The following is a 54,326-nucleotide window of genomic DNA, read 5'->3' on the forward strand; positions in this document are numbered from 1 at the left end:
GCCGGTGCGCGGGCGCGCGGCGCGGGGGGCGTCGTGGGGGCGGACGGTTCGCGCGGTGCGGCGGACCGGCGGCGGGCGGTCGGCGCCGGAGTGCGCCGGGGGGCCGCCCGGGCCCGGTGACGGCCGTGCGCGGCCGGCCCGCCGTTGACGTTGACGCGACCTGCCGTGCGGCAGGACACGGCCCGGCCGGCGACAGCGCCGTCCCGCCGGACCCGCATCGCCGCAGCACACCGGTGCTGCGCAGCAAGAAGGCCGACCGCCGCCCGCGCGGGCACGGCACCACCCCCCACGACAGGTGCATGCCGCACGAGGGCTGGGGTGCCGGCCGTCCCGCCGGTTTCCGACGTCCCGTTGCCCAGGAGGCAGCACATGGTCAAACAGGAGCGAGCCGCCCGCACGCGGCGTGCGCTGATCCGGGCCGCGGCCGAGGTGTTCGCCGAGAAGGGCTTCGTCCCGGCCTCGCTGGGCGCCATCAGCAAGCGGGCCGGAGTCAGCAACGGGGCGCTGCACTTCCACTTCGCGAACAAGGGCGTCCTCGCCGAAGCCGTCGAGGCGGAGGCCGCCGAGACCGTCCGCCGGCTCACCCGGGCGGCCCGGGCCCGCCAGGACAGCTCCCTGCAGGCGGTGGTCGACGCCACCCACGAACTCATGGGCGGCCTGGCCCGGGACGCCGTCGTACGCGGCGGGTTCGCACTCGCCGGCGACATCGCGCGCCGCACCGGGTCCCCACTGCGACGCGAGTGGCAGCGCTGGGTCGAGGACAGCCTGCGCCGGGCCGAACGCGGCGGTGCGCTCGCAAAGGGCGTGTCCGCGGCGGACGCCGCCCGCGTCGTCGTCGCCGCCACCGTCGGCCTCGAGGCCCTCGGCGCCGAGAACGCCGCCTGGCTGTCCCGGCAGAGCGTCACCCGCCTGTGGGAGGTACTGCTGCCACGGCTCGCCGACCGCCAGGACCTGTCCGAGCTGGTGTGCGCGGGCTCCCGCCCGCCCGCCCCGCTCCCGCCCGGCCGCACCGCCCCCGACACCCTGGCCGAAGCGGGCCGATGTCCCACCCCGGAAACCCCCTGACCGGCCGCGATACCACCGGCGGGGAAACCCGGGACGGCCACCGCCCCCACCCCCGCCGGCCCACCACCCCACCACACGCCCGTTCCTGACCACCCAGCACATACAGGTTGTGCGGTTTTCTTTCACCGCCACCGCCACCGCCACCGCCACCGCCCGTCGGGCAGTGCCGGGCCGTGCCCGCCGGCGGCCCGCAGCGCCGCCGGCACCCGGCCGGCAACCGGCCGACACGCGGCTCGACATGCGTGTCGGCGCACGGGGTCCGCCTGCGGGCCGGTCCCGGCGCCGGTGCGTGGAACAGGCCGCCGCCCGTCCGCCCGCCGGACGCATCCGTCCCCGCCCCGTGCCCGTTTCGCACGATGCCCCGCCCAGGTTGCCGCTGCTCCCGGCCCACGAGGCAGCACACGCCGGTGGCCTCCAACGGCCCCTCGCGCCCGCCCCACCCCGTCCGGCCCCGACCCTGCCCGCCCCACCCCGTCCGGCCCACCCGCCCCACCCGTCCGGCCCCGACCGTCCGGCCTGTCCGCTCCGCCTGGCCTGGCCTGGTCGGGTCGGGTCGGGTCGGTCCGGTCCGGCGGGCGTGGGGGAGGGGTGTCCCGCGGCCGTCGTGACGGGGGCCGGGCGCGGCCCCTTCACGCCGCCTGTGCCCGTATCGGGCATCCGGCGCCCGATACGGGCATGACTCCGGGCGGAGAATGCGTCGAGTCCATCCGGCACCGCCGCGAACGGACCCGCCGCGCGCCTTCCGGACGGCCTTCCAACACGCTGTCGGACAGGACGAGTTGGTTTATCGCAGAAGTACATGGCATTGCCGCCGAACGGCATCCCGCTTTCACCCGGCACACCGATCGGCCCGTACGGCGAAAGCACGGCACCGCGCATTCACCGGTGCGCGTTTGTCCCCGTACGGGGGAACACGCCGCCCTTGTGCGAGAGCCGGGCCGGAAGCCGTACGTGAACAACTTTCATCTGTTGGCGCCGGGTCCGGCGAAAGCCCCGACCCGCGGGAACCGGGCCACCCCGGCCGGCCGTCGCAGCCGGTCCCGGACCCCTCCCGTCCGGCATCCGGACCCACCCCCGGACCGCCGCCGTCCGCCCTCCCCGGCCCGCACCGGACCGCCTCCCAGGGGCTGCCTTCGTCCGCCCTTTCGGAGCCCGTTCCCGCTCCGCCCTGTCCGCCTTCCGGACCGTGCCCGTCCCGGCCCCGGAGCGCGGTCCGGGGCCGCCCCCGGGCCCCTTCCCGGCCCTTTTGCCGGGCCGTGGCCGAGCCCTTTCCCGAGCCGTTGCCGGGCGTGTTCCGGGAAGGGCCCGGCGGTCCCGCTCCCCGGGTGCGGTCACCGCCGCCGCCCTTGTCGGACCCGGCCCCGGATGCCCTCCGACCTCGTACGCCGTCCCCCTTTGCCGGCCGCCGGGGCAGACGCCCCGCCGGTGCGGTGCAGCCCCCGTCCGGACCCGCCCGGCAGGGCCCCGGACCGACCGGACCCCCGCCAGGACGAGAGCCCCCGCCCACCCCGCGACCCGGCGCGCCCGGGGCCGGCAGCGTGTCCGGCCACCGAGCAGGGCGCTGTCACGGACCGGGCGGAGCACCGCGCCCGGACCCGGCGCCCGGCTCGGCGCCGGGCTCGGTGCGGGGTCCGGCGCCGGGTTCGGGCGGAGGGTGGCGCGGCCGGGGGTGGAACCGGTGGTTCCGGCCAGTGCGGTCCCGGCCCGGCCGCACACCGGACCGGATCCTCGTGCAGTGTGAACGGATTCGGTGACGCCGTTCCCGTGTGCCGCGGCGGGATTCGCGGACCGGCCCGCACCACTGTTTCCAGCCGGGCATCCGGCAGTTGTGGGCTGTCTGCCGGGGGTTTTCCGTATTTCCCCTGGCTCGATTCACACGCCCTTTGAGGACTGCTCGAATGCCACTGAAGGAACCAGTGCTTCCGGGCCGGGTCCGGCTAGCGTGCCGTTCGCCGACGACTTTCCGCCATCGGGAGAGCCCGACGTCGAACGGAGGGAACCTTGGAGATTCAGGTTTTGGGTCCGCTGTGTGCCGCCGTGAACGGAGAGTCGATCGTCCCGTCCGCCGGGAAACCCCGGCAGGTACTCGCTCTGCTCGCCCTGTATCCGCGCCGCGTCATGCCGGTCTCGACGATGATGGAAGAGATCTGGGGCACCGAACCGCCCCAGAGCGCGATGACCACACTCCAGACGTACATCCTGCAGCTGCGCCGCGGTCTGGCCACCGCGATGGGACCCGACGCGCCCGGGGACGCCAAGGACGTCCTGGCCACCCGGCACGGCGGCTACCTGCTGCAGATACCGCCGGAGTCCGTGGACACCCACGCCTACGAACGCCTGGTCGCCGAGGGCCAGGAGGCCTTCGAGGAGGGCGAGGACACCCGGGCCGCCCGCTGCCTCAGACGGGCCCTGGACCTGTGGCAGGGCCCCGCCCTGGTCGACGTGCGCCTCGGCCCGGTCCTGGAGATCGAGGTCATGCGGCTGGAGGAGTCCCGCCTGGTGACCGTCGAACGACGGATCGACGCGGACCTGCGACTGGGCCGGCACACCGAACTCATCGCCGAACTCGCCGACCTGATCGCCCGTCACCCCCAGCACGAGGGACTGCACGCCCAGGCGATGGTCGCCCTGTACCGCTCCGGGCGGCAGGCCTCCGCCCTGGACGTCTTCCGCAAACTCAGGGAGGGCCTCATCGAGGGCCTGGGCGTCGAGCCCTCCCCCCAACTGCAACGCCTGCACCAGGCGATGCTCGCCGTCGACCCCGAACTCGACGTGACGGCCGGCCCCCGCCGCGGCTCCACCTTCGACCGCTACGCCGCCTGACCCACCCGGCCCCGGGCCCCGGCCCCCTGCAACCCCGGGGGCCGGGGCCCGGCCACGAAACCCCCCATCCCCCAGCCCCAGCCCCCGAACTCAGCCCCCGAACCCAGCCCTCGACCCCCAACCCCCGGCTCCCGCGACTCCGGCCTCCGCGCCTTCGCGGGTTCGGGGTGCGGTAGTTCAGGGCTTCCGCGCTCCCGGCAGTACGAGAGCTCCGCCGCTTCCGGACTCCCGAGCCGCCGGGCTCCCGGTCGGTTGCCGCAGTACGGGAGCTGCGGACTCCCGGGCCGCCGCAGTACGAGCATTCCGGACTGCCGGACTGCCGGACTGCCGGACTGCCGGACTGCCGGACTGCCGGAGTACGGGAGTGCGGGAGTAGGGGAGTCCGGGGGTTCAGGCTGCGGGGGTGTCGGGCCTCGGTCCGGTCTCGAGCGGGAGTCGAGGCGGTTCGGCGATGCTCGCACTTCGCCCCGCGGTACCGGGGGCGCACCGAGGAGGATGACATGCCGGACGAACAGCCAGTGCGGCTGCACTGTTTCGCGCACTCCGCCGACGGCGTCCACGTCTTCGACGACTGGACGGCCGGCGTGGGACCCGGGGTCGAACCGGTCCCGGTCCTCCTGCCGGGCGGCGCGGCCCGGCGCGGCGAACCCCGCACGACCACGCATCGGGCACTGCTCGCCGAACTGCTGCCCCGGTTCACCGCCCCGCACCCGGCCCCCTACGTCCTGTACGGGCACGGGCTGGGCGCGCTGATGGCGCTCACCGTCACGCGCGCCCTGCACGAGGAGGGCCTGCCGGGCCCCGCGCTCCTGGCCGTCGGCGCCTGCTCGCTCACCCACCTGCCCGACGGACTGCCCGACGTCCGCCGGGCGAGCGACGACGAACTGCTGCACGTCCTGGGCGGCCGGGGCGCCGTGCCGCCCGGCAGCGACGAGGGCATCTGGCTGCGCGCCGCGCTGCCCGTACTGCGCGCCGACCTGGAACTGGCCCAGTCCCTGCACGAGGCGGCCGACCGCCCGACGACGGCCGGCCCGCTCACCACCCCGGTCCTCGTCGTCGCCTCCCAGGGCAACCCCCTGGCCCCGCCCTCGGTGGCCGACGGCTGGCGCGCACGCACCCAGGGACCCACCTGGGTGCGTACCGTGCCCGGCCGCCACTTCTTCGTACGCGGCGGCCGTGAACTGCCCCGGCTCCTGGGCCGCGCCTGCCGCGTCGCCCGCCGGCTCGCGAAACAGCCCGCACCGGTCGGCTGACCCCGCCCCGGCACACCGACCCCCGGCGCCCCGCACCGCCCCGTCACCGGGTCGGCCGCCCGCCCCAGCCGTCCTCCAGCCGTCCCGCACCCGCCCCGGCCCGCCCGGGACGTGCCGGACTCCCGGCGAACAGGCCGCGGACAGACGCTGGATGGGCCGGGGACGGGGAGCCGACCGTCGGCTACGACCCTCCACCCGGCTACGACCCTCCACCCGGCTACGACCCTCCACCCGGCTACGACCCTCCACCCGGCTACGACCCTCCACCCGGGTACGGCCGTCCACCCGGGTACGGCCGTCCACCCGGGTACGGCCGTCCACCCGGGTACGGCCGTCCACCCGGGTACGGCCGTCCACCGCAGGGCCGTTGCCGTCACCCGGCGGCCGGACGTCGCACCCGGACCGGGGCCCGAGCGGCGGACGCGGCACCCCACGGCGGCCCGTCCGCCCCCGCAACGACCTGGCCCGGCCACCCTTGTTGCCCTCACCGGCCGTGAGCCACCGCCGCACGCGCACACCCCGCGCCCCCCCCGCACCGGGCCCGGCACCGCCCCCGCCCCGGGCCCGCTCCCGTCCGGGGCCGGACCGTCGCAGGCCGCACCGCACGGGAGCGGGCCCCGAGGGAGCCCGCCGTTCTCGGACACCGCTCGCGCACCGCTGCACACCCGCTAGGGAACCCGACTTCGAGCCCGTACGGCCCCTAGCGTGTTCATACCGGCCGTTGTCGGACCGGACGGAGCACACGGCACGAACACCGGACCCCGGCACCTGCCCCGGCACGGACCCCGGCGGACCGGACGGACCGACCGTGCGGTGCCCAGGCAGGCAGAACAAGCAGAACAGGCAGAACGGGCCGGACTGGGCAGAACAGGCAGAACGGGCCGGACTGGCAGAACGGGCCGGACTGGCAGGACTGGCAGGGCAGGCAGGAGGAGGCCGGTAATGGGGGAGAGTACGCACGGCCCGGACCGGCATGCCGGTGTCCCGCCCGCGGCAGACCGTACCGGGGGCCGGACAACAGCCCGGACCGCAGCCCGTACCGAGGGCCGGTCCGGAGGCCGTGTGCCGTCACCCGACCCCGCGTCCGTCCGGCCCTTCCCCGACGCGCCGGGGTTCGTCGTCGTGGACCCCGGGGCCCCGCCGTACGAGGCGCCCTGGGACCTGGAACTGCGCGGGCCGCTGGACGCCGCCGCCCTGGAACACCTCCTGGACGCACTCGGCGACCCGGGCCCCGACGAGCGGGACCGCAACGCCTGGCGCCACCGGTTGCTGCGGCACGGGCCCGACCACCACACCCTGCGGCTGTCGGCGCCGCAGGGGGCGTTCGACGCCCTGGTCCCGGGCCGGATCGCCGACCGGCTCACCGAGCCCGCGCCGGTCGCGGACCGCCCGTGGACCCCTGCCCAGTACGCGGCCCTGGCCCGGGAGCCCGGCTACGGGGCGGTGCTGATCGCGGCGGGGGCCCAGTTGGAACCGGCCGTGCTGCGCGCGGCCTGGCACACCGTCGCCGCCGCCCACCCCCAGCTCCGTCCGCACCCTGCCCCGCCCACGCCCCCCGCGGACGCACCTGCCGCCGCGACCCCCTCCTCCGAAGGACGCGCGCACGACCCGAACAGGGAAGACGGCCACGACAAGCGGGAAGGAGGCGAAGGGGGCGAAGGAGGTGAAGGGAGTGTTGGGGGTGTGGGGTGCCTGGACCCTGTGGTGGAGGGGGAGTTCACCGGTGAGGACGGCTTCGCCGCAATCCTGGAGCGCACCGGCCGCACCCTGGACCCGCGCAGCGGTGCCCGGGCGCGGCTCCTGCTCGCCCGGGACCGCCGGCCGGGCGGGCCCCGTGCCGACCGGCTCGTCCTGCTCGTCCACGAGGCCGCCGCGGACGCCGCGTCCTGGCGGATCCTGCTCGACGACCTGAACTCCGCGCTCGGCGCGGCCACCGCCGGACGCAGGCCCCGGCCCCGGCGGTCCCAGCCGGACCCGCTGCCCGGCTGGGTCGCCGAACTGCGCCAACTGGCGGGCGACTTCACCGAGGCCCAGCACTGGAGGCGGGTTGCCGAACGCCGGCGCCACGCGGCGGACCCCCGCCGCAACGCCCGCCCGGCCCCGGGCGGGCCACCCGACGCCCACCCGTGCGCGCAGGCCCCTACCGGCGCCGCCTGGTGCGTCCTCCCCGACACCGCGGGCCCGGACCGGGACCCGCACCCCGACCGCACCCCGGACCCTCCCACCACCGGTCCCGCCACCGACCGCGCCCCGGACCCTCCCGCCACCGGCCGCGCAGCGCACCCGGCCACCGGAACGACCGCCGCCCCACCCGCCGGTGCGGGCGTCGGTCCACCCGCCGGTCCGGGCGGCGGGGCGGCAACCGGCCCTCCCGCCGGTCCGGTTGCCGCTCCCGGTATCGCTTCCGGCACCCGGCCCGCCGCCATCGCGGACGCCACCGCCAGTGCCGCCACCGCGGGCATCGCCGCCGCCGGCCCCGACGCACGGAGCGATACCGCTCCCGGAACCGGAACCGCTCCCGGAACCGGAACCGCTCCCGGCTTCGGGACCGCTCCCGGCTCCGGGTCCGGCACGGTCCGGCACAGTGGTTTCGTCCTGGACCGGGACCTCACCGGGCGGATCACCCACACCCTGGCCCGGCGGCTCGCGCTGACCACCGGGCAGGTACTGACCGGTGTGTTCGCCCTGGCGATGGCCCGCTGGCAGCGGTGCGACGAGGCAGGCTTCGACGTACGCGGCGACCCGCGGGCAGGCCACCGCGCCCTGCACGGCCTGGTGGGCCGCCTCACCGACCCCTACCCGGTCCAACTGGCTCTGGCGGTCAACCGCCCCGATGCCCTGGGCCGGTTGACCGCGCTGGCCGGCGCGCTGGCCGCCGCGCCCGGCCGGGCCGCGGGCGGGGCCGGGTTCGGGGCCTGCCGCGAGTGGAGCTGCGATGCGTCCCTGCGCCGCGCCCTGCGCGAACTGCCGCCTGCCCGAGTCTGCCTGAGCCTGGACGACGCGGACGGCCCGCTGCCCGGCGGCGCCCGCCCCGTGCCCGGACACCCGCCGGGCCGCCCCGCACACCCCCTGTTGGTACGGGCCCATGTCGTCGACGGCAGGCTCCACATCGGCCTCGAGCGGGTCGAGGACCGTCCGGGCGGTGTCACCGGCACCGACGCGGCCGCCCTCGCCCGACATCTGCAGGACCTGCTGGGCGAGTTGGCCGCAACGCCCGTCACCCCGCTCCCGCCCGTCTTCCGCGCCACCCCCCAGCAGGCCGCACTGCACACCGGGGGCGACGCACGGCCGGGCACCGGACGCCATGTCGAGCAACTGCTGTGGCTGTGGCACGGCCCGCTCGACACCCGCCGCTTCGCCGCCTCCTGGCAGGCGGTCTTCGACCGCGAGTCGGTACTGCGCACCGCGTTCACCGGCGACGGCGAACCCCTGCTGACCGTGCACGAGGACATCACGCCCGAGATCACCCGCCGCGTCGTCCACCACGGCGACCGGGTGCCCTTCCTGGAGTACGACCGGCTGCGCGGCTTCGACCTGTGCCGGCCCGCCGCGCTGCGCCTGACCCTGCTGGAGACCGCGCGCGGCCCCTGGGCCGGCCCACCGGTACCCACCCGGATCGTGCTCACCTACCACCGGGCGCTGCTCGACACGTGGAGCGCGCACCTGCTGCTGCGCACGTTCTACCGCGCCTACCTCGCCGGCGGCACCCTGCCCGGCGGCGAGCGCCGACCCGACCTGCGCGACTACACCGCCTGGGTCGCCGCCCAGGACCCCGCCACCGCTGTCGGACCGTGGACCGTGCATCCCCCGCCCGACGACCGCCTCGACCCGCGCCCGACGCCCCTGCCCGGTAGGGCGGTTCACCCCACCCCGACCGGCGGCCCGCCACCGCACGGCCTGCCGCCCCGCGACCCGACGGCAAACCCCCCACCCCGCCCCACCACCGGCACCGGCGCGACCACGGGCGCGGGCGTTGGCCCGGCCACGGCCACGGCCACGGCCACGGGCGCGGGCACGGGCAAGGCGGTCGCCACCGCCGTTGCCTCCGCCTCCGCCACCGCTTCCGCCTCGACCTCGGCCGCCGCGTCCGCGTCTGCGTCTGCTTCTGTGTCCGTCGTCGCGGCCGGTGCGATGTCCGCGCCGCTGGTCGGCGCGGGGACCGGCATGGCGGGGGCGGGCCGGGCGAGGCTGCGGCTGTCCCGCGCCGACACAGCCCGCCTCGCACGGTGGGCGGGCACCTGGGGCATCGCCGAGAGCAGCGTCCTGCACGCGGTGTGGGCCGTGCTGATCCACTGGGCGTCCGGGGCCACCGCGGCGGCACCGGTGCGGTTCGCGGTGGCCGTGCCGGGGCGCGGCATCCTCTTCGACGGCGCGGCCCGGATGCCGGGCCCGCTGCGCAATCCGCTGCCGATGTCCCTCGACGTCGACCCGGCGGACACCGTGCCGTCCCTGCTGCGGCACCTGCGCGACCGCGCCCTGGACATGGCCGCCTGCGAATGGGCGCCCGCCCCCTGGACCCGCGGCCCGCGCGGCGGCGTGGACGCGGGCACCGTCGTCGTCTTCGAGGACCCGCCGCACCCGCTGGCGGGCCTGGAGGGCGAACTGGCCGCCCACCGCATCCACGCCGAGTTCCCCGACGTCCTGCCGGCCCGCTCGGTGTTCCCGCTGGCCCTGCTCGCCCACCACGACAGCACGGGCGGCCTGCTGCTGACCGCGGTGCACGACCGGGCCCTGCTCGACGAGGACACCGCCGCCGCACTCCTCGCGCACGGCGTCCGCCTGCTGCGCGAACTGCCCGCGACAGCGGGGGAGTCCACCACCGTCGCCCAGGTGCTGGACCTGCTGCCCGCCACCCCCGCACCGGCCATGACCCGGGCACTGGGAGCCGGCCGGCGCAGCGGCCTGCTCACCCTGCGCGGCGCCCGCCGGGACGGGGCGGGCACGATCTGCCTGATCCCGCCGCCGGACGCGCCCGCGTCCTGCTACGACCACGTGGCCCACCTCTACCCGGGCCCCCAGCAACTCCTGGTCCTGGCCCCCGGCCCGGCGCGGCCCGCCCTCGCCGGACTGGGCCCCGGCCGGCTGCTCCTGGGCGGCTTCTCCGGGGCCGGCGCACCGGCCTGCGACCTGGCCCGGCACATCGCCGCGGACGGCGGCCGCCCGCCCCGGGTCGTCCTCGCCGGCGCCGGCACCGACCCGCTCCGGCGGGCCCGCGAACTGGCCCGGGCCCTGCACACCGCCAGCGGACCGGCCACCTGAACCCGCCCCGCACACCCGGCCGTTCGGGCACCCCTCACCACAGCCCCCACCACGGCCCCCCACCCAGGCCCTCCCCATCACGGCCTCCATCACGGCCTCCATCACGGCCGCGCGCCCGGCCGGGGGCACGCACCCGCACCCGTACCCGCACCCGCTCCCGTACCCGTACGCGGCCGACCGGCCGGCCGCGTACGGCCCGTACGGCTCGTACGGGTCGGGCACGGTCATCCTCCACCGGCCCGCGAGTGGACCTTGGCAACCTGTGCGGGACAGCAGAAGCCGGCCGAGCACAACCGAAGCCCGCCGGAGACGGTCGAGGCCGGCCGGGACAGCCGGCACAGGGCAGAAGGAGTTGGCCATGCAACGGTCCCCGCACGGCGGCGGACAGCCGCTGATGGACCGCTTCCTGCGCTCGCTGTGGCACTCCCTGGTGGCGTTCGGGTCCGTGTACTGCGGCCCGGTCGTCCACCAGGAGCTGATGGCGTCCGCGCGGGCCGGGCACACCGGCCCGCCCTTCGCCCGCCCCGCCCGCAGCGCGACGCGTCCGGCCTCGCTCCGGGGAGCGGGTCCGGTGTCCGGCCACCCCGAGCGGCTGTGCGAGGACCTGCCGTTGTCCGAGACGGAACGGCTGCTCGCCCGGGACCTGTGGCCCGCCTGCGACTGCGGCCGCGAGGCCCCCGGCACGGGCTGACCCGCCGAGAGCCCAGAGCCCTCCCGGCATCCACCGCCGGGAACAGCCCGCCGGCCCCCGCCCGCCCGTCCGCCGGTGGCGTCGCCGGCCGCGCGGCTGCCGGGCCGCGCGCCGCCGTTCGCGCCACTGCTTCAGACGGTGGTGACGACCTCGTCGACGTCCAGGCGGGGCGAGCGCGGGCGCGGACTCCCGGCGGGCAGGCCGATGTTGACCACCATCAGCGGGGTGTGGTCGTCGTCCAGGAACTCCTTCTGCACGCCCACGGAGTCGAAGCCCGACATCGGGCCCGCGGCCAGCCCGGCGGCACGGATGCCCACGATGAAGTACGCGGCCTGCAGGGCGCCGTTGACCAGGGCGGAGTGCTCGCGGACCGGGCGCAGCGTGTCGTACATGGCCTTGGCCTGCGGGAAGTGCGGCAGCAGCCGGGGCAGTTCCTCGTGGAACTCGATGTCTGCCGCCAGGATCGCCACCAGCGGGGCCGCCGCGGTCTTGGCGCGGTTGCCCTCGGACATGTGCCGCACCAGGCGTTCGCGGGCCCCGGGGGAGCGGACCAGGGTGATGCGCAGCGGGGTCTGGTTGTAGGCGGTGGGACCGTACTTGACCAGGTCGTAGACGGCCCGGATCTGCTCGTCGGTGACCGGCTCGTCGGTGAAGGCGTTGGCGGTGCGGGCCTCGCGGAACAGGAGGTCCTGGGCGGCGGCGTCGAGGACAAGCGACATGGAGGCAACCTTCGTCGGTGGAAACGGCCCGGCCGAACCGACCGGGCCGGCCGAACACGCAGAACGGGTCGTACAGACGGGCAGAGCAAGGGCGGGGGCCGGTCGTGTCGTGTCGGGCGCAGTCGTGCGGCACGCCCCGGGCCGTGCCGTACGCAAGGCCACCGGGCCCCAAGCCCGCAGCCGGACCCGGGGGCTTGGGGTGTGGGGCCGCGAGCGGACCGGACGCCGGCACGGAACGGCCGCCCGGCCCGGGCACGCGCCCCGCCCCGCGGCGGCATGCGGCTTCGGGGCAGGCGTGTGCGGGCCGCGCCCCGGCGTCCGCGCGCCCCGGCGTCCGGGGCGTGCCGGGGGCCTGGGGAGGGTGTCAGGCGCTGCGGTAGGCGACCCGCAGCGCCATGTCGGTCAGCTCGTTGCGCCAGGCCGGGCTCAGGGGAGCGTCGGCGATGGCCTTGCGGCCCTGTTCGACGAGGTCGGCGATGTGGGCCTCGACGTCGGCGGGGACCTTGGTGTCCAGCAGCCGCCGGCGGACCTCGGCGGGGGTGTGGTGCGGTTCGGTGATCAGGCCGCGGATGTGTTCGTCGCGCTGCATCGCCCAGCCCAGCAGGAGGGTCATCTTGTGCTGGGTGAAGTCGAGTCCGGCGGGTTTGCCGGTGTCCGCGGAGTCGCCGAAGGCGTCCAGCAGGTCGTCCCGGAGCTGGAACGCCTCGCCGACGGCCTCCCCGTACTGGCGGAAGACGGGGGCGAGTTCGGAGCGGCCCGCCACGGCCGCGCCCACGACCAGCGGCCGGTGGATGGTGTAGTGGCCGGACTTGACCAGGGCGATCAGACGGGAGAGCCGGGGGTCGACCGAGAACTCGGCCGCCGCGGCGACGTCCATGTACTGGCCGATCATCAGTTCCGAACGCAGTGTGTTCCACACCGGTACCGCCGTCGACGGGGCCCGGGACATCAACTGGTCCGCGTAGACCAGCGCCAGGTCGCCGACGAGGACGGCCACGCTCTCGCCGAACCGGCGCGACTCGCCCTGCCAGCCGTGGCGTCGGTGCAGCGCGGAGTGCTTGGCGTGCACGGTGGGCATGCCGCGGCGCCGGCTGGAGGCGTCGAAGACGTCGTCGTGGACGAGGGCGGAGACGTGCAGCATCTCCAGGGCCGCGGCGGCCGCCACGATGCCGGGGTCGTCCCGCTCGCCGCCGGCGGCGAGGTGGCCGGCGAGGCAGAACGCGGGCCGGATGCGCTTGCCGCCCGAGGCGACCAGGTCGGCCAGCGCGTCGACGGCGACCACGGCCCGCTCGTCCACCCCGGCCCACACGTCGCGTTCGGCCGACAGGAAGGCGCGCAGTTCGTCCTCCACCCGCCGCAGCAGTTCCTCGACGGTGCGGCGCGCGGCGGCCGGCTCCCGGCCCGTGCCCGAGCGGGAGGTCACTTGCGTAGTCACGCGGGTCTCCTTGGATAGAAAGCGGGTGAGCACTGGTGCCGGACACGCCACCGCGACGCCGTCCGGTACCGGACGGCGTCGCGGTGGCGTCGCGGACGGCGGACTGGGCGAACGGCCCCCCTGCCCGGGAACACCGAAGCCACCCCCGGGCCGCCGTGGCCGACCCCGGGAACCGGGAGGCCGGCAAACCCTGGGACGCCGGGGCAAACCCGGGGGGCCGGGGGCCGGGGGGCCGGCAAACCCCTGGGACGGCGGGGCAAAGCCGGGGGTCGGGTGGCCGGGGGAGGGCGGGGTGCGCGGGAACCCCGTACGGGGGTCGTAGGGGTCGTAGGTGTGAGGGGGTGGGGGAGTTCACCGGGCGGGGCCGGTCCCGGGGGGCAGTGGCCGGCTCAGCGCGCGGTCGGTGAGCGGGCCGGCGGCGCCGGTGTAGGCGTGGGCGGCGAACAGGTTGCCGCCGCCGGGTCCGGTGTCGGCGAGGGCGGCCGACGCCCCGGCGTCCTGGCGCAGGATGTCGGCCAGCGGCTCGCCCGAGTGCGCGCTGCGGGCGGCCGCCTCGTTGAGGAGTTTGCGGGTACGGGTCTTGCCCAGGTGCGGTGCCAGCACGGCCGCGATCCGCTCGGAGACGATGCTCCCGCCGGTGAGCGCGGTGTTGGCGCGCATCCGCGCCGGGTCCACCGAGAGGCCCTCGACCAGTTCCGCCGTCTGGTGCGCCGCGCCCCCGGCCAGCCGCAGCAGGCCGCGCAGCGGCTCCCACTCGGCGTGCCAGGCGCCCGCCGACCGCTCGTCCTCGGTGAGCATGCAGCCCAGTACGGTCGCCGCGAGCTGCGGGGCCTGCAGGGCGGCGGAGCGGACGGCGGCCGCCAGGACGGGGTTGCGTTTGTGGGGCATCGCCGAGGACGCGCCCCGGCCGGCGGGCGCCGGCTCGTGGACCTCGCCGACCTCGGTGCGGGTCAGCGACAGCACATCCACGGCGATCTTGCCGAGCGCGCCGCACAGGAACGCCGCGGCCTGCGCCAGTTCCACCACGGGGGTGCGCAGCACGTGCCACGGCAGCAGCGGGGCGCACAGCCCCAGTTCGTCGGCGAACGCCGCGGTCAGGTCCCGCACGTAGGCGGCGGGTTCGGCGCCCGGGGCGTGTTCGAGGTAGCCGGCCAGTGTTCCGGCGGCGCCGCCGAGGGAGACGGGCAGGCCGTGCGCGCTCACCCGGTCGAGGGCGTCCACCGCGTCCAGGACGAGGTGGCGCCAGCCCGCCGCCTTGTAGCCGAAGGTCGTCGGCACCGCGTGCAGGGCCAGGGTGCGGCCGGCGACGAGGGTGTCGCGGTGGGCGGCGGCGAGTCGGGCCAGCGCCCGCTCGACGCGTTCCAGGTCGCCGCGGACCAGGGTCAGGGCCCGGCGGGCCACCAGGACGCTCGCCGTGTCGAGGATGTCCTGGCTGGTCGATCCGCGGTGCACGCAGGCGGCCGCGTCCGCGTCCCGGGCGGCCACCAGCGCGGTGAACTCGGCGACCAGCGCCACCACCGGGTTGGCGGACTCCCGGGCCCGGCCGGCCAGCGCCACCAGGTCCAGATTCTCCGCCCGGGCCGCGCAGGTGATCACGCGGGCGGCCGCCTCGGGCACCGTGCCGAGCCGGGCCTGGGCCCGGCTCAGGGCCGCCTCGGCGTCCAGCATCGCCTGCAGCCAGGCGTGGTCGGACACCGCGGCGGCGACCGGCGTGTGCGCCCAGACCGGCGCGAGCAGGCCGGCCTCCAGCAGCACCGCGGGACCGGTGCCCGCACCGTCGGCGGGGGTGGGTTCAGTGGGCATGGGAGAGTCCTTGTCCGGTGTGAACGTCGGTGGCGCGCGGGCCCTCCGCCCCGCCGGTCCCGCCCGCCCCGCCGGTTCCGGCCGACCCGCCGGTTCCGGCCGACCCGGCCGCCTTCTCCGGCGAGTCGGGCGTGTCCGTTGCGTGCGCCGGGGCGCCGTGCGGGATGCCGTGCGGGATGTCGCGCGGAGTGCCGTGCGCGGTGTCGGTGTCGGTGCCGCAGGCCAGGGCGGCGATGGCGATGGCGTCGGAGTCGGTGAGGGTCACCGAGTTGACGCCGGGCCGGATGCCCGCCGCGGTCACCCAGTGCACCCACTCGGTGGGCACCCCGAAGGCGAAACGCCGCGGATGCGGACGCCCGGCCGCGTCGAGGAGGTGGTAGGGCCGCTCGGTGACGGCCAGCCCGTCGGTCTCGTGGAAGCCGCCGGAGCGGGTGGGCATCCGGTAGGTGGCGCACTGCCCGGTGGCCAGCAGGTGGCGCAGCAGCGCGTCGTCGGTGCGGCGCACCGTGATGGCCGGCAGCCGGGCCTCCACCAGGGCCTGCACCCGTACCGCGGAGCCGGGTACGAGCGGGGAGTCGACGGTGTACCCGGCGGGGCCGGCGTCCACCCGCACGTTCGGCCCGACCACCCGCAGCACACCCGCCTCGACGAGCGCGATCAGCTCCTCCACGCGGTGCGCGGGCGGGCCGATCGACAAGAACGCGTTGAGCGGGGTGTACCAGCCGTCCAGGTCCTCGCGGTAGGAGTCGCCGTGCAGACCGCCGTGGTCGACCGCCAGCCGCACCTCGTTGCGCAGGTCCCGCAGGACGTCCAGGGCCGCCTTGAGGGGACCGCCGACATTGCCGGAGCGGGCCTCGGCGACGTCCTGGCGCAGATGGTCCAGCAGCCAGCCGGTGAAGTCCTCGGGCCCGGCGAACTCCCGGTTGCGGTACGGGCGGGCGAGCAGGTCCCAGTCCCAGCGGTCCTTGTCGCCGATCCCGTACGCCTCCAGGACCCTGGCGGTGTCCCGCTCGCCGGGACCGGCCCGCAGGTAGTCGTCCTGCAGGCGGTGCGCCTGGTGGGTGTCACCGCGCGATTCCAGCAGCGTGCGGTAGTACACCGTCTCGACCTCCCGGGAGATCAGCGGCCACAGCTGCTCCTTGAAGTCGATCCCGGACCGGTGGTGGCTGCGCCGCAGCTGCGCGACGCGGTCCGCGGTGAGCAGCAGCGGCTCGTGGCGGCCGTGCGGGCCCTTCTCGTTCTCGCCCCGCGCCTGGTAGGGGATGCCGCGCCGGGAGCCCGCGTAGATGAGGGGCTCGCGGCCGCAGGGCCGGTAGACGAGCCGGCCGCCGACCCGCGAGAACGAGCCGCCGCGGCCGGCGGTGAGCTGCGCCATGTGGTCGAAGAAGTTCAGCCCGAGCCCGCGCAGCAGCACCGTGCCGCCCGCGGGCAGCACGTCCAGGTCGACGTCGGCGGGGTTGGCCGGCGCGATGTGGCGCAGCCCCCACTGCCCGGCCCGGGACACGAACCGGCGCTCGGCACTGTCCGGGCGGGCCGGCAGGTGTCCCTGGCACAGCACGACCGCGTCGAGGTGCGCCAGCACCAACCCGTCGTCGAGCCGGACCTGGGGGCGCGTGCCGCCCTCGGCGTGCGGGACGTCGTCCAGGGCCACCGCCCGCCCGCGGTGCCAGGTGACCGTCACCCCCGCGGGCGCGCCGTCGACGATGTGCCGGTACGCCCACCGCAGGTAGTGGCCGTAGAACGCGCGGCTCGGGTACGTGTCCGGCCCCAGGACGCGGGCCTCCGCCAGGACCTCCGGCGCGACGGACCCGACGGATCCGACGGACCCGACGGAGTCGACGGTCCCGACGGAGTCGGCGGAGTCGGTGGGGTCGGTGGGGGTGTTGGTGAGGAGGGCGCGGGCCCACTGGTGCAGGCTCGGTCCCGGCTCCAGCGGGCCCACCAGGTCCACACTGGCGTCGGTGAACACGGATATCTGCCCGGCCACGGTGTTCATGAGCAGGTGGGGGGACTGGTCGGTGCGCCACACCTGGCCGGGTCCCGGCGGGTAGGGGTCGACCACATGGACGTGGAGGGTGCTGCCCTGGGGCGCCGAGCGGGCGTTGGCGCACAGCCGCTCGAGCACCGACAGCCCCCGCGGTCCGGCACCTATCACGCACACAGTGCAATGTCTGGTTGTCATGTCTCCCGTTTCCTGCCGATGTCGAGCGACGGGGGCCGGCGCGCCGCGGGCGTTCGCCCCGTCCCGGGGCCGCACAGGGCGACGGCGGCGGCGCCCTGCGCGGTGCGTCACTGGAAGGTCCTCGCCCCGCCGCCCCGCCGCGGGTCCGGCCACCGAGGACCGGCGCCGGTGCCGGACGCCGGACGCCGGGTACGGCACGGCGGCCGGCACCAGTCGGCCGCGGGGGCGGGGCGGGGGCGGGCGTGATGAGCCGGGACCGGGACCCGCCGGACCCGGCGCACACCCATCCGGCCGGTGGGGGACCGGCCGGATGGGTGTGCGCCGGGTCGCTGCACGCCCGGCGGTGCACGCCTGGTTGGCACGGGCGCCCGGCCGGTGCACCGCCCGTTCGGTACGGGGGCGCCGGCCGGTGTACGCGGGGCCGGCGGTGCGCGCCCGACGGGTGGCGCCCGCCCGGTGCCGGCCCGTTCCGGTACGGGTCCTGCCGTGGCCCGGGCCCGGTCGGTGCGGCGGCCGGATGCCTGGCTCGCGTCCGGCCGGTGCGCGCCCGGGTCGCCGGGGGGTGTGTCCGCCGCCGGTGCGGGCGTGCCGGAGTGCGGCGACGTCGTGAGCGTGGTCGCCGCGGCGGAGCGGTGATGCGTGGCGCCGTGGGCTGAACTGCCGTGGTGCCGTGGTGCCGTGGTGTGTGCGCGGTCCGGTCGGGACGGGCGCCGACGGCGGTGGCGGCGCCCGCCCCGGCAACCGCGGCCCACCGCGCGGACGTACGCCGCCGCCGGGAGGCAACTGCCGCACCCCGCAGCGGTGTCGACGCTGCCGCTGCCGCTGCCGCTGCCGCTGCCGCTGCCGGTGGTGGTGGGTGTGTGCTGGTGGTGCGCGGGTGGTGCGGCGGGTCACCACTCGACGAGTGCGAGTCCCGCCGCCATGCCGCCGCCGAATCCGGCGAGCAGGATCAGGTCGCCGGGCCGGAAGGCGCCCGCGCGGGCGGCCGCGTCCAGGGTGACGGGCACCGACGCGGCCCCGGTGTTGGCGTAGTGCGTCAGCGTCAGGTGCATGGTGGCGCGGGGCAGCGCCAGCTCCTCGAACACGGTGTCGAGCATGACGCCGTTGGCCTGGTGCGGCACGAAGTGGCCGATGTCGTCGGGGACGACGCCCGCCTCGTGGAGGAACTGCTTGACCAGGTGCGGCAGATGGTCCGTGACGAAGCGCCGTACGCCGCGTCCGTCCATCGTGAAGAACTGCCGGCCCGCGGCCAGGGACTCCTGGTCCAGGGGCAGCCGGCTGCCGCCCGCGGGCACCTCGATCAGCTGGGAGTGGTCGCCGAAGGTGTGCAGCGCGACCTGGCGCACGCGTGCGCCCTGGCCCGGGCCCAGCACCATCGCGCCGGCCCCGTCCCCGAACAGGATGACCGTCTTGTGGTCGACCGGGTTCAGGATGCGCGAGTACACGTCCGCGCCGATGACCAGGGCGTGGCCGCCCTGCCGGGCCAGGATGCCCTCGGCCGCCGCCAGCGCGAACACGCTGCCGGTGCACACGGCGTTGACGTCGAAGGCCGCCGCGTTCACCGCGCCGATCAGGTGCTGCACGTAGGCGGAGGTCGGCGGCTGGGGGCGGTCCGGGGTGGAGGTGGCCACCACGATCACCGACAGCCGGTCGGCGGTGATGCCGGCCGACTCCAGCGCGGCGGTGGCGGCCGCCGCGGCCAGGTCGGAGGTGGCCTGGCCGGGCGCGGCCCACCGCCGTTCCCGGATCGCGGTCTTGCCGAAGATCCAGGCGTCGTCGACGCCGGCCGCCGCGGCGACCTCGTCGTTGGTGACGATGCGTTCCGGTAGATAGGAGCCCGTACCGAGGATCGCTGTGTGGGTCATTGCACCTGCCCTCTCTCGCGTGGTGGTGGCATCGGCTGTGCGAAGGGCCGGCAGGTGCGCGGCCGTGACGGTTTTCCGCGCGCGGGCAGTTCCGCGGGCTGCCCGCGGCATCCGGGGCGGGGGTGTGCGCTAGCGCGCCTCGTACAGGCGCTTGTGGTCGCGCAGCCCGGCCAGCCGGAACGGCCCGCCGGTCTGTGCCGGGGTGGGGTGGTCGCCGCCGTCGGTGGGGAAGGACCGCTCGTGCAGCCGCCGGTAGCCGGCGTAGTCGAGCGGGGTGCGCCGGGCGATGGCCCGGCGGTGCTCGGCGTCGCGCAGGTGCCGCCGGTAGCCGGGCACGACGGTGCCGGAGAAGAACTCGGCGACGCTGCCCGAGCCGTAGCTGAGGAAGCCGACGGGCCGGCCGTCCAGGTCCCGGGTGCGGTCCAGCAGCGCGGCCAGGCCCAGGTACACGGACGCGGTGTAGCTGTTGCCGATGACGGCGTTGTAGGCGGTGCTGGCGCCGACGGCACGCTCGACGGCGTCCTTGTCGGTGTCGTGGCCGCTGTAGTTGAGCAGGTGGCGGTGGGCCTTGTAGGCCATCTTCGTGAACGGCTGGTGGTAGCAGAACGCGGCGAAGTCCTCCAGCGGGCGGCCGCCCTGCTCGCCGTAGTCCTTCCAACTGCCCTCCACCGCCTGCAGGTACGCCGAGATCGACTCCTGGCCGTCGACCAGGGCGGCGTCGCGGTAGTTGGGCCGCCAGAAGTCCATGACGTCGGCGGTGAACAGGCCCGACGGCTCCTCGATGCGCACCAGGGCGGGGTCGGTGCCCACCAGCATGGCCACCGCGGCCGCGCCCTGGGTCGCCTCGCCGGGGCTGTCCAGCTCGTACTTGGAGACGTCGCTGGCGATCACCAGGACCTGCTGGGAGGGGTCGCGGCGCACCAGGCCGATGGCGAACTGCAGGGCCGCGGTGGCGCCGTAGCAGGCCTGTTTCAGCTCGACGACCCGGCCGGCCGAGGGCAGTCCGAGCAGCGAGTGCACGTACACGCCCGCCGACTTCGCCTGGTCGATGGAGGACTCGGTGGCGAACAGCACCGTGCGGATGCGGTCGCTGCCGTGCCGGGCGACCAGGGGCGCGGCCGCGGCGGCGGCCATGGTGACGATGTCCTCGTCGGCGGCGGGCACGCTCATCGACTGCTGGCCGATGCCGATGTGGTACTTGCCGATCTCGGTGCCGTTGTACTCGGCGAGCGCCGCGTGCGGCAGGACGAACTCGGTGGTCGCGAAGGACAGATCGTGGATCCCGATGGGGGAATCGTTGGACATGCCGTCAGACACCAACCTCTACTGTCGTGTTGTCGCGTTCCAACTGGACGTGTGCGCGCATGAGTTCACCGGGGTTGGTCTGGGCCGCGAGCAGGGACAGCTCCCCGCACAGCACGGTGGCCGCCGCGATGACGGCGAGCCGGCGGGCGTTCTCGCCGGGTGCGCGTTCGGCGCGGCAGCCGAGCCGGGCCAGGTTCGTCTCCACGAATCCGAGACCCTTGCCGTTGCCGACCGTGCCGACGATCAGGTTCGGCAGCGTGCAGGAGAAGTAGAGGTCGCCGTCGCGGTCCTCGGCCATGGTCACGCCCTGCGAGCCCTCGACGATGTTCGCCGCGTCCTGGCCGGTGGCCAGGTAGAAGCCGAGGAGCATGTTCGCGTAGTGGGCGTTGGCCGAGCGGATGCCGCCGGCCAGCAGGGTCCCCAGCAGGTTCTTGCGGATGTTCAGCTCGACGATCCGGGCGGCCGAGGTGTGCAGCACGTCGGCCACCACCTGGCGCGGCACCAGCAGTTCGGTGACCACGTTCTTGCCGCGTCCCAGGATCCCGTTGACGGCGCTCGCCTTCTTGTCGGTGCAGTAGTTCCCGGAGATCGACCCGTAGGAGATGCCCTCCACGGTCTGCAGCAGGTGCCGCAGCAGCGCGTCCGAGGCGAGGGTGGCCATGTTGTGGCCGGAGGCGTCGCCGGTGGAGAACTCGAACCGGATGAACAGCAGGTTGGCGGTGATCTCGTGCCGGACGCCGATCAGTTCGGCGAACCGGCTGCAGCCGCGCACCACCTCGCGCAGTTCCTCCATGCGCGCCCGGATGCTCTGGGCGGCGGCGTACGCGGTCTGCGCGTCCCGCGCCTCGACGAGCACCGAGCGCGTCATCCGCTCGTCGACGAGGGTGGCGACGATGCCCCGCTCGGCCAGCAGGGACACCTTCGCGCCGCGGCCCACCGACGGCCACAGCGGTGTTTCGTAGGTGGCCAGCGGCACCTGGGTCTCGGTGTCGGCCACGTTCCCGGAAATGCGAAGGGGTCCCACCCACCTCATCGGGACCCCGGCCACCGCGTGCGTGTCGCTCATCGTGTGCGTCCTGTCATCTCGTGGAGGGCCTCGGCCTCGGCCTCGATGGACCCCGACCCCGACCCCGGCCCCGCCCCGGTGCCGCTTCCCTTGCCGGAGCCGGTGCTGCCGGTGCTGCTGGAGCGTCGGGCGAGCTGCCAGGTGGGGATGCCCCGGTCGGCGCAGAAGTCGCGCAGCGAGCCGCTGATCAGCAGGTCGCAGCGCGCCAGGTCGGCCGGGGTGCGGGCGCCGAGCATCGTCTGCAGCGCCGCCAACTGGTCCAGCCACGCGGTGATCTGCCCGATCAGCGCGGGCACCCCGCCGTCCAGGAGGGTGCGCAGGAACCCCCCGGACGATCCGACCGCGCCGGCGCCCAGTGCCAGCGCCCGGGCCACGTCCAGCGGGTCGCGCACCCCGCCGGAGGCGAGCACCGGCAGCCCGGCGTCCTGCGCGTCCAGCAGACAGGCGGCGGTGGACTGCCCCCAGCCGTGCATGAAGGCGTACTCGCCCGCCTCGCGCCGGCCGTTCTCGATGCGCGCGAAGTCGGTGCCGCCCCGGCCGCCGACGTCGGCCGCCCGCACCCCCAGGTCCGCCAGCGCCAGCACGGTCTGCCGGCTCAGCCCGTTGCCGACCTCCTTGACGATCACCGGGACCTCGACGGCCGCCGCGATCTCCTCGATCCGCGGGGCCCAGGAGGAGAACGAGCGGTCGCCCTCCGGCATGACCGTCTCCTGCGCCGTGTTCAGGTGGATCTGCAGCGCGTCGGCCTCCAGCAGGTCGATGGCGCGCCGCGCGTCGGCGACCGACGCCGTCGCGTTGACGTTCGCCATGACGAACCCGCGCGGGTTCTCCCGGCGCAGCACCCGGAAGGTGTCCGCGCACGAGGGGTCCTTGAAGTAGGCGTGCATCGAACCCGACGCGATCGGCACCCCCGTCTCCCGGGCGGCGGTGGCCAGGTCCCGGTTGATGGCACCGGTCTTGACGCTGCCGCCGGTCATCGCGTTGATGTAGATCGGCACCGGCCAGGCGATGCCGTCGGCGACGGACACGGCCGGCGACACCTCGGGCCGGTCGATGCCGGCCAGCGCGTGGTGGACGAACGACACCTCGTCGAACTGGTTGCCCCCCAGGGGTACATGCTGCTGCTCGATGGCGAGCCGGACGTGGTCGTCCTTGCGTTGAGCGCTCATTCCTCGATCCCTTCCAGGGCGGGACGGATCGGCAGGGGCAGCACCCCGGCCGTGGCCCACCGTTGCCGTATGTGTGAGATCTCCCGCGACGCCCGGGCGTCCAGCAGCGCGATACCGCAGTCGCCGCCGCCGGCCCCCGAGGGCTTGGCCGCACCGCCGAAGGCCTCGGCGGCGTCGCACAGGGCCGTCAGCCCGGGCGTGAAGATGCCCAGGCCCGCCTCCTCGTCCAGGCGCGCCAACTCCTGCCGGGCCCGGCGGATCTGCTCCAGCAGGCCCGGTCCGTCCCCGGCGTCCAGGGCCTCGGCGACGGCCGCCACCAACGCGCCGGTGCGCCGCACGAACCCGCGGTGCGCGGCGCTGCCCTGCCAGGTCCCGCGGTCCAGTGAGGACACCAGGGAGGCGGTGGAGGCCGGCTCGCCGGTCCAGCCCACCTCCAGCGCCACACCCGCGGGCGGCCTCAGCCGGCGCACCGCGAAGCCCGGCCAGGGCGCGGCGAGCATCGCCCCCACGCCCCGGCGCCGGGCCAGGTCCAGGACGTGCTCCCGGTCGGGCGCCCGGTAGAGGATCCAGCCGCCCCAGGTACTGGCGGCCAGGTCGCCGCCGGAGGCCCGGGCGTCGATGCGGGCGGTGGCCAGCATGGCCAGCCGGTAGTGGTCCTCGGGCGCCAGGTCCAGCGCGCACCGGGCGGCCACCGCCGCGACGGCGGCGACGGTCACCGCGCCGCTGGAGCCCAGCCCGTACTTGCGGCCGTCCTCGTGCAGCCGGCTGCCGACCCGGACGTCCATCGCGGGCACCGGCCGGCCGCGTTCGGCCAGCAGGGCGCCCACCACCTCGACCGCGGACACGACATGGGCCAGCCGGCCGCGCGCGCCTTCCGCGCCGCCGGGGCCGTACTCGACGAGCCGGCCGTCGCGCCAGTGCCAGCGCACCCGCTGCGGGCCCAGGTCGGAGGAGATCACCACCCCCGGCCCCCAGGCCCCCGCACCGGCCTCGGCGCCGGCCCGCGGGCCGGGTTCGGGTTCGGCCTCCGGGCGGGGCCGCGGTACGGGCCCCGGGCCGGGCACACCCGCGCCGGACACGGCACCGGGCAGGGAGGCGGCACCGGAGACGGCCTCGGGCCGGCCCAGCGGCCGGGCCCCGGCGCCGGACCCGCCACCGGAACCGGACCTGCCACCGGAACCGGGCCCGTCCCCGAAGTCGGGGCGCGGCCGGATGCCGGTGCCGGTGCCGGTGCCGGTGTCGGTGTCGGGGCCGGCCCGGGAATCGGTGTCGAGGTCGGGGTCGGGGCCGGGGTGGGGGTGGGGGTCGGACACGGTCACGGTGACCTGCCGGTCGACGGCCACCAGCACCGCCGGGTTCCCGGCCTCCACCACCGCGTACTCGCCCGCGACGAACAGCTTGCCCGGCGCCCGCCGCACCACCGTGCGCCCGGCCGCCATCAGCCGCCCCCGTGCAGCAGCCGCGCCCCGGGGCCCGGTCCGGCGACCACGACCCGGCTCCCGGGCGCCGCCTCGCGGACGGCGTCGGCCACCCGCTCGGCGTCGGCGCGCGAGCACAGCACCTTCACGTTCGGCCCGGCGTCCATGGTCGCGTAGGCGGCGACCTTGTCCTGGCGCAGCTCCAGCACCCGGTCGAGCACGGTGACGCTGGCCGGCGACAGGTACCGCACCGCGGGACGCGCCGCGAGCATGGTGGCGTGCATCCCCAGCGCGTTGTGCTCCGCGATCCGCCCCACCGCGTCCAGGTCGCCGCGCGCCAACGCCGCCCGCATCCCGGCCAGATCGTCCCCGGCGGCGGCCGCCCACGCCGCGTACAGCGGCGAGGTGGCCACCGTGTGCCGCATCGCCGCACGGCTGGACACGGACTTGGGCCCGGCGTGGACCACGGCGATGACCAGCGCCGGATCGAGGTCCGCGGGCACCGGCTCGGCGTACGAGCCCAGATCGGCGTCCCGGGGCGTGGCGTCGGCGTCACCGGCGTGCCACACCGCGAAGCGGCCGAACACCGACCGCGACGCCGAGCCCGACCCGCGCCGGGCCAGCCGGGACAGCCCGGCCGGGTCCAGCCGCAGCCCGTACGCGGCGGCCGCGGCGACGGCCAGCGCCGCGAACCCGCTGGCCGAGGACGCCAGACCGGCCCCGGTGGGAACCGTGTTGCGGCTGTCCACGACGGCCCGCAGCGACATCCCCGCCCGCTCCCGCACCAGGTCGAGGAAGGCGGTGACCCGCCGCTGCGCCTCGCCCTTGGCGGGCGCCCCGTCCAGGATCACCGTGTCCTGCCCGGCCCCGGGGTCGAGCCGCACCCGGGTGGTGGTGGGGAACACGTCCAGCGTCATGGACAGGCTGTCCGTGCGGGGCAGGACCAGCCGCTCGTCGCGCTTGCCCCAGTACTTGACCAGCGCGATGTTCGGGTGGGCGACGGCGGTGGCGGTGCCCGCGGTGGCGGCCCGCGCCGGCCGCGCCGCGTCCAGGGGGTGTTCAGTACGCATCGGTGTCGAGCCCCTTCAGCGGTATGGCCCAGGTCTGTACGGCACCGGCCTCGTGCAGCCGCCGGATGACCTCACCGGCCTGCTGCGGCTGGGTCAGCGCGAGCACGCAGCCGCCCAGCCCTCCGCCGGTGATCTTCGCTCCGAGGCTGCCGGCCCGCAGCGCGGCCTCGACCAGCGCGTCGATCCGCTCGGTGCTCAGATCGGCCGCGGACATCAGGTGGTGGTAGTGCGTCAGCAGGGAGCCCAGCTCGGGCGCGTCGCCCTCGGTCAGGGCCCGGCGGGCCGCCTCGGTCAGCTGCGCGGCACGGTGCACGAACACCTCCTGCGCGCCCGCGCGGCGCCGGAACGACTCGTGCAGCAGCTCGACCGCCTCGCGGGTGCTGCCCGCGGTGCCGCTGTCCGCGAGGATGCACAGGCCGTCGACGCCGACCGCGAGCTCCCGGCTCGCACCGGCCTGGAACAGCAGCGGCCGCGAGGCGCCCACCGCCATGGCGTCGACGCCGCTGGCCCGGCCGTGCGCCAGGTTCTCGGCCGTCTGCACCAGCTCGAACGCCGTGTCCTCGCCCAGCTCGCGGCCGAACAGGTCGGCCAGGGCCAGCACCACGGCCCGCGAGGTCGCCGCGCTGGAGCCCAGCCCGCGGCCGGGCGGGATCGTGCTGTCGAGGACCACGTTCAGGTGCGGCCGCTCACCCACCCCCAGCCGCCGCTCCACCGCCGACGTCAGCCGGCGCAGGCTGTCGGAGACCTGCGCCAGCACCGCCCGCGAGGGCGCACCGGTCATCGTGGAGGACAGGCCGCCGCGTTCACCGCCGCGCGAGGACCACCCCGCGCTCGCCGTGACCGTCAGCTGCGGAACCGGGAGAGCGAGCGCCGGGGCTCCGTAGACGACCGCGTGCTCGCCCAGCAGGATGGCCTTGGCATGGGCGCGGCCGATGCCCACCGAGCGGGCCCGGCGGCTTCCTGGTACCCCCTCGACCGAGGTCGGAAGAGTCAACGCACTCAGCTCCCCTTTTGTCATTTGTGCACGGAGATCGCAACGTCAGTGGGAACGCCCCGCCCCCTGGAGTCCGGCGACGGACTCCAGGGGGCGGGGCGCACGGATTCGGCGCACGGGGTACGGCACCCGGGCGCGTCCTGGGATTCGTAGGCACAACGGCGGCAACGGCGCCCTGGCCCGGGAGACCGACACCGGCCGGCACCGGCAGCACGGCACCGGCACGGCACCGGCTGCGGCGCGGCTGCGGCAGGGGCCGGAGACGACGTACATGTCCCGGCCGGGAGTACGGGGGTGCCCGCTTCGGCGGACAACACCGCGCCGGACAACGGGCACTTCACGGGTAGGGGCACTTCACGGCGGGGACCCGGTCCGAACGGTGCGGACGGGTACGACCCGCGATCCACTGCCCCGGAGCTGCTTTTGGGCAGGGTAAATGTGCGAACACAGTGACACGGGGTCAGGGGCCCCGCCAAGAGGCCCCGAAGTGACGTTGGTCACGTCCCTTCGGGGTGGGGTGCCGGCGCCGCGGACCGGACCCGACGGCCCCGCCCCGGCACCCGCCGGCGGGCATGCGAAAAGGGGGCAACCGGCCGTGAAGCCGGTTGCCCCCACTGCTTCCTGACGCCCCGTCGGCCTCAGGGCCGGCGCTGCAGGGCGATCCTGGTGAGTTCCTCGATGTCGAACTCCGAACGCCGGTGCGGCGCGCCGTAGCGGGTTATCTTCCCGCGGCTCACCCACTTGCGGATCGTCGCCTCGGAAACTCCCACGGCCAGTGCCGCCACATTGGTGGGGACGAGCCGGTGGCGTGGTGGTTTGATCACGCGCTGACACCCTTTCGCTGCCGTTCCAGGAGTTGCCTCAGAGCGAGCCACTCGCGTACGTCCCAGGAATGCCCCGAGGAGCAGCCGATGCTGCTTCCCGTCGCGTTCCGGTCGGATTTCGGCGCGGCGCTGATCGTCCCCGCGCAGTCGTCCACGACGCATTTCCTGATGAGTTTGTGGAGTTGGCCGGGTTCGGGATCGATGGTCTGCCGCAATTCCACGACCAGGCCCTCGATCTCGTCGGCGAAGTCGAGGGCGGAGGAACGGGAGGTGAGCCACTCCAGGTGCAGCGTGAGGAAGCGCGCCAGGTCCGGCACGGAGTGGTGCGGGGCGGCGGTCCCGAGCTTCTCCACGACGGTGGCGGACCAGGACTCGAGGATGGCGAGGATGTTGTGGCGGGCGTCGAGCACGGAGATGTCCAGGTAGTCCCGCGTGCGACTGCCCGAGACCTTGGTGGGATTGGTCCGCCGCGGTGTCGGCGACACATGGTGCAGGGACTCCTGGTGGAGGACGGGGAGCGTGCGCAGGTTGCGCTCCACCTGCCTGATGCAGGGGGCGCACAACACGTACCCGGTGGCGGCACGGATTTCCTGCGCATGGCTCCTGGGGCATGGGTGAACCTTCATCGGATCTCCTTCATGAGGCGGCTCGCCCTCCGCAACCGCCGGTGCCCCGCGCGAATTCGCGGGCCGGTTGCGGCAGTTCATTCACATAGCGGCCCGGTCAAAGCCGAAAACACTTCTGCAACGCGGGCGTTCCCTTTCCGCGCCCTGCTCCGGAACAGGGCGCGAAAGCCCCGTATCCGTAGTCCTGTTCGAACGTACTGAGCAGCGGTCGAGTCCTGGTGCAGGATCGTTCGGGGGGCGCCGGAACGCACTTTCTCGAGCCGATTTCCACCCGACTTCGAGCACCGCCGACAGGCCCCCACCGACGGCCCGCGCAGGGCCACCGGAACACCACGGCACCCGGGCACGGAACGCGCCACGGTCGCCGCGCCCGGCCGCACCGGGGGAGCGGCAGCCGACGCCCACCTGTACCGGGGGAGCCGGGGGAGCCTGAGCCGCGCCACCCGCGCCGGGGGAGCGGGCTGCGCCCGGCGCCACGCGCACCGGGGCGAGCGGTGGCCTGCGCCCGCGCCACCCGCGCCGGGGGAGCGGCGGCTGACGCCCGGCATCGTGCGCACCAGGGGCAGGGGCCCGCGCCAGCGCGACCTGCACCGGAGCAAGCGGGGGGCCTGCGCCCGCGCCACGCGCCCGGCGGAGCGGGAAGCCGGCGCTGCGCGATGCGTACCGGGGCCGGCCTGCGCCCGGCACCCCGCACCGCACCGCACCGCACCGCACCCCGCCCTGCGCCGCGCCCCGCCCCGTGCCCCGTCACGTCGCGGCCGGAGGCCGACGTACGGTACTCGGCCGGTCCCCACGCGGTAGGCGACCCCGAGCCGTCGGCGCCGGGCCCGGGAGTGCGCACCCGGCGGAACACCGCGGGCCGGACCGCCCGCCGCCCCGCCGTCCGAGGGTGAAGTCCCCGCCCGGGCCACCGAGTCGGCGACATGCGCCATAGTGCCGCCGTGCCGCCGTGCCGCCGTGCCGCCGCGGCGGACCCGCGCCGACGGCAGTGGGCCGCTCCGCAGGCGGCCCCGGACCGCACCGATGGCGCTCAAGGCCTCCTCGACAGCCGCTCAAGACTGCGCCGCCGGCCGGCCGGACATCTGGGCCCGAACGGCCCGGCCGCGCATGATGCAGAGACAACACACGGGAAGGACAGCCGAGTTGAGTCTGGACGCAGGTGTTGTCGGCACGGACGGCGGACACGGCCACGCCGTGGTGATCGGCTCCGGTTTCGCCGGGCTCACCGCGGCACGGGCCCTGGCCCACTTCATGGACCGGGTCACCGTGATCGAGCGCGACTGGGTGCCCCGCGGGCCCGGCCGCCGCCCCGGCGTGCCCCAGGCACGCCACACGCACAGCCTCACGGCCGCCGCCCAGCACGGACTGGAACAGCTCTTCCCCGGTGTGGCAGGGGACTTGGCCGGCGCCGGAGCGGTCCGCGTGCGGATGCCCCAGGACATGCTGGTGCTCGGCCCCGGCGGCTGGCTGCCCCGCTTCGACTCGGGCCTGTCCCTGCTGAGCGCGGGCCGCGACCTGATCGACTCCGCCCTGCGCGAGCGGCTGCGCGCCGACCCCAAGGTGGCCTTCCTGCCCGGGCACGAGGCGCTCGCGCTGGAACCCGGCCGCCACGACACCGTCACCGGCGTCCAGGTACGCGCACGCGACCGCGGCGCCCCCGGCGGCTGGAGCGAGCGCCGCCTGATCCCCGCCGAGTTCGTCGTCGACGCCACCGGACGCGGCTCACGCGCCCCCCAGTGGCTGGCCGAACTCGGCTACGACATGCCCGCGGAGACCGTGGCGGGCCCCCGCGACTCCTTCGCCACCGCCGTGTTCGCCCCGCCCGTCGGCCATGTCGCCGACTGGAAGGCCCTGCTGCTCATGCCCGATCCGGGCGGACGGGCACGCGGCCTGCTCCACCCCGTCGAGGGCGGCCGCTGGTCGGTGACCCTGCGCACCGCCGACCCGGAGCAACGCCCCACCGACCACGCGCAGTTCCTGCAGGCCGCCGCCGACCTGCGCCACCCGCTGCTGCACGACGTCATCGAGGCCGCCACCGCTTTGGGCCCCGTCTACGGCTGCGACCGCACCGGCAACCGCCGCCGCCACTACGAGAGGCTGCGCCGCTGGCCCGACCAGTTCGTCGTCGTCGGCGACGCCCTCGCCGACCTCGACCCCGCCCACGGCCAGGGCCTGACCTTCGCCGTCGAGTGCGCCCTGGTCCTGGACCGGCTGCTGGCCGGCCACGGCACCACCGTCGGCCTCGGCTACCGGCTGCGCCGGGCCCTGGCCCACCAACTGGCCCCCGCCTGGCAGGCCGGCCCCCGCCGGCGTGCCGCCCGCGACCCCCGGCCCGGACTGCGCACCCGGCTCGCCGGCCGCTACACGGCCCGCGTCGCGGCCGCCGCGACCACCGACCGCGCCGCCGCGACCTGGCTGCTCGAACGCGACCAGGCGCTCACCCCGCGCGCCGCGGCCCTGCGCCCCGGCGCCCTGCGGGCCGCCCTGACCGGCCCGCGCGCCACCGCCCCCGCCGGACCGCCCAGCACCACGCACGGCCCGACCGCGCCCTACCGCCGCCGGCTCGCCCCGGACCCGCCCGCCACCGCCACCGCGCCCGGCGCCGCCCGGACACGGCACACCGGCCCGCCCCCGCACCACCCGACCGCGGCCCCCGCCGGAGACCGCCACCGCCCCTAGGAACCCGCCGGACGGCCCCCTCGCCCCACCGCCCGCCGGCGGCCCCCCGACCCGCCGCCGCCCGCCGGCCGTCCGTCACCGGCCGACCGCGGCCCACCCCTCGGACCCCGTCCGCACGGCTCGGCTCCCGGGCCGCCGGCCCGTGCCGGCCCCGTCGCGGCCCCGTGGCGGCAACACGCCCTGCGGGCGGCCTCCGCGAGCCGGCCGCACACCCTCCGCGCGCCGACCGCCCGCCCGCCGGGAGTTCCCCGGGGCTCCTGCGGGAGCCGCCACACGACCGTGTACGCGGCCTCGAATCGAACCCCGTTCGGTCCTACGCTTCCGTCATGACACGAGTGGAGCAACCGGCCGCCGCCCACGCCGAGTTGAGGGACAGCGGGTGGGCACCCGCCGGCAACCCGCCCCCGGAACCAGGACTGTTACGCGCGAATGAGACCGATGTGGGGACATTCGTCCCGCGAGTCGCTCAAGGATCGATCCAGACGGGACGGAGCTACGGCTCAAGGGCGGTTGTCCGCCCTCACCGGGCGTCGATAGCGTCGACGGCGTCGTCCCAGGCCATGGGCCCGCTCGCGGGGCGGAGCGCCCCCACCACCGACCACCGACGGGCCGGATCGGGTGTGCCCGTGACGGCCGAACGGCGAGGAGAGGGTGCGCGGGTATGAGCACGACCGAGAAGGCGCCGGGAGCGCGCACCGAGACACCCAGGGGCGAGGCCATCGCCGACTGGGCCGACGGACGGCTCGGGATCTACAACTTCCGGTTCCTGATCCGCAAGGTGTTCCCCGAGCACTGGTCGTTCATGTTCGGCGAGATAGCCCTCTACAGCTTCGTCATCCTCATCCTCACCGGGACCTGGCTGACCCTGTTCTTCGAGCCCAGCATGGCCGAGACCGTCTACGAGGGCTCGCACGTCCCGCTGCAGGGCATCCCGATGTCGCAGGCGTACGCGACCACCGTCGAGATCAGCTTCGACATCCGCGGCGGCCTGTTCATCCGCCAGATGCACCACTGGGCCGCCCTCGTCATGATCGGCGCGCTGTGCCTGCACACCCTGCGGCACTTCCTCACCGGCTCGTTCCGCAAGCCGCGCGAGGTGAACTGGCTGATCGGCTTCGTGATGCTGGTCCTGGTCACCCTGGAGGGCTTCCTCGGCTACTCGCTCCCCGACGACCTGCTCTCCGGCACCGGCCTGCGCATCGCCTCGGGCGTCACCCTCGCCATCCCGCTGGTCGGCACGTACGCGCACATGCTGCTGTTCGGCGGCGAGTTCCCCGGCACCGACATCGTGCCCCGGCTCTACCCGCTGCACATCCTGCTGACCCCGGGCCTCATCTTCATCCTGCTCACCGTGCACCTGATCCTGGTCTTCTACCACAAGCACACCCAGTTCAGGGGCCCGGGCCGCACCGAGCAGAACGTGGTCGGCGAGCCCCTGATGCCGAACTACACGGCCAAGGCCGGCGGCTTCTTCTTCCTGGTCTCCGGCGTCCTCGCCCTGCTGGCCGGCGTCGCGCAGATCAACCCCGTATGGACGTACGGGCCCTTCCGCTCCGACCAGATCTCCCAGGGCTCCCAACCCGACTGGTACATGGGCTTCCTCGAAGGAGCCCTGCGGGCCATGCCGGCCTGGGAGTTCGTCCTGCCCGGCGGCTACACCGTCAACATGGGCATCCTCATCCCCGCCGTCATCGTGCCCACCCTGATGGCCGCCGTGATCGCCCTGTGGCCGTTCCTGGAGGCCTGGGTCACCGGCGACCGACGCGAACACCACCTCCTGGACCGACCGCGCGACCACCCCGCACGCACCGCGTTCGGCGTCGCCTTCGTCTCCCTGTACCTGGTGCTGTTCTTCGGCGGCGCCAACGACGTCCTGGCCGAACGCTTCCAACTGTCGCTGAACGCGATCACCTGGTCGGTACGCGTCGGGATCTTCCTGGTCCCGGCACTCACCTACATCGTCACCAAGCGGATCTGCCTGGGCCTGCAGCGCCGCGACCGCGACAAGCTCCTGCACGGCCGCGAGACCGGCAGGATCCGCAGGCTGCCGCACGGCGAGTTCGTCGAGGTCCACGAACGCCTCGACCGCGCACGGGAGTACAGCCTCCTGGCGCGCCAGGACTACAAGCCGCTGCCCGCACCCCTGCCCGAACACGACGGGGTGCCCAACCCGCAGGGCCGCAAGGAGGTCCTGCGCTACAGGCTCAGCCGCTGGCTGTACGGCGGACAGATCGCCAAGCCGACCCCGCGGGAGCTGACCGAGGCACTGGAGCACGCCGCCCACGCTGCGGGCGCACACGCCTCCTCCAACGGGCACGCCTCCCCCAACGGGCACGCGCCGTCCAACGGGCACGCCCCCTCCGACCGGCAACTGGAGGCGGGGGAGCGGGAAGCGGATCAGGAAGTGCGCTGAACCGGCGGCACGCCGCCACCGAACCGGCGGCGGTGCGGGTGACCGAGGGACGCTCATCCACCCGCACCGCCGTCCCGCCGCCACCGTGACACCGCACCGCCCGCCCCGCGCGCGGCAGCCACCCGCGCCCGGCCGCACGACACCGGCCCGAGCCGCCGCCGGCAGCGCCGCGCGGCGCCCCGGGTGCGGGTGCGCACCGCGCGGGACCCCGCCCGGCTCATCGGGGCCCGCTCCCTGTCCGGCCGACCGGCGCCCGCGCCGACGTGTCCACGGAGGCCCGATGAGCACCATCCCCCGGCGCCGGGCGGCGCCCCGGCCGGAGTCCATCACCCAGGCCCGCACCGGCCTGAGCCGGGACGTGCGCGGCCGCCAGCGCCGCTACCTGGTCGCCATGCTGGTGCGCACCGCGTGCGTGGTGGTGATGGCCGCCACCTGGAACCGCTGGCCCGTCCTCGGCGCCTGCGCCCTCGTCGGCGCCGTCGTCATCCCGTACGTCGCCGTGGTGGTCGCCCAGGCCGGCTGGCGCCAGCAGCGGGGCGCCCGACACGCCCTGGTACGGCTGCCCGACGAGCAGCCCGCCGCCCGCGTCGTCCTCGAACCCACCCTGATCCTGCCGCCCGAACACAACTCCGCCGCCTGACCCGGCACGTCACCCCCCCCACGGCGGCCCCGACCCCACCCCCGGCGCACCGCACACCGCGGCCGGCACCCCTCCCGGGCCCGCCCGCTCGCACGCGTCCCGGCCCGCCGCGTACGCCCGCCCGGCGGACGCCCCACCGCCACGAAGACGTCCCGTGCCCGCCCGCCGCCGGTGCCCCCAACACCCGCCCGCCGCAGCCGCACCGAGGCCGACGAGCCCCCGGCTGCTGCCCGCGCGCCCGGCCCGCCGCACGCCCGCCGCGGCAAGGACCTCCCGGCCGCGTCCGCCGAACGACCCCAACTCCCGCCCGATGCAGTCGCATCGGAGCCGACCTGCACCCCGCTGGTGCCCGCCCGCACTCGCGAGGTCCGCCCGCACGCGCCCGGCCCGCCGCACGCCCGCCGCGGCAAGGACCTCCCGGCCGCGTCCGCCGCCCGGCGGCCCCAACTCCCGCCCGGTGCGCCCGTATCCAGGCCGCCCCGCACCGGCGCCCGCCGCCACGCGTCGGGCCCGCCGGCCGGACGTCCGCGTGCCGTCCGGCGCGCCGCCCGGGCCGCCGCCCGCGGGGTCCCGTCGGCGGGGGAGCCCGCGACCGCGGTGCACCCGGCGGACACCCCGGCCCCCGACACCACACCCCGCACCACACCCCGCACCGGGCCCCGCCGGACCCGGTGCGCACGGCCCCGATTCCACGTGACCCAGGTCACTTCGAGGCGCCCTTGGCGTGCGGACGCCAACCGTGTCACTATCTCAACACGCCTACCCTGCCCGAAAGTTGCCGCAGGGTAGGATTCCTCGCATCCCTCGCGCCATGACATTTCGCGCAGGCGGTCGAGACGTCGCACGTGACGGTGCCCTGCTGCTCCAGGCCGGGGCAAGACCGTCCGGGCGTTCTCGGGTACATCGCGCGCACGGGATCCCACCACCCCTTCGTCCAGGCCTTGCCCCGCCGTGCGGTTGCGGCGCGACCGGGCCCGCCCGGTGCTGCCCGCACGCACGCGAAGCCGAGCCATCCGCGGCGGCGCCCGGGCCCTCCCGCGGCGCCCGGGGACCTCCCGTGTCCCGGCAGGCCCGGGGGCGGGGGCGCACCCCGTCGAAACGGCCGCGGACGGCCGTCCGGCACGGGGCGGCCCCGGGGGTGCGCGCGCGGCTTCTTCCCGTACAGAAGGCAGACCCTAGAGAAAGAAGACCCCAGATATGCCGAGGCTATGCAAGCCCGCGGTGAGCGCGCCGGAACACGTCATCACGATGGAAGAGACTCTGGCATTCGCCGAGCGTGTCCACGGTGGAAAGCCTCAGCTCCCCCTGGCGCTCCGCCTGATCCGGAACACGGGGGTGCAGAAGCGGCATATCGTCCAGCCCATCGAGAAGACGCTGCTCCACCCGGGCCTGACGGAACGCAACCGCATCTACGAGGCCGAGTCCAAGAAGCGGGTCCCCGAAGTCGCCGAACGGGCCCTGGAGAACGCCGGTGTGACGGCCCGTGACATCGACGCGATCATCTACGTGTCCTGCACCGGGTTCCTGATGCCCTCGCTGACCGCATGGCTGATCAACAAGCTCGGATTCCGCTCCGACACCCGCCAGATACCCATCGCGCAGCTGGGGTGCGCGGCGGGCGGCGCCGCCGTCAACCGGGCCCACGACTTCTGCCTGGCGCACCCCGGCAGCAACGTCCTGATCGTCTCGTGCGAGCTGTGCTCGCTGTGCTACCAGCCCGACGCCGACGACATCGGATCGCTGCTGTCCGACGGCCTGTTCGGCGACGCGGTCGCGGCCGCCGTGGTGCGCGGCAACGGCGGCGTCGGCATCGAACTCGAACGCAACGCCTCCTACCTCATCCCCGACACCGAGGACTGGATCTCCTACTCGGTGCGCGACACCGGCTTCCACTTCCAGCTCGACCGCCGCGTGCCCGGGACCATGGAACCCCTCGCCCCGGTCCTGCGGGAGTTCGCCAAGGACCACAGCTGGGACATCGGCAAGCTCGACTTCTACATCGTGCACGCCGGCGGCCCGCGGATCCTGGACGACCTCGCCAAGTTCCTCGACGTCGACCGGCAGGTGTTCCGGCACAGCTGGGCGACCCTGACCGAGTACGGCAACATCGCCAGCGCCGTCGTCCTGGACGCCGCGCGCAGGCTGTTCGAGGAGGACACCCCGCTGCCGGACGCCACCGGCCTCATCGCGGGATTCGGCCCCGGCATCACCGCCGAGATGGCCCTCGGCCGCTGGGGCGTCGACACGCCCGCCGAACTGGAGAACCTCGGATGAGCGGACTCGTCCTGCCGCCCGGCCAGGGCCGCAGACTCGTCACCAAGGCGCAGGAGGTGACCTTCAAGGCCACCGGCGAGCACGGCTCGGCCGTCTCCATCTTCGAAGTGGTCGTCCCGCCCGGATTCGACGTCGGCGCCCATGTGCACGGCGACTCCCAGGAGTTCTTCTACATCCTGGAGGGCGAACTGCAGGTCCTGGCGTTCGAACCGACCCGGCGCACCGGGCAGTCCTGGCACGACTGGCAGTCGCCCGCCGGGGAGCGGGCCGTGCGCGCCACCGAGGGCGCCTGCATGTTCGTCCCCCCGGGCACCCCGCACGCCTTCAGGAACGCCTCCGACGCCCCGGCCCGCATGCTTTTCCAGTGCTTCCCCTCGCCCTACCACGAGCGGTACTTCGAGGAGATCGCGGAGATCTGGGCGGCCGGCGGCGAGGTCGACCCGCAGGCGGTGGAGGAGATGCGCGCGCGCTACGACGTCAGCCAGATCACCCCGCTGCGCTACGAGCCGCCCGCCCTCCTGGAGTCCTCATCGGCAGCACGGCGCGGAGTGTGACGGAGATGAACACCATGAACACCACGGACACCACCATCCCCCTGGTCCACGCGAGCCTGGGCGAACAGGAACTGGCCGCCGTCGCCGAGGTGTTCGCCTCGGGCTGGCCCGCCGGACAGGGTCCGAGGGGCAAGGCCCTGGAGAGCCTGCTCGCCGCCCGCTACCACGCGGGCGGCGCGGTCGCGGTGAGCAACTGCGGCGCCGCCCTGCACCTGGCCATGCTCGCGCTCGGCGTCAAACCCGGCGACGAGGTGATCGTCGCCGACTACACCTTCCCCGCCCCCGCCCACGCGGTGCGCTACGTCGGCGCGACCCCCGTCTTCGCCGACGTGCGCGCCGACACCGGCACCGTCGACCCGCAGGCGGTCCTCGACCTCATCGGCCCGCGCACCGTCGGCGTCATCGCCGTCGACACGGTCGGCCTGCCCGCCGACTACGCACCCCTGCGGGAGACCGCCGCCCGCCACGGCCTGTTCCTCGTCGAGGACGCCGCCTGCGCGGTCGGCGCCACCTACCGCGGCCAGGAGGCGGGCGCCCTGGCCGAGGTGGCCTGCCTGTCCTTCCACGGACGCAAGGGCGCCAGCAGCGGCGAGGGCGGCGCCCTGATCGCCACCGACCCGGCGATCGCCGCCGACGCACGGCTGCGCTCCTCGTTCGGCATCGGCAGCATCTTCGACCAGGCGCAGATCGTCGGCCTGCCGATCCCTGAGTTCACCGAGATCGGCTACAACTTCAAACTGTCCGACATCGCCGCCGCCATCCTCCAGGTGCAGATCGGCCGCATCGACGAACTCCTCAAGCGGCGCAGCGCCGTCGCCCAGCGCTACGCCGAACTCCTCGCCGACGAGGACCTGCTGACCCTGCCGCACGTGCCCGAGGACCGCACCCACGCCTGGCAGTCCTACATGGTCACCCTCGACGAGAGCGTGGACCGCGCGGCCCTCGCCACCGACCTGCGCGCCCAGGGCATCGGCTGCGGCCACGGCACCTGGGCCACCCACCTGCAACCCGTCTTCGCCGGCGGGCAGACCTGCCCCGTCTCGGCCGACCTCTTCCGCCGCAACCTCGCCATCCCCATGCACGCCGAACTCGGCGCGGACCAGGTCGAACGGGTCGCGGACGTCCTGCGCACCGCACTGCGCACCCACGCCCGCCCCGCCTGAGCGCCCCTGCACCCGCACACCCGGCACGCATCCACCTCGCGCCGGACCCGGGGTGAGCCGGCCCGCACGGCCCCGCACAGGCACCCGCGGCGCACGCCGGGCCCCACACCCCATACGCCCGCACGCCGCACCGCACCGCGCCGCCCGGCGCGTCGCACCACCCCGTGCCCGCACCGCACCGGCGCACCGCACAGCCCCCACCCGTGCACCCGCCCCGGCCCCCTGGCGTACGCCCGCCCCGCGCGAAGCAGCGCCCGGCGCGGCGTACGCCCCGTTCCCGGCACCCGCAGCCGACCGACCCCGACCGCGCCGGCCCCGCCCCCACCGGGCACCGGCGGCGGCGACCCCGCAGCGTGCCCCCGAAGGAGACGGTCCCATGAAGGGCTCCACAGCCTACAAATCGATCCACAAACGCGGCCTCCACATCGGCCTGCTGCCGGAGATGGCCGCGGCGGTGAACCCGTCCACCCCGATCGTCCTCGACCACGACCTGGACGTCTTCCCCGACGCGGGACGGCGCCTGACGGTGGCCCGCTACGCCGAGCACGTGGACGACCTGGCGGCCCGGCTGTGGGCGGCCGGAGTGCGCCCCGACGAGCGGGTCGTGCTCTTCAAGAGCGCCAACGCCGACATCTGGATGCTCGCCGCCGCCGCGTCGCGCATCGGCGCGGTCCCGGTCAACCTCTCGCCCGCCCTGGACGCCACGACCGTGGCCGCCCTCCTGGACCGCCTCGACCACCCCAGCCTGATCACCGACGAGTCCAAGCTCGACCTGCTGGGCGAGGTACCGCTGGCGGACCTCACCCGCCGGGTCCTGACCACCGGCGAGGACCGGCCGGGCGCCACCGGCCTCGCCCCGCTCGCCGGATCGCCGCGCGTGCGGCCGGTCGTGCGGCCCATCGACGCACCCGCCGTCATCACCCACACCTCGGGCACCACCGGCCTGCCCAAGCTCGTCGTGCACACCCCCCGCACCCAGGCCGTACGCCTGGTGCCGCAGTGGCGGCTGCTGGCCCTGATGCGCCGCAAGGACACCGTCGCGATCCACATCCCCTTCGTGCACTCCCGGATGGTCGCGGCGATGTCCCTGGCCCTGCTCAAGGAACTGCCCGTCCTGCTGCTCAGCAGGTCCGAGCCCGCCGAGGTGGCCCAGCAGTTCATCGAGCACCGGCCGGTGTTCGTCGAGGCACTGCCCAACTCCCTGATGGAGTGGGAGGAACTCGCCGACGACCCGCGCATGCCCTTCGGGTCCGTCAAGGTCTTCAGCAGCACCTTCGACGCGATCCACCCCCGGACCATGAGCCGCCTCCTCAAGTCCTCCCACCGCCGCGGCGCCCTCTTCTTCCAGATCTACGGACAGAGCGAGGTCGGCCCCGCCGTGGGCCGCGCCTACTTCCGCAACTCCGCCCACAAGGCCAACGGCCGCTGCGTCGGCTGGGCCATGCCCGGCGGCGCCGCCAAGGTCCGCGTCGTGCCCCGCGGCGGCAAGACCCCCTCCGAACTCACCCCCGGCTTCATCGAAGTCGCCTGGGACGGCCTGGCGAAGACCTACTTCGCCGAGCAGGACCGCTACGACACCAACCGCAACGGCGACTGGTGGCGCACCGGCGACGTCGGCTACCGCACCCGGTTCGGCTGCCTGCACATGCTCGACCGGGAGGTCGACATGATCCCCGGAGTGCGCAGCTCCCTGGAGATCGAGGACGTCGTACTGGGCCGGCTGAGCGAGCTGAGCGAACTCGTCGTCGTCCCCGGCCCCGACGCGCTGCCCGTCCCGGTGATCTGCACCGTCGACGACAAGCCGCTGGACACCGACCGCTGGCGGGCCGCCGTCGCCGAATTCCCCCAGCTCGCCGACCCCGTCCAGATCCCGCAGGCCGAACTGCCGCGCACCGCCACGCTCAAGGTGCAGCGCCTGGCACTGGCCCGCCGCTTCGAGACACCGCAGGAACAGGTGTGACCCGCCCGCAGCCCACCGCCCAGCCGGTGGATTCGACCGACCCGAAAGGGGCCAAGGCCTTGTCATCGCAAGCCACGCTCGCCCGACTCCGCGAATACATGGTGGGACCCTCGCGGTTCATGACCCTGCTCTCCTGCTTCGAACTCGGCATCGTCGACACGCTGCGCGCCCGCCCCGGCCTGAACGCCGCCGAACTCGGCACGGCCGTCTCCGCCAAGCCCGACGCCGTGGAGCAACTGCTGTTCCTCCTCGTCAAGGAAGGCTTCGTCGCCCACGACGAGGACAGCGGCGGCTACCGCCTCGACGCCCTCGCCGACGTCGCCGAGAGCGACCTCAAGCGCGCCCTGGCCTACATGAACCTCATCAAGGTCACCGCGCTGCGGCAGCTGTTCTACCTCACCGACAGCGCCCGCACCGGAACCCTCGTCGGCCTCAAGGAGCTCTACGGCGCCGAGGGCACCCTGTACGACGCCGTCGCCGACCACCAGGACCTCAACGACTCCTGGCTGACCCTGATGAACACCGTCACCGCCAACATCGACCCCTGGTTCTTCGCCAACGTCGACATCCCCGCCGGCGCCCAGGTCCTGGACCTCGCGGGCAACACCGGCCTCGGCGCGATCCACACCTACCGCCACAAGACGTCCCCCGGCCTGCGGGTGACCACCTTCGACCTGCCCGACAAGGAGAGCGAGGCGCTGGAGAACTTCCGCGCCCAGGGCCTGCAGGAGCACCTGTCGTTCATCGGCGGCAACGTCTTCGACGAGATCCCGGGCGGCTTCGACGTCGTCCTGATCAAGCACTTCCTCGACATGTTCGACAAGGACGAGGTCCTGAAGATCCTCTCCGGCGTCAACGCCGCGCTGGAGCCCGGGGGACAGGTCCACATCCTGGTGCCGGTCTACCCGGAGGACATCAAGGACACCGACAACTACAACGTCGACTTCTTCCCCGCGTTCTTCCTCGGCGCCGCCATGGGCCAGGGCGGCCCGCAGAAGCTGTCCGTCTACACCAGCTGGCTGGAGCAGAGCGGCTTCAAGGTCACCAAGGCCGTCACCAAGAACGCCGCCGAGATCCCCCCGGACGTCATCCCCGTCCAGGCCATCCTCAGCGCCACGAAGATCGCCTGAACCACCCCCGCCCCGCCCCGCCTTGCGGCGCGGCACGGCACGTCCTGGGCGGAGGGGCAACTCCCGCCCACCGCCCAGGACATGCCGCCCCGCGCCGCAAGGCCACCCCGGAGCGGCCGCGAGCCGCCGCCGCGCCCGCCAGTACCGCGAGAGCGCAGTACCGCGCGCCCGCAGTACCGCGCCCGCCGGGCCGCGCCCGTCATGCATCCGCGTGTCCGGACGCCGCCCGCCCGCCGGGCCGCGACCGCATGCATCCGCGTGCCCGGCGCCGGGCACGGCCCACCGGGAACCCGCCCGCACCCCACCCGCGCCCCGCGCCCGCGCCTGCCGCGAGCCCGCGGTGTCCCACCCGCGGCGAGAGCCCTCGCACCACCGCACACCCCGGCGCCCGACGCGCCACCCAGCCCGCCGGCACGCCCCGGCCCTCCCATTTCCCGCACCGACAGACCACGCAACCAAAGGAGATCACGGTGAGCAATTTGATGCTGCTGCCCGACGGAATGCGCCGCTGGTCCCAGAAGCAGGGCGTCTCACTCGACGAGAGCTACGCGGCGATGACCGACAAACTCGTCGAATTCACGGGCTGGGCCCGGGAGGAGGGCTTCAGCAAGCTCTACATCACCGTCTCCTCCGTCGCGAACTACAGCCGCTCCGCCGCCGCCGTCGAAACCGCCATGAACGCGTTCACCGAGGTCGTCCGCCGCAACCACGACAGCCTCGCCTTCGACTTCACCGGCACCCTCGACGTCGTACCCGACAACTGGCTCTCGGAGCTGGACGTCCTGCGCGACAAGTCCGACAAGGAATCCGACTTCACGCTGCACTACATCATGGGCATGTCCCTCTCCCACGAGATCATCTCCATCTTCGACAAGTTCAACGGCAAGGTCCCGGCCCTGACCGAGGAACTCATCGCCGAGAACGCCTACATCCCCGAACCGGTCGACTACCTCATCCGGATGGGCGGCGCCTACCGCATGTCGTCGTTCACCCCGCTGATGTCCCCGTTCGCCGAGATGTACTTCTCCCCGCTGCTGCTGCCCGACATGACACGGGCCGACTTCGACGCCGCGATCGCCGACCTGCGCGACCGCGACCGCCGCTACGGCGTCTACCCCACCTGAGCCCACGGCCGGCACCACCGCCGCCGGAAGCCGGGCCGCGCCCCGCCCGGGCCACCGGCCGTGCCACCGCCCCGACCGGCACGCGCCGGTGGCCGCCCCGCGCGGCCACCGCTCTCGAAACGCCGTACAGGACAGCTCCCGAACCCCTTGAACCGCACTCGAAGACAATGCCCTCCGCACCCCGCCGACCTCACACTTTCCGAATCCGGCACCCCCGCCGATTCGGCCCGCACCAAGGTCTGTTGACAGGCCTCGCGCACCGTTTTTAGTGTCGTCGCCGACGCCGGTCGGGCCGCACGCCCGGCACGAATCGCAGCGCCGTACCCAAACGAGAACCCGCGCCGTACGAGAAATTCCGGCCCCGTACATGCGACACGCCACCGGGCCGCCGCGACGCACCCCGATTCCCCGACCCGGACCGGGCGCGGCCATCCGTACGGAGAACAACCTTGCTCACGTCGACTGCATGGAGGACGGATGTCCGGCGCCACCGAGGCGGAGAAACTGTACGCGGCCATTGAGGAATCGGCCCGATCAGTGGGCGCGGACTGCTCCCGCGACGACGTCCTGCCGACCCTGACCGCGTTCGCCGACGGCATCACGGCCCAGAGCGGCGTCGTCTTCAGCGCACAGACCGGCGAGGGCCCGGCCGAACTCGAATACACCGTCCAGGTGACCGGGATCGACGACCCGTACGCCCGCGCCCGCGCCGCGGGCTTCGTACCCACCGTCGACCATCCCGTGAACAACCTCCTCGCCGACCTGCGCCGACAGGTCCGCATCGGCTTCCACGCCATCGACTGCGGCGTCACCGGCGGCTTCAAGAAGATCTACGCCCTGCTGACCGACGCGCAGAGCGTCCCCCAACTCGCCGCCATCCCCTCCATGCCCGCCGCCCTCACCGAGAACGCCAGCTTCTTCGACGGACACGGCCTGGAACGCACACCGGTCCTCGGCATCGACTACCAGAACCGGACCATGAACGTGTACTTCCAACTCCCCACCGCGACCGGCCTGGAACCCGAGGGCGTCCTGGCCATGCTCCGGGAGATCGGACTCCCCGACCCGGACGAGGAGATGCTCGCGTTCGCCTGCACGGCCTACCGCGTCTACACCACCCTCAGCTGGGACTCCCCGCGAATCCAGCGGATCTCGTTCGCCCCCAAGCCCCGCCGCGGCATCGACTTCTCCGCCCTGCCCGCCCCGATCGAACCGGGCATCGAGAAATTCATGAGAAGCGCCCCGCACACCTACAGCGGCGAACGCATCTGCGCCTCGGTCGTCAAATGGTCACCCGACAGGGAATGCCTCGACCTCGGCTCGTACTACCAGATCTCCGACGAGCAGCTGAGAGCACTGACGGCAGCACGCACGGAACAGGTGTAACCCGAACCCCCGCCCCGCCCGCCCTGACGGGAACGCGCCGACCACCGCGCACCCCGCCCCGCGCCCGCCCCCGCGAACAGGCAACAGGGGGCCGCGCGCCCGAACGGGCCCCGGGCACCCGCAACTTGAGGAAAGGACACCCCATGACGACGCCCCCGGGTCACACCCCGCCCCCCGCCGCCGCAGCCCCCGGCCCCGCGGCCAAGCCGCCCGGCATCGGATTCGACTTCGACAACGGCAACTTCATCCGGGACCTGGTCACCACCAACGCCGGCGGCGCGTTCCCCCCGGAGAGCGGCATCGGCCCCAACGACTCGACCATCTACATCTGGATCACCCACCTGTTCCAGCTGTCCTGGTTCGACGCGATGGCGCCCTACCACCCCACCGCCGTCGGCGTGTACTCACGCATCGACCGCCGCCCCGCCGAGGAGGCGGCCACCAACAGGAACAAGAACATCGCCGGCCTCTACGCCTCCTACCAGGTGGTACGGGTCGTCTTCGAGGAGCGCGCCCAGGTCATGCGCCAGGGAATGCTCGCCGTCGGACTCGACCCCGACGACCAGTCACTGGACCCCACCACCGCGATCGGCATCGGCAACATCGCCGGCAAGGCCGTCGTCGAGGCCCGCCTGCGCGACGGCATGAACTTCCTCGGCGACGAGGGCCGCAGCCACCACCCCCGCCCCTTCGCGGACTACACCGGCCACCGGCCCACCAACACCCCCGACGACCTGAACGACCCCTCCCGCTGGCAGCCCACCACCGGCCCCCACCGCCGCCGCGTCGGCGGAGGACCCGGCGACATGGGCATCTTCGTCACCCAGCGGTTCGCCACCCCGCACTTCGAACGCGTCAAGGCCCACACCTTCCAGGACCCGACCCAGTTCAAGCTCGCCCCCCTCGACGAACTCGACCACACCGACACCGCCGCACACCGCCGCGCCGTCGACGAGGTCCTCCAGGCCTCGGCCGCGCTCAGCGACGAACAGAAGGTCAAGGCCGAGTTCTTCGACAACGAACTCATGGGCGTCACCCTGGCACCGCGCGCCGCCGCCGAGGCCCACGGCCTCGACCTGGACGGCTGGTGCCACCTGTTCACGGTCACCTCCGTGGCCCGCTTCGACGGCCTGATCGCCGCCTGGCACCACAAGCGCGCACACGAGGCCCCCCGCCCCGCCGGCGCCGTCCGCCACCTCCTGGGCGACACCCCCGTCACCGCCTGGGGCGGCCCCGGCAAGGGAACCGTCGACGGCATCCCCGCAGACCAGTGGGAGAGCTACCTGCCCGCCGGCGACCACCCCGGCTACCCCTCCGGCGTCACGACCCTGTGCGCCTCCCAGGCCCAGGCCGCCCGGCGCTTCCTCGGCGACGACGTCCTGAACTGGAAGTCCACCCTGCCCGCCGGCTCCACCCGCACCGAACCGGGCACCACCCCCGCCCAGGACACCGAACTGACCTGGGACACCTGGAGCGACTTCGAGAACGACAGCGCCGCCGCGCGCGTCTGGGCAGGCGTCCACTTCCGGGCGACGGCCGAGCGGTCCATCGAGTTCGGCGCCCAATTCGGCGACCTCGCCCACGAGTTCATCCAGCGCCACATCAACGGCGACGTCCAGGACTGAACCCGCCCGCGGGCGGCGGCGGACCCCGGGCGCACCGCCCGCCGCCGCCCGCACCCCGCCGCACCGGCCCACCCCGGCGCCGCACGACGCCCCGACAGGCCCCGCGCGGCCGACATGTCACAAGCGGACGGCCGTCCTCGTCCTAGGGATGACGCCCCACGTCCGTTCGATGGAACAAGGAGATTGTTGATGGCAACGCAAAACGCAGCCCCTGCGGCCGGGCCGAACCCGGGGGCGGCCGCGGACCCCAGGCGCTGGCTGGTACTCGCCGTCATCTGCACCGCCTACCTCATGGTCGGCCTCGACCTGACCGTGATGAACCTGGCCCTTCCCTCGGCCCAGGAAGCGCTGGAGTTCACCAACGCCGACCGGCAGTGGATCGTCACCGCGTACGCGCTCCCGTTCGGCAGCCTGCTGCTCTTCTTCGGACGGCTCTCCGACCTGATCGGCCGCAAGGAGAGCTTCCTCATCGGCCTCAGCGGCTTCGCGATCGCCTCCGCCGTCGGCGGCGCCTCCACCGGCTTCGGCATGCTCGTCGCCGCCCGCGCCAGCCAGGGCGTCTTCGCCGCCATGCTCGCACCCGCCTGCCTGGCCCTGCTGGCCACCACGTTCACCGACCAGAACGAGAAGGGCAAAGCCTTCGGCATCTTCAGCGGCGTCGTGGCCAGCGGCGCCGGCCTGGGCCTGATCATCGGCGGCGCCCTCACCTCCGCACTCGACTGGCGCTGGTGCCTCTACGTCAACCTGATCTTCGCCGGCATCGCCCTCGCCGGAGGCATCCTCCTGCTCACCAAGCAGCCCAAGGCCGGCGGCCGGATCGACGTACCCGGCGTCCTCGTCGCCTCCGCAGGAATGTTCTGCCTCGTCTACGGCCTGTCCAACGCCGCCGAGGACAGCTGGAGCGCCCCCTCGACCTGGGGCTTCCTCGCCGCCGGAGCCGCCCTGCTGATCGCCTTCGCCCTGTGGCAGGCACGCGCCGCGCACCCCCTGCTGCCGCCCCGCATCGTCCTCGACCGCAACCGCGGCGGCGCCTACCTGACCGTGCTCCTCGTCGGCACCGGCATGTTCGGCATCCTGCTGTTCCTCATCTACTACATGCAGACCACGCTGGACTACTCCGCGATCACCTCCGGCGTCGCCCTCCTGCCGATGATCGTCTGCACCACCCTCGGCGCCGGCATCGGCGCCACCAAGCTCATGCCCAAGTACGGCCCCAAGCCCCTGATCACCACCGGCCTGCTCATCAGCGCCGCCGGCATGGCCTGGCTCACCGGCATCGGCGTCGACTCCGGCTACGCCTCCGACCTCCTCGGCCCGCTCATGGTCGTCGGCCTGGGCATGGGCCTCATCTACGCCGCGGCCCTGAGCACCGGAACCTCCGGCGTCGACACCCAGGACTCCGGCATCGCCTCCGCCTGCATCAGCGCCGGCCAGCAACTCGGCGGCGCCCTGGGCACCGCCCTGCTCAACACCATCGCCGCCACCGCCGCCACCCACTGGCTGGAGGACAACGCGAAGGGCCAGCCCACCCTGCAGCAGCTCCAACTCGCCTCGATCGACGGCTACACCACGGTGTTCTGGTGGTGCACCGCCATCTTCGCCGGCGGCGCCGTCATCGCCGGCCTGCTGCTGCGCAGCGGCCCGCTGCCCACCCCCGACACCGCCCCCGCGGCATCCGACACCGCCGAGCACACCCCGGCGGAACAGGCCTGACACACCCCCGGGGCCCAGCAGCCGTCCAGCAGCCGTCCGGCAGCCGGCGACACCGGGACCACCCACCCGGCACCGCCGGCCCCGCCGACACCCGGGCCCCGCCCACGCCCACCCCACCCCGGGCACCGGACCGGATCCGGTGGCCTCCGATCCCCGCCCCTGCGAAAGGGGCGGGGATTCCTGCATTTCCCCCACCCGACACCCCCCGACAGCCCGGACGGCAGGACCCGGACACACCGAACTCCCGCACCTGCACGCCCAGATGGCAGCCCCACCGCCCACCCCGAGGCCCCGTACCCGCGCGCACCCGGCATCCCGCGCCCGGCATCCCGCGCCCGACCTCCCGTACGGGCGCGCGGGCCCGAAACCCCGTACGCGCGCCCACCGGTGACCGCGCCGACCCGCACCCCCGCGCCCCTTACCCCGCACCCCGCGCCGCATCGACGCGAGAGCGCACCCGTACGGCGGCCTCCCGGCACACGGCCGCGGCCCGGCGACAGCCCAACAGGCCCCTGCCGTAAGGAAGTCGGGGCGGCCGGAGGGCGGGGGCGCCGGTGAGCCGACCGCCCGGCAGCAAGCCCGGCCCGCCGCCGTGACCTCCCACCGCCGACGCGGCCGCCCGCCCACCCGGTACGCCCACGGCCCCAGCCCGGACGCCCCCGGCCCGTGCCCCGCCCGCCGTCGCCGGGCCCGCGCCGCGACACGAGCCGCCGCCGGGCGCCGCCCGGCCACCCGTCTCCGCGCGACCGGGGCGCGCACCCATGACGCAGACGAACAGGAGAACACAGTGGCTCACGCTGAGTGGATCAGCGTCACGGCGATCGGTGGCATGGCCCTGATCTTCGCCGTGGCGACCGGCTTCATCGTGCTCTTGCGGCGCGTCGGCCAACCGGCGGTGATCGGCGAGATCACCGCCGGCATCTGCCTGGGCCCCAGCGTCCTCGGACTCCTCCCCGGCGACCTGCCCGAGCGGATCTTCCCGCCCGAGATCCGTCCGCACCTCGGCGTCGTCGCCCAAGTCGGCCTGCTGCTCTTCATGTTCATCATCGGCTGGGAGTTCGACACCAAGGGCGTCAGCGTCCGCATCCGCTCCACCGGAACGATCTGGCTGACCTCCATCCTGCTGCCGATGGCCCTGGGCATGGGCCTGGCCGCGCTGATCTACCAGAGCCACGACGTGGTGAACGGCCACAGCATCCCGTTCGCGGAGTTCGCCCTCTTCCTCGGCGTCGCCATGTCCATCACGGCGTTCCCCGTCCTCGCGCGCATCATCGCCGAGCACGGACTGCAGCCCACCCGCGTCGGCACCCTCGCCCTGGGCCTCGCGGCCGCCGACGACGTACTCGCCTGGTGCATGCTCGCGGTCGTGGTGGCCATGACCACGGCCACCGGGACGGCCGGCTTCCTCTCCGTGATGGCCTGGTCCGTCGTCTACCTCGCCGTCATGCTCTGGCTGATCCGCCCGCTACTCGCCGCCGTCTCACGCCGCCTGACCCCCACCCACGCCCCCTACGTGGCGGTCCTCGCCGCGGCCGGAGCGTTCGCCTCGGCCTTCGCCACCTCGCACATCGGCATCCACGCCATCTTCGGCGCCTTCATGTTCGGCATGATCATGCCCCGGCACCGGGACGGCGTGCTCCAGCACGCGGCGTTCGGCCCCATCGAGGCCACCAGCAAGCTCCTGATGCCGGTCTTCTTCGTCGTCACCGGCCTCTCGGTCGACCTCACCTCCCTGACCGCGGGCGGAGTGCTCGAGATGGCCGCCATCATCGTCGTCGCCTGCGTCGGCAAACTCGGCGGCGTGGCCCTGGCGGCCCGCCTGTCCGGCATGCACTGGCGGCAGTCCACCATCCTGGGCGTCCTGATGAACACCCGGGGACTCACCGAACTGGTACTGCTCAACGTGGGACTCGGCCTCGGCCTGCTCAGCGTCCAACTCTTCTCCACCATGGTGCTGATGGCCCTGGTCACCACAGCCATGGCCGCACCCGTCCTGAACGTCCTGCTCCGACGCGGACCGGCCGACGGCGACACCGACGCCGACGCCGGGAAGGGCGACAGGAACCTGGTGCACAGCACCACGGGACGGGCCGGATCGGCGCGTTCGGCCGGCACCGCGGGCACGCAGGGCGAACAGCCGCACGCCGCCACCGAGTCGGGACAGCACACTCCCACCGAACCGGCCCGCGACCCCGGCCGCCCCAGCACCTGACACCCACGGCGACACCCCGCAGCCCCCGGCCACCGCGGCAGCGACAGCCGCAACCGGAAACGTGAACCGCAGCCGCAGTTGGAGCCGCGGCGCGGCCCGAGTCGCCGCCGGAGCCGCACCATCGGCCCCGGCGGCGGCGCTCCGACGGCACCTTCGTACCGCGGAGGAAGCGGCAGGCCGGAGCGGCGTGTCCGCCCTACGGGCAGTACGACGCGCCCGGCCCCGGCCCCGCCGACGACCCCGTACCCGCGGTCGGCGCAGGCCCGCCGACGACCCCGTACCCACGACCGGCACAGGCCCGCCGCCCGCCCACCCGCCGCCCCACGGACAGCAGCCGCGCACGTTCGCCGAGCTGCCCCGCCCGCGCACGCACCCCCGGACGAAAGGGTCCGCCCATGACCACCGGCGCCCCGGCACAGCTCAGCCCGCAGGAGTTCGTCGACCGCAACCCGATGAGCCGCCGCCAGTGGCTCATCGTGGTCCTGGGCCTGCTCATGATGATCGCCGAGGGACTCGACGCCGCCGTCGTCGCCTTCGTCTACCCCAGGATCGTGGACGACTGGGGAACCGACCTCGACACCGTGACCGTCACCGTGACGCTCAGCGTCCTGGCGATGATCGCCGGAGGCGTCCTCGCCGGCCCGCTCGCCGACCGGTACGGGCGCAAGGGCGTCACCGTCACCGGCATCGCCGTGTTCGGCCTCGGCACCGCGGGCATGGCGCTCACCCACTCCATCGCCCCGTTCGCCGCACTGCGGACCGCAGCCTGCCTGGGCCTCGGCGCGGTCCTGCCGACCGTCATGGCCCTGGTCGCGGACTGGACACCGGTCCGGCGCCGGGTGCAGATGGTGGCCCTGGCCTTCACCGGGGTGACCGCCGGCACCGCCGTCGGCGGCGGCCTCGCCTCCGCCCTCATCCCCGCCCACGGCTGGCCCACCCTCCTCGCGGTGTGCGGCCTCGCCCCGCTGCTGCTGCTCCCCCCGGTCCTGCTGCTCGTCCCCGAGTCCGTCGGCGTGCTCGCCGCCCGCCGCCCGGCCGAACTGCGCAGGGCCCTGGCCGCCGTCGCACCGGACCAGGACCTGACCCACGTGGTACTGGAGCAGACCGGCCCGGGCCGACGCCGACGGCCCGCGATACGGGTCATCCTGTCCCGCGACTTCGCCCCCACCACCCTGCTGCTGTGGCTGTGCTTCTTCGTGGGCCAGGGCGTCGTCTTCGTGATCCTCAGCTACCTGCCCCTGCTCGTCGAACGCGAGGGCCTCACCGGATCACAGGCCGCCGTGGCCGTCGCGGTGTTCGGCTGGGGCGGCCTGGTGGGCCAACTCGCCGTGTCCTTCTACGCCCTCAAGCACTTCGACCGCTTCCGGGTACTGGCCGGACTGTGGGCGCTGAGCGTCCTGGGCTTCGCGGCGGCCGCCCTGTGGGCCTCCCAGTTCGTCCCGCTGCTCGCGGGTGCGTTCGCCCTGGGCCTGTGCCTGCCGTCGGCCAACGCCGCCCTGCAGGCCAACGCCGCGGTCGCCTACCCGCCCGCCGTCCGCGCCACCGGCATGAGTTGGGCCAACAGCGTGGGCAAACTGGGCCCGGTGGCCGGCGGACTGCTCGGCGGGCTGATGGTCGGAGCGGGCTGGACCCTGCCCACGGTCCTGCTCACCCTCGCCGTCCCGGTCGGACTCGGCATCCTGGCCACACTCACCCTGCACGCCCGCAACCGGGAGGACGGCGCCAGGGCGCACCCCGGCCCCCGCCCGCTGCCCACCCCGGCCGCCGAGCGGACCTGACCGCACCGCCCGGGCCCGGGCGGCATCCGGCGCCCCGGACACGTCCTGCACGCGGTGCGGTTGGCGCGGCTCCGGGGCGCCCGCACAGGGCGAAAGCCCGACGCGCGGGGCCCACCCGGGGCCCCGCGCGTCGGGCTTGTGCGTGGATGCCCGTTCCGACGGGCGGTTCATCGCGCGGGGACCTCCCGCGGCCGTGCCGGCGCCCGATGCGGTGTGTACGGGGCGGAGTTCGGCCGGGACGCCCGGCGACGGGCAGCCCTTCGAGGCGGTCGGGGCCGTCGACCTCCTGACGGCCGACCGGCGACACACGGCTCTCGAGGGCGCCGACAGCGAAGACAGGCGCCGAAGACAGCGAAGACATCAAGGACATCGCAAGGCACCGGACACCGAAAGGCACCGGACACCGAAAAGGCACCGGAGGCAGCGGCACGGTGCACGCGTTGAACGACGGCAACGGCGCGGCCCGGGGCCGTCCGCCATCCGTCGTCCCCGGTCCTGGAGGCCCGTACGAGGGCGGATCCCCGCGTCGGCACTTCACCGCCGGTGACCGGCTCCCGCCCCTGCCGCACGGCGGGGGCACCGGCAGGCGCGGGGAGCGGGGGTGTGGGCCCGTTCCGGCCGGCTGTGCGGACCGGCCGGAACGGGCGGCCGGGCGTCAGCTCCCGGCGGTCGAGGGACCCGTGACGCCCTCGATGAGGTCGTCCAGGCTGAGCTCGAACAGGCCGCCGTCGCGTCCGCTGAGTCCGGAGATCAGCTTGACGAAGTCCACCTGCGCGTCGTTCTTCTTGCCGGGGTCGCTGATCTTCTGCGCCAGGTCGAAGTAGTAGCCCTTGGTCTTGGAACGGTCGTAGAACCCCTCGACGAACGAACGGATGTCGTCGAAGAAGTCCCGGTAGGCGTTGGAGTACCGGTCGAGGGCCTTCTCCTCGATCTCGGGGTGCTTGAGTATCTGGTCCACGATCTTCGACAGGGTGCTGCCGGCCAGCGTCGCCAGCGCGACCCCGGTCGAGAACAGCGGGTCGACGAACGCCGCGGCGTCCCCGACCAGCACCCAACCGTCGCCGTGGAAGCGGTCGTTGGTGTAGGACCAGTCGCGCGCGGTGCGGTAACCCGCCGCCGGGGTCGCGTCCTTGAGGAGCTCCTTGAGCTTGGTGGTGCTCTCGATCTCGGAGACGAACAGCTCCTCCAGGGACTTGTCGCTCTGGTTCGCGACGTCCGAACGCGTCACATAGCCGACGCTGAACACGCCCTTGTCGATCGGGATGCCCCAGAACCAGCCCTCCTGGGTGCCCTCGATGAGGATGTTGGTCCACTCGTCGCCGGGCAGCCGGTGGCAGTTGTCGAAGTACGTCCACACCGCCACGTTGCGCAGCTGCTCGTTCCAGGTGATCTCGGAGTACTTCCTGCCGATCACCCGGGCCTGCCCGGAGGCGTCGATGACCAGGGACGCCCTGGCCTCGTGGGTCCCGTCCAGCCCGCGCACGGTGTACTTGAGGCCCACCACGCGGCCGTTCTCCTCGATGGAGTCCTTCACCGTCGCCTCTTCCACGACGAAGGCACCCAGCTCACGCGCCCGGTCCAGGATCATCGTGTCCAGGTCGGCGCGGCGGGTGTGGAAGGCGTAGGGGATGCGGCCGCCCGTGGTGAACGAGAAGTTCCACGGGACCTCGTTGTTGCCCCAGACCAGCGTGCCGCCGTACTTGCGCTCGAAGCCCTTGGCCTCCATGCGCTCCTTGAGGCCGAGCTCCTCCATGGGCACCATGACTCCGGGAATGAGGGACTCCCCGATGTGGTAGCGCGGGAACCGCTCACGCTCGAGCACGAGAACACGGTGACCCCGCTTGGCGAGAAGCGCCGCGGTGGTCGCACCGGCGGGTCCGCCGCCGATGACGATGACGTCGAAATCGTCAGAAAACCCAAAGCGAGTGGACGACATACGAGACCTTCCCCAATTCCGATCCGGTCGCATCCGCGAGTCGCGTGAAGGCTTCCTCCGCTCCCGCACAGCGCATTCGCCAACAAGCGTGCAGGGGGCGATCGGGCGGTGTCATCGCCGAGATTGCTCAGTGGGAGTCCACCGCGACGGGCCGCCCGCGATCCCGTCCGACGACCCGAACCACCCCTTGTACGGGGGGAGTCGGCGTGGCCGGCGTCACGGCGAGGCGCTCTTGGCGCGGGCCCGCCGGTCATGTCACTATCGCCGCACGCCCACCCTGCCCGGACATTGCCGCACGGATGCCGACCGGCTCGACGGCCTCATGGCAGGCGTCCCGGGCCCTCGCCCGCCGGCAACCGACACCCGGCCGCCGCACCCGGTCCGCGCGTGCGCGCCGCGCCCACCGTGCCGTACCGGGGGAGCGGCCCCCACGGCAGGGAACACGGCCCCCGCACCCCGCCGCATGCCGTGACGTCCGCCCCGGCCCACCGGCCGGGGCGGACGCATTGGTACGGGCCCGGACACCGCCGACCCCGACTCCGCGAAGCACTCCACCGACCGCTGCCCCCTGACGGGCTGGTCCGTGGGCGTGTCGGCCCGCCGGCCCCGCGAACCGTCGCCCGGCGCAGGGCCCCGGCCGGGCAGCCGCCCACCGCCCCCTCCCGCATGACGGACGCCAACCGCCCCCGCCACGTCGGCCGTTGCCGCCGGAGCGCCGACGCGGCGCACCCGCACCCGCACCCGCACTACCCCACCGTCCCGTCCCGTCCCTTGCGCCACCTCACCGACCGCCCGGCCGGCCGCAGGCCCCGGGCCGGCCGGTGCTCCGCCCTGCCCCGAGAGCGGTGACCCGCGCCGCGCGGCTCACCGCCGCGACGGTGGGCCGCCGGCCACCACGAGCCCGCGCCCCCGAGGCCGCCCGCACCCCTCCACCGGCCCAGGTGACATCCCCAACTCCGTTTTGAAGCACTGGAGTTGGCCTGGACTGCCGCGCCGCCGCCCTTCCGCCGCCGCAGGCCCCACCCTTCCCGGCCCACCCGCGGCCCGGACCCCGCCGTCCCGTCCTGCCCGCCCCACCGACAGCTATCAGCGACTCGAAGCCCATCGGCCGCAGCGCCGGCCGGGCGGTCGCAATCAGGAGCCCTTCATGGAGCACCTAGTGCAGCGTGCCGTCACCACCATCCGCGAACGCTACGGCGAGCCGCTGAGCCTCGACGACCTCGCGCGCAGCGCCATGGTCAGCAAGTACCACTTCCTGAGGACGTTCACCAAGGTCACCGGTGTCACTCCCGGACGGTTCCTGGGCGCGGTACGGCTCCACGAGGCCAAGCGCCTGCTGATGACCACCACGCTCAACGTCGCCGACGTCGCGGTGCAGGTCGGATACTCCAGCACCGGCAGCTTCACCCGCCGCTTCACGGAGTCGGTCGGGCTCTCTCCCACGCAGTACCGCAAGCTGGCCCTCGGAGCCCGTGACGACACCCGGCCCCCGGCGCCCTCGGAGGCACCGCGGAGCGAACCCGCGGCCGACGCCCACCGCACCAACTCCGTCTCGGGAGTGCTGCGTACCGTCGGAACCGGCCTCTCACCCGCCTACGTCGGCGCCTTCGCGACCCCCATCATGCAAGGAGCCCCCGCCTCCTGGAGCAATGTGAGCGCGCCGGGACGCTTCACCCTGGCCGGCGTCCCCACGGGCACCTGGTACATCCACGCGGTGGCCCACGGCAGACCTCCCGGGGCCGCCCCGGACGCGGAACACACCCTGCTGGTGGCCACCGCCGGCCCCGTACGGGTGGAGAGCGGCAGGGGGAAGCGCCTCGACATCACGCTGTCCCCGCTCGACTGGAGCCAGCCGCCGATCCTGTCCGCCCTGATGGACATCGACCCCCAGTCGCTGGCGGCCTGACCCCCACCGCACCCGAACCGGCCGCCCACGACCCGACGCCGCCGCCCCCCCCCGGACGCGGGCCGCACCCCGCCCGAGCGACCGCCCCTCCAGGACCACCCGCCAACCGGCCCTTCACCAAAGGCCGTTCGCCCACAGGCCTTCGCCCCCGGCCCTTCGCCGCCGGGCCGTTCGCCATCCACCACCACCGACTCGGAGAGCCATGTCCCGTCGCCTGTTCACCTCGGAGTCCGTGACCGAGGGTCACCCCGACAAGATCGCTGACC

35 protein-coding genes are annotated in these 54,326 nt (G+C 74.6%); 21 read left to right on the forward strand and 14 right to left on the reverse strand.

All coding sequences use genetic code 11. The features are described from left to right. The first annotated feature begins 369 nt into the window (after positions 1–369). The 5 genes from IE265_RS39035 to IE265_RS34440 all read left to right on the forward strand — a co-directional run bounded on the left by IE265_RS39035 (position 370) and on the right by IE265_RS34440 (position 11,091). Positions 370–1,065 (forward strand): ScbR family autoregulator-binding transcription factor, encoded by a 696-nt coding sequence (locus IE265_RS39035; protein WP_190039702.1) that lies wholly within the window; start codon positions 370–372, stop codon positions 1,063–1,065. A gap of 2,001 nt (positions 1,066–3,066) precedes the next feature. Beyond that, positions 3,067–3,888, forward strand: coding sequence for an AfsR/SARP family transcriptional regulator (locus IE265_RS34425; RefSeq protein WP_190039703.1), 822 nt, complete (start codon positions 3,067–3,069; stop codon positions 3,886–3,888). A gap of 500 nt (positions 3,889–4,388) precedes the next feature. Beyond that, positions 4,389–5,141 carry a thioesterase II family protein gene (locus tag IE265_RS34430; RefSeq protein WP_190039704.1) on the forward strand — a complete coding sequence of 251 codons (753 nt, stop codon included), beginning with the start codon at positions 4,389–4,391 and terminating at the stop codon, positions 5,139–5,141. A gap of 1,062 nt (positions 5,142–6,203) precedes the next feature. After that, positions 6,204–10,400, forward strand: coding sequence for a condensation domain-containing protein (locus IE265_RS34435; RefSeq protein WP_190039705.1), 4,197 nt, complete (start codon positions 6,204–6,206; stop codon positions 10,398–10,400). 358 nt (positions 10,401–10,758) lie between these two features. Next, positions 10,759–11,091, forward strand: coding sequence for a DUF6059 family protein (locus IE265_RS34440; protein ID WP_190039706.1), 333 nt, complete (start codon positions 10,759–10,761; stop codon positions 11,089–11,091). Between the two features lie 131 nt (positions 11,092–11,222). Here the strand turns inward: IE265_RS34440 and IE265_RS34445 are convergent, their stop codons facing one another. From IE265_RS34445 to IE265_RS34510, 13 genes are all read right to left on the reverse strand, one after another. Continuing rightward, complete coding sequence (locus IE265_RS34445; protein ID WP_190039707.1) at positions 11,223–11,810, reverse strand: malonic semialdehyde reductase; 588 nt, start codon at positions 11,808–11,810, stop codon at positions 11,223–11,225. A gap of 364 nt (positions 11,811–12,174) precedes the next feature. Then, complete coding sequence (locus tag IE265_RS34450) at positions 12,175–13,245, reverse strand: polyprenyl synthetase family protein (protein ID WP_229916866.1); 1,071 nt, start codon at positions 13,243–13,245, stop codon at positions 12,175–12,177. A 351-nt stretch (positions 13,246–13,596) separates the two neighbouring features. Then, positions 13,597–15,048: a nitrosuccinate lyase gene (locus tag IE265_RS34455; RefSeq protein ID WP_190039708.1), complete on the reverse strand. Its 1,452-nt coding sequence runs from the start codon at positions 15,046–15,048 to the stop codon at positions 13,597–13,599. Next, positions 15,038–17,230: an FAD/NAD(P)-binding protein gene (locus IE265_RS34460; protein WP_190039709.1), complete on the reverse strand. Its 2,193-nt coding sequence runs from the start codon at positions 17,228–17,230 to the stop codon at positions 15,038–15,040. Before IE265_RS34460 ends, IE265_RS34455 begins: the two co-directional genes overlap by 11 nt. Before the next feature lie 890 nt (positions 17,231–18,120). Then, the gene (locus tag IE265_RS34465) at positions 18,121–19,095 is read right to left on the reverse strand and encodes a 3-oxoacyl-ACP synthase III family protein (RefSeq protein WP_190039710.1); all 975 of its coding nucleotides are present in this window, start codon (positions 19,093–19,095) and stop codon (positions 18,121–18,123) included. Positions 19,096–19,224: 129 nt separating this feature from the next. Then, entirely contained in the window at positions 19,225–20,400 is a 1,176-nt protein-coding gene (locus IE265_RS34470) for a hydroxymethylglutaryl-CoA synthase (RefSeq protein WP_190039711.1), read from the reverse strand. Positions 20,401–20,404: 4 nt separating this feature from the next. Beyond that, entirely contained in the window at positions 20,405–21,466 is a 1,062-nt protein-coding gene (locus IE265_RS34475) for a hydroxymethylglutaryl-coenzyme A reductase family protein (protein WP_190039712.1), read from the reverse strand. Further along, complete coding sequence (gene fni, locus IE265_RS34480) at positions 21,463–22,635, reverse strand: type 2 isopentenyl-diphosphate Delta-isomerase (protein ID WP_190039713.1); 1,173 nt, start codon at positions 22,633–22,635, stop codon at positions 21,463–21,465. Before fni ends, IE265_RS34475 begins: the two co-directional genes overlap by 4 nt. Next, positions 22,632–24,074 carry a phosphomevalonate kinase gene (locus IE265_RS34485; RefSeq protein WP_268255901.1) on the reverse strand — a complete coding sequence of 481 codons (1,443 nt, stop codon included), beginning with the start codon at positions 24,072–24,074 and terminating at the stop codon, positions 22,632–22,634. The genes fni and IE265_RS34485 overlap by 4 nt, the downstream gene beginning before the upstream one ends. Further along, positions 24,074–25,123 carry a diphosphomevalonate decarboxylase gene (gene mvaD, locus IE265_RS34495; RefSeq protein WP_190039714.1) on the reverse strand — a complete coding sequence of 350 codons (1,050 nt, stop codon included), beginning with the start codon at positions 25,121–25,123 and terminating at the stop codon, positions 24,074–24,076. The genes IE265_RS34485 and mvaD overlap by 1 nt, the downstream gene beginning before the upstream one ends. After that, entirely contained in the window at positions 25,113–26,117 is a 1,005-nt protein-coding gene (mvk, locus tag IE265_RS34500; RefSeq protein WP_229916867.1) for a mevalonate kinase, read from the reverse strand. The genes mvaD and mvk overlap by 11 nt, the downstream gene beginning before the upstream one ends. A gap of 638 nt (positions 26,118–26,755) precedes the next feature. Further along, positions 26,756–26,941, reverse strand: coding sequence for a MerR family transcriptional regulator (locus IE265_RS34505; protein ID WP_190039734.1), 186 nt, complete (start codon positions 26,939–26,941; stop codon positions 26,756–26,758). Continuing rightward, the gene (locus tag IE265_RS34510) at positions 26,938–27,567 is read right to left on the reverse strand and encodes a hypothetical protein (protein ID WP_190039716.1); all 630 of its coding nucleotides are present in this window, start codon (positions 27,565–27,567) and stop codon (positions 26,938–26,940) included. Before IE265_RS34510 ends, IE265_RS34505 begins: the two co-directional genes overlap by 4 nt. Before the next feature lie 1,143 nt (positions 27,568–28,710). Between IE265_RS34510 and IE265_RS34515 the strand changes: the two genes are divergently transcribed. The 14 genes from IE265_RS34515 to IE265_RS34580 all read left to right on the forward strand — a co-directional run bounded on the left by IE265_RS34515 (position 28,711) and on the right by IE265_RS34580 (position 50,218). Next, positions 28,711–30,246: an FAD-dependent oxidoreductase gene (locus IE265_RS34515; RefSeq protein ID WP_190039717.1), complete on the forward strand. Its 1,536-nt coding sequence runs from the start codon at positions 28,711–28,713 to the stop codon at positions 30,244–30,246. A 661-nt stretch (positions 30,247–30,907) separates the two neighbouring features. Beyond that, a complete protein-coding gene (gene qcrB / locus IE265_RS34520; protein ID WP_190039718.1) occupies positions 30,908–32,659 on the forward strand; it encodes a cytochrome bc1 complex cytochrome b subunit in 1,752 nt (583 codons plus the stop codon). 280 nt (positions 32,660–32,939) lie between these two features. Further along, positions 32,940–33,299 carry a DUF3099 domain-containing protein gene (locus IE265_RS34525; RefSeq protein ID WP_190039719.1) on the forward strand — a complete coding sequence of 120 codons (360 nt, stop codon included), beginning with the start codon at positions 32,940–32,942 and terminating at the stop codon, positions 33,297–33,299. Positions 33,300–34,496: 1,197 nt separating this feature from the next. Beyond that, positions 34,497–35,573, forward strand: coding sequence for a type III polyketide synthase (locus IE265_RS34530; protein WP_190039720.1), 1,077 nt, complete (start codon positions 34,497–34,499; stop codon positions 35,571–35,573). After that, positions 35,570–36,127: a cupin domain-containing protein gene (locus IE265_RS34535; protein ID WP_190039721.1), complete on the forward strand. Its 558-nt coding sequence runs from the start codon at positions 35,570–35,572 to the stop codon at positions 36,125–36,127. The genes IE265_RS34530 and IE265_RS34535 overlap by 4 nt, the downstream gene beginning before the upstream one ends. 5 nt (positions 36,128–36,132) lie before the next feature. Next, entirely contained in the window at positions 36,133–37,290 is a 1,158-nt protein-coding gene (locus IE265_RS34540; protein WP_229916869.1) for a DegT/DnrJ/EryC1/StrS family aminotransferase, read from the forward strand. A 376-nt stretch (positions 37,291–37,666) separates the two neighbouring features. Then, complete coding sequence (locus tag IE265_RS34545) at positions 37,667–39,250, forward strand: class I adenylate-forming enzyme family protein (protein WP_190039722.1); 1,584 nt, start codon at positions 37,667–37,669, stop codon at positions 39,248–39,250. Between the two features lie 59 nt (positions 39,251–39,309). After that, the gene (locus tag IE265_RS34550; RefSeq protein WP_229916871.1) at positions 39,310–40,380 is read left to right on the forward strand and encodes a methyltransferase; all 1,071 of its coding nucleotides are present in this window, start codon (positions 39,310–39,312) and stop codon (positions 40,378–40,380) included. Positions 40,381–40,850: 470 nt separating this feature from the next. Next, entirely contained in the window at positions 40,851–41,504 is a 654-nt protein-coding gene (locus tag IE265_RS34555; protein ID WP_190039723.1) for an undecaprenyl diphosphate synthase family protein, read from the forward strand. Positions 41,505–41,981: 477 nt separating this feature from the next. Further along, on the forward strand, positions 41,982–42,890 hold the full coding sequence (locus tag IE265_RS34560; protein WP_229916873.1) for an aromatic prenyltransferase: 909 nt from the start codon (positions 41,982–41,984) through the stop codon (positions 42,888–42,890). A 143-nt stretch (positions 42,891–43,033) separates the two neighbouring features. Continuing rightward, on the forward strand, positions 43,034–44,515 hold the full coding sequence (locus tag IE265_RS34565; protein ID WP_229916875.1) for a DUF6851 domain-containing protein: 1,482 nt from the start codon (positions 43,034–43,036) through the stop codon (positions 44,513–44,515). 189 nt (positions 44,516–44,704) lie between these two features. Further along, entirely contained in the window at positions 44,705–46,228 is a 1,524-nt protein-coding gene (locus IE265_RS34570; RefSeq protein WP_268255903.1) for an MFS transporter, read from the forward strand. Positions 46,229–47,015: 787 nt separating this feature from the next. After that, positions 47,016–48,440: a cation:proton antiporter gene (locus tag IE265_RS34575; RefSeq protein ID WP_229916877.1), complete on the forward strand. Its 1,425-nt coding sequence runs from the start codon at positions 47,016–47,018 to the stop codon at positions 48,438–48,440. A 395-nt stretch (positions 48,441–48,835) separates the two neighbouring features. Further along, complete coding sequence (locus IE265_RS34580; protein WP_229916878.1) at positions 48,836–50,218, forward strand: MFS transporter; 1,383 nt, start codon at positions 48,836–48,838, stop codon at positions 50,216–50,218. A 655-nt stretch (positions 50,219–50,873) separates the two neighbouring features. Here IE265_RS34580 and IE265_RS34585 read toward each other — a convergent pair. Beyond that, the gene (locus tag IE265_RS34585; RefSeq protein ID WP_373303092.1) at positions 50,874–52,187 is read right to left on the reverse strand and encodes an NAD(P)/FAD-dependent oxidoreductase; all 1,314 of its coding nucleotides are present in this window, start codon (positions 52,185–52,187) and stop codon (positions 50,874–50,876) included. Between the two features lie 1,114 nt (positions 52,188–53,301). On the opposite strand from IE265_RS34585, the gene IE265_RS34590 reads away from it, so the two are divergent. Together IE265_RS34590 and IE265_RS39165 are read left to right on the forward strand one after the other, a co-directional pair. Beyond that, the gene (locus IE265_RS34590) at positions 53,302–54,060 is read left to right on the forward strand and encodes a helix-turn-helix domain-containing protein (RefSeq protein WP_190039725.1); all 759 of its coding nucleotides are present in this window, start codon (positions 53,302–53,304) and stop codon (positions 54,058–54,060) included. 202 nt (positions 54,061–54,262) lie between these two features. Next, on the forward strand, positions 54,263–54,326 hold a 64-nt coding region (locus IE265_RS39165), incomplete at its 3' end, for an S-adenosylmethionine synthetase N-terminal domain-containing protein (RefSeq protein ID WP_308434842.1).

It is taken from the genome of Streptomyces fructofermentans (assembly GCF_014651055.1).
GTDB classification, from domain to species: Bacteria; Actinomycetota; Actinomycetes; order Streptomycetales; family Streptomycetaceae; genus Streptomyces; species Streptomyces fructofermentans.

What these genes read in the sequence shown, in the direction of transcription:
- IE265_RS34590 (WP_190039725.1), top strand. Translation starts at nt 53,302, where the DNA reads ATGGAGCACCTAGTGCAGCGTGCCGTCACCACCATCCGCGAACGCTAC.
- IE265_RS34465 (WP_190039710.1), bottom strand. Translation starts at nt 19,095, where the DNA reads ATGACCCACACAGCGATCCTCGGTACGGGCTCCTATCTACCGGAACGC.
- IE265_RS34530 (WP_190039720.1), top strand. Translation starts at nt 34,497, where the DNA reads ATGCCGAGGCTATGCAAGCCCGCGGTGAGCGCGCCGGAACACGTCATC.
- IE265_RS34440 (WP_190039706.1), top strand. Translation starts at nt 10,759, where the DNA reads ATGCAACGGTCCCCGCACGGCGGCGGACAGCCGCTGATGGACCGCTTC.
- IE265_RS34540 (WP_229916869.1), top strand. Translation starts at nt 36,133, where the DNA reads ATGAACACCATGAACACCACGGACACCACCATCCCCCTGGTCCACGCG.
- IE265_RS34485 (WP_268255901.1), bottom strand. Translation starts at nt 24,074, where the DNA reads ATGGCGGCCGGGCGCACGGTGGTGCGGCGGGCGCCGGGCAAGCTGTTC.
- IE265_RS34475 (WP_190039712.1), bottom strand. Translation starts at nt 21,466, where the DNA reads ATGAGCGACACGCACGCGGTGGCCGGGGTCCCGATGAGGTGGGTGGGA.
- IE265_RS34470 (WP_190039711.1), bottom strand. Translation starts at nt 20,400, where the DNA reads ATGTCCAACGATTCCCCCATCGGGATCCACGATCTGTCCTTCGCGACC.
- IE265_RS34580 (WP_229916878.1), top strand. Translation starts at nt 48,836, where the DNA reads ATGACCACCGGCGCCCCGGCACAGCTCAGCCCGCAGGAGTTCGTCGAC.
- IE265_RS34560 (WP_229916873.1), top strand. Translation starts at nt 41,982, where the DNA reads ATGTCCGGCGCCACCGAGGCGGAGAAACTGTACGCGGCCATTGAGGAA.
- IE265_RS34445 (WP_190039707.1), bottom strand. Translation starts at nt 11,810, where the DNA reads ATGTCGCTTGTCCTCGACGCCGCCGCCCAGGACCTCCTGTTCCGCGAG.
- IE265_RS39035 (WP_190039702.1), top strand. Translation starts at nt 370, where the DNA reads ATGGTCAAACAGGAGCGAGCCGCCCGCACGCGGCGTGCGCTGATCCGG.
- IE265_RS34565 (WP_229916875.1), top strand. Translation starts at nt 43,034, where the DNA reads ATGACGACGCCCCCGGGTCACACCCCGCCCCCCGCCGCCGCAGCCCCC.
- IE265_RS34535 (WP_190039721.1), top strand. Translation starts at nt 35,570, where the DNA reads ATGAGCGGACTCGTCCTGCCGCCCGGCCAGGGCCGCAGACTCGTCACC.
- IE265_RS34585 (WP_373303092.1), bottom strand. Translation starts at nt 52,187, where the DNA reads ATGCGACCGGATCGGAATTGGGGAAGGTCTCGTATGTCGTCCACTCGC.
- mvaD (WP_190039714.1), bottom strand. Translation starts at nt 25,123, where the DNA reads ATGCGTACTGAACACCCCCTGGACGCGGCGCGGCCGGCGCGGGCCGCC.
- IE265_RS34510 (WP_190039716.1), bottom strand. Translation starts at nt 27,567, where the DNA reads ATGAAGGTTCACCCATGCCCCAGGAGCCATGCGCAGGAAATCCGTGCC.
- IE265_RS34455 (WP_190039708.1), bottom strand. Translation starts at nt 15,048, where the DNA reads ATGCCCACTGAACCCACCCCCGCCGACGGTGCGGGCACCGGTCCCGCG.
- fni (WP_190039713.1), bottom strand. Translation starts at nt 22,635, where the DNA reads ATGAGCGCTCAACGCAAGGACGACCACGTCCGGCTCGCCATCGAGCAG.
- IE265_RS34570 (WP_268255903.1), top strand. Translation starts at nt 44,705, where the DNA reads ATGGCAACGCAAAACGCAGCCCCTGCGGCCGGGCCGAACCCGGGGGCG.
- IE265_RS34460 (WP_190039709.1), bottom strand. Translation starts at nt 17,230, where the DNA reads ATGACAACCAGACATTGCACTGTGTGCGTGATAGGTGCCGGACCGCGG.
- IE265_RS34545 (WP_190039722.1), top strand. Translation starts at nt 37,667, where the DNA reads ATGAAGGGCTCCACAGCCTACAAATCGATCCACAAACGCGGCCTCCAC.
- IE265_RS34525 (WP_190039719.1), top strand. Translation starts at nt 32,940, where the DNA reads ATGAGCACCATCCCCCGGCGCCGGGCGGCGCCCCGGCCGGAGTCCATC.
- IE265_RS34430 (WP_190039704.1), top strand. Translation starts at nt 4,389, where the DNA reads ATGCCGGACGAACAGCCAGTGCGGCTGCACTGTTTCGCGCACTCCGCC.
- qcrB (WP_190039718.1), top strand. Translation starts at nt 30,908, where the DNA reads ATGAGCACGACCGAGAAGGCGCCGGGAGCGCGCACCGAGACACCCAGG.